Origin of the sequence: Marivita sp. S6314 (assembly GCF_023015985.1) — a bacterium.
Lineage (GTDB): Bacteria > Pseudomonadota > Alphaproteobacteria > Rhodobacterales > Rhodobacteraceae > Marivita.
Genome location: NZ_JALKAO010000002.1, coordinates 1 through 57,671, shown reverse-complemented (window position 1 = coordinate 57,671; position 57,671 = coordinate 1). Strand labels below are relative to the sequence as shown.

General features: G+C 59.5%; 51 protein-coding genes (1 of these 51 running past the window's edge). 34 read left to right on the top strand and 17 right to left on the bottom strand.

The window, feature by feature from the left end; genetic code table 11:
• The 6 genes from MWU54_RS04670 to MWU54_RS04645 all read right to left on the bottom strand — a co-directional run.
• Positions 1 to 381: the 5' portion of a hypothetical protein gene (locus MWU54_RS04670; protein WP_247081117.1), read on the bottom strand. 327 nt of this gene lie to the left of the window's left edge; 381 of the gene's 708 nt are visible here — the first part of the coding sequence; the start codon lies at positions 379 to 381; its stop codon lies off the left edge, out of view.
• Positions 382 to 585: 204 nt separating this feature from the next.
• Complete coding sequence (locus MWU54_RS04665) at positions 586 to 2,184, bottom strand: DUF4384 domain-containing protein (protein WP_247081116.1); 1,599 nt, start codon at positions 2,182 to 2,184, stop codon at positions 586 to 588.
• On the bottom strand, positions 2,181 to 2,597 hold the full coding sequence (locus MWU54_RS04660; RefSeq protein ID WP_247081115.1) for a biopolymer transporter ExbD: 417 nt from the start codon (positions 2,595 to 2,597) through the stop codon (positions 2,181 to 2,183). Before MWU54_RS04660 ends, MWU54_RS04665 begins: the two co-directional genes overlap by 4 nt.
• Positions 2,594 to 3,034 (bottom strand): biopolymer transporter ExbD, encoded by a 441-nt coding sequence (locus MWU54_RS04655; protein ID WP_247081114.1) that lies wholly within the window; start codon positions 3,032 to 3,034, stop codon positions 2,594 to 2,596. Before MWU54_RS04655 ends, MWU54_RS04660 begins: the two co-directional genes overlap by 4 nt.
• A gap of 9 nt (positions 3,035 to 3,043) precedes the next feature.
• Entirely contained in the window at positions 3,044 to 3,658 is a 615-nt protein-coding gene (locus MWU54_RS04650) for a MotA/TolQ/ExbB proton channel family protein (RefSeq protein ID WP_348647602.1), read from the bottom strand.
• An 11-nt stretch (positions 3,659 to 3,669) separates the two neighbouring features.
• On the bottom strand, positions 3,670 to 4,092 hold the full coding sequence (locus MWU54_RS04645) for a hypothetical protein (RefSeq protein WP_247081111.1): 423 nt from the start codon (positions 4,090 to 4,092) through the stop codon (positions 3,670 to 3,672).
• Positions 4,093 to 4,460: 368 nt separating this feature from the next.
• On the opposite strand from MWU54_RS04645, the gene MWU54_RS04640 reads away from it, so the two are divergent.
• The 19 genes from MWU54_RS04640 to MWU54_RS04550 all read left to right on the top strand — a co-directional run bounded on the left by MWU54_RS04640 (position 4,461) and on the right by MWU54_RS04550 (position 28,706).
• Complete coding sequence (locus tag MWU54_RS04640) at positions 4,461 to 5,525, top strand: class I SAM-dependent methyltransferase (RefSeq protein WP_247081109.1); 1,065 nt, start codon at positions 4,461 to 4,463, stop codon at positions 5,523 to 5,525.
• A gap of 210 nt (positions 5,526 to 5,735) precedes the next feature.
• Positions 5,736 to 6,764 (top strand): type VI secretion system protein TssA, encoded by a 1,029-nt coding sequence (gene tssA, locus MWU54_RS04635; RefSeq protein ID WP_247081107.1) that lies wholly within the window; start codon positions 5,736 to 5,738, stop codon positions 6,762 to 6,764.
• 77 nt (positions 6,765 to 6,841) lie between these two features.
• The gene (gene tssB, locus MWU54_RS04630; RefSeq protein ID WP_247081106.1) at positions 6,842 to 7,363 is read left to right on the top strand and encodes a type VI secretion system contractile sheath small subunit; all 522 of its coding nucleotides are present in this window, start codon (positions 6,842 to 6,844) and stop codon (positions 7,361 to 7,363) included.
• A gap of 3 nt (positions 7,364 to 7,366) precedes the next feature.
• Positions 7,367 to 8,860 (top strand): type VI secretion system contractile sheath large subunit, encoded by a 1,494-nt coding sequence (gene tssC, locus MWU54_RS04625; protein WP_247081105.1) that lies wholly within the window; start codon positions 7,367 to 7,369, stop codon positions 8,858 to 8,860.
• Positions 8,861 to 8,941: 81 nt separating this feature from the next.
• A complete protein-coding gene (locus MWU54_RS04620; protein WP_247081104.1) occupies positions 8,942 to 9,427 on the top strand; it encodes a type VI secretion system tube protein Hcp in 486 nt (161 codons plus the stop codon).
• Between the two features lie 57 nt (positions 9,428 to 9,484).
• On the top strand, positions 9,485 to 10,318 hold the full coding sequence (locus MWU54_RS04615; RefSeq protein WP_247081103.1) for a type VI secretion system accessory protein TagJ: 834 nt from the start codon (positions 9,485 to 9,487) through the stop codon (positions 10,316 to 10,318).
• Positions 10,311 to 10,808, top strand: coding sequence for a type VI secretion system baseplate subunit TssE (gene tssE, locus MWU54_RS04610; RefSeq protein ID WP_247081102.1), 498 nt, complete (start codon positions 10,311 to 10,313; stop codon positions 10,806 to 10,808). Before MWU54_RS04615 ends, tssE begins: the two co-directional genes overlap by 8 nt.
• Before the next feature lie 5 nt (positions 10,809 to 10,813).
• Positions 10,814 to 12,694 carry a type VI secretion system baseplate subunit TssF gene (gene tssF, locus MWU54_RS04605; RefSeq protein WP_247081101.1) on the top strand — a complete coding sequence of 627 codons (1,881 nt, stop codon included), beginning with the start codon at positions 10,814 to 10,816 and terminating at the stop codon, positions 12,692 to 12,694.
• Positions 12,658 to 13,701 (top strand): type VI secretion system baseplate subunit TssG, encoded by a 1,044-nt coding sequence (gene tssG, locus MWU54_RS04600; protein ID WP_247081099.1) that lies wholly within the window; start codon positions 12,658 to 12,660, stop codon positions 13,699 to 13,701. Before tssF ends, tssG begins: the two co-directional genes overlap by 37 nt.
• Positions 13,702 to 13,738: 37 nt before the next feature.
• A complete protein-coding gene (tssH, locus tag MWU54_RS04595; protein WP_247081097.1) occupies positions 13,739 to 16,450 on the top strand; it encodes a type VI secretion system ATPase TssH in 2,712 nt (903 codons plus the stop codon).
• 97 nt (positions 16,451 to 16,547) lie between these two features.
• Positions 16,548 to 18,506 (top strand): type VI secretion system tip protein TssI/VgrG, encoded by a 1,959-nt coding sequence (tssI, locus tag MWU54_RS04590; protein ID WP_247081095.1) that lies wholly within the window; start codon positions 16,548 to 16,550, stop codon positions 18,504 to 18,506.
• Between the two features lie 13 nt (positions 18,507 to 18,519).
• Positions 18,520 to 19,110, top strand: coding sequence for a hypothetical protein (locus tag MWU54_RS04585; protein WP_247081094.1), 591 nt, complete (start codon positions 18,520 to 18,522; stop codon positions 19,108 to 19,110).
• The gene (locus MWU54_RS04580) at positions 19,110 to 19,418 is read left to right on the top strand and encodes a PAAR domain-containing protein (protein WP_348647601.1); all 309 of its coding nucleotides are present in this window, start codon (positions 19,110 to 19,112) and stop codon (positions 19,416 to 19,418) included. The genes MWU54_RS04585 and MWU54_RS04580 overlap by 1 nt, the downstream gene beginning before the upstream one ends.
• 9 nt (positions 19,419 to 19,427) lie before the next feature.
• Positions 19,428 to 20,909, top strand: a complete 1,482-nt coding sequence (gene tagH / locus MWU54_RS04575) for a type VI secretion system-associated FHA domain protein TagH (RefSeq protein WP_247081092.1) — start codon at positions 19,428 to 19,430, stop codon at positions 20,907 to 20,909.
• A 36-nt stretch (positions 20,910 to 20,945) separates the two neighbouring features.
• Positions 20,946 to 22,286 carry a type VI secretion system baseplate subunit TssK gene (gene tssK / locus MWU54_RS04570; protein ID WP_247081090.1) on the top strand — a complete coding sequence of 447 codons (1,341 nt, stop codon included), beginning with the start codon at positions 20,946 to 20,948 and terminating at the stop codon, positions 22,284 to 22,286.
• A 15-nt stretch (positions 22,287 to 22,301) separates the two neighbouring features.
• Positions 22,302 to 23,747, top strand: coding sequence for a type IVB secretion system protein IcmH/DotU (icmH, locus tag MWU54_RS04565; RefSeq protein WP_247081088.1), 1,446 nt, complete (start codon positions 22,302 to 22,304; stop codon positions 23,745 to 23,747).
• A complete protein-coding gene (tssM, locus tag MWU54_RS04560) occupies positions 23,744 to 27,304 on the top strand; it encodes a type VI secretion system membrane subunit TssM (protein ID WP_247081086.1) in 3,561 nt (1,186 codons plus the stop codon). Before icmH ends, tssM begins: the two co-directional genes overlap by 4 nt.
• Positions 27,304 to 27,987 (top strand): type VI secretion system-associated protein TagF, encoded by a 684-nt coding sequence (gene tagF, locus MWU54_RS04555; RefSeq protein ID WP_247081084.1) that lies wholly within the window; start codon positions 27,304 to 27,306, stop codon positions 27,985 to 27,987. The genes tssM and tagF overlap by 1 nt, the downstream gene beginning before the upstream one ends.
• The gene (locus tag MWU54_RS04550) at positions 27,984 to 28,706 is read left to right on the top strand and encodes a protein phosphatase 2C domain-containing protein (protein ID WP_247081082.1); all 723 of its coding nucleotides are present in this window, start codon (positions 27,984 to 27,986) and stop codon (positions 28,704 to 28,706) included. The genes tagF and MWU54_RS04550 overlap by 4 nt, the downstream gene beginning before the upstream one ends.
• A gap of 66 nt (positions 28,707 to 28,772) precedes the next feature.
• Here the strand turns inward: MWU54_RS04550 and MWU54_RS04545 are convergent, their stop codons facing one another.
• Both MWU54_RS04545 and MWU54_RS04540 read right to left on the bottom strand, forming a co-directional pair.
• Positions 28,773 to 30,989 (bottom strand): serine/threonine protein kinase, encoded by a 2,217-nt coding sequence (locus MWU54_RS04545; protein WP_247081080.1) that lies wholly within the window; start codon positions 30,987 to 30,989, stop codon positions 28,773 to 28,775.
• A 33-nt stretch (positions 30,990 to 31,022) separates the two neighbouring features.
• Positions 31,023 to 31,631 (bottom strand): OmpA family protein, encoded by a 609-nt coding sequence (locus MWU54_RS04540; protein ID WP_247081079.1) that lies wholly within the window; start codon positions 31,629 to 31,631, stop codon positions 31,023 to 31,025.
• Positions 31,632 to 31,821: 190 nt separating this feature from the next.
• On the opposite strand from MWU54_RS04540, the gene MWU54_RS04535 reads away from it, so the two are divergent.
• From MWU54_RS04535 to MWU54_RS04480, 12 genes are all read left to right on the top strand, one after another.
• Positions 31,822 to 32,673 (top strand): M15 family metallopeptidase, encoded by an 852-nt coding sequence (locus MWU54_RS04535; protein WP_247081078.1) that lies wholly within the window; start codon positions 31,822 to 31,824, stop codon positions 32,671 to 32,673.
• A 128-nt stretch (positions 32,674 to 32,801) separates the two neighbouring features.
• Positions 32,802 to 34,679 carry a DUF4214 domain-containing protein gene (locus tag MWU54_RS04530; protein ID WP_247081077.1) on the top strand — a complete coding sequence of 626 codons (1,878 nt, stop codon included), beginning with the start codon at positions 32,802 to 32,804 and terminating at the stop codon, positions 34,677 to 34,679.
• Positions 34,680 to 34,973: 294 nt separating this feature from the next.
• Positions 34,974 to 36,251, top strand: a complete 1,278-nt coding sequence (locus MWU54_RS04525; RefSeq protein ID WP_247081076.1) for a DEAD/DEAH box helicase — start codon at positions 34,974 to 34,976, stop codon at positions 36,249 to 36,251.
• Between the two features lie 521 nt (positions 36,252 to 36,772).
• Positions 36,773 to 37,504 carry a 2Fe-2S iron-sulfur cluster-binding protein gene (locus tag MWU54_RS04520; protein ID WP_247081075.1) on the top strand — a complete coding sequence of 244 codons (732 nt, stop codon included), beginning with the start codon at positions 36,773 to 36,775 and terminating at the stop codon, positions 37,502 to 37,504.
• Complete coding sequence (locus tag MWU54_RS04515; protein ID WP_247081074.1) at positions 37,504 to 37,845, top strand: succinate dehydrogenase; 342 nt, start codon at positions 37,504 to 37,506, stop codon at positions 37,843 to 37,845. Before MWU54_RS04520 ends, MWU54_RS04515 begins: the two co-directional genes overlap by 1 nt.
• The gene (sdhC, locus tag MWU54_RS04510; protein WP_247081073.1) at positions 37,842 to 38,180 is read left to right on the top strand and encodes a succinate dehydrogenase, cytochrome b556 subunit; all 339 of its coding nucleotides are present in this window, start codon (positions 37,842 to 37,844) and stop codon (positions 38,178 to 38,180) included. Before MWU54_RS04515 ends, sdhC begins: the two co-directional genes overlap by 4 nt.
• A gap of 1 nt (position 38,181) precedes the next feature.
• Positions 38,182 to 39,945, top strand: coding sequence for an FAD-binding protein (locus tag MWU54_RS04505; protein WP_247081071.1), 1,764 nt, complete (start codon positions 38,182 to 38,184; stop codon positions 39,943 to 39,945).
• 136 nt (positions 39,946 to 40,081) lie between these two features.
• On the top strand, positions 40,082 to 41,038 hold the full coding sequence (locus MWU54_RS04500) for a fumarate hydratase (RefSeq protein WP_247081069.1): 957 nt from the start codon (positions 40,082 to 40,084) through the stop codon (positions 41,036 to 41,038).
• A gap of 156 nt (positions 41,039 to 41,194) precedes the next feature.
• Positions 41,195 to 41,956: a homocysteine S-methyltransferase family protein gene (locus tag MWU54_RS04495; protein WP_247081068.1), complete on the top strand. Its 762-nt coding sequence runs from the start codon at positions 41,195 to 41,197 to the stop codon at positions 41,954 to 41,956.
• Positions 41,953 to 42,621 (top strand): fumarate hydratase C-terminal domain-containing protein, encoded by a 669-nt coding sequence (locus tag MWU54_RS04490; RefSeq protein ID WP_247081066.1) that lies wholly within the window; start codon positions 41,953 to 41,955, stop codon positions 42,619 to 42,621. The genes MWU54_RS04495 and MWU54_RS04490 overlap by 4 nt, the downstream gene beginning before the upstream one ends.
• 3 nt (positions 42,622 to 42,624) lie before the next feature.
• Positions 42,625 to 43,728 (top strand): molybdopterin-dependent oxidoreductase, encoded by a 1,104-nt coding sequence (locus MWU54_RS04485; RefSeq protein ID WP_247081064.1) that lies wholly within the window; start codon positions 42,625 to 42,627, stop codon positions 43,726 to 43,728.
• Complete coding sequence (locus MWU54_RS04480) at positions 43,725 to 45,296, top strand: thiamine pyrophosphate-binding protein (protein ID WP_247081062.1); 1,572 nt, start codon at positions 43,725 to 43,727, stop codon at positions 45,294 to 45,296. Before MWU54_RS04485 ends, MWU54_RS04480 begins: the two co-directional genes overlap by 4 nt.
• A 13-nt stretch (positions 45,297 to 45,309) precedes the next feature.
• Here the strand turns inward: MWU54_RS04480 and MWU54_RS04475 are convergent, their stop codons facing one another.
• Genes MWU54_RS04475 through MWU54_RS04465 form a run of 3 tightly spaced genes read right to left on the bottom strand, consistent with a single transcriptional unit; the run spans position 45,310 to position 47,608 of the window.
• Positions 45,310 to 45,927, bottom strand: coding sequence for a glutathione S-transferase family protein (locus MWU54_RS04475; protein WP_247081060.1), 618 nt, complete (start codon positions 45,925 to 45,927; stop codon positions 45,310 to 45,312).
• A gap of 26 nt (positions 45,928 to 45,953) precedes the next feature.
• Entirely contained in the window at positions 45,954 to 46,697 is a 744-nt protein-coding gene (locus MWU54_RS04470) for a sulfite exporter TauE/SafE family protein (RefSeq protein ID WP_247081058.1), read from the bottom strand.
• Complete coding sequence (locus MWU54_RS04465) at positions 46,694 to 47,608, bottom strand: LysR family transcriptional regulator (protein WP_247081056.1); 915 nt, start codon at positions 47,606 to 47,608, stop codon at positions 46,694 to 46,696. The genes MWU54_RS04470 and MWU54_RS04465 overlap by 4 nt, the downstream gene beginning before the upstream one ends.
• Before the next feature lie 124 nt (positions 47,609 to 47,732).
• On the opposite strand from MWU54_RS04465, the gene MWU54_RS04460 reads away from it, so the two are divergent.
• The 3 genes from MWU54_RS04460 to MWU54_RS04450 all read left to right on the top strand — a co-directional run bounded on the left by MWU54_RS04460 (position 47,733) and on the right by MWU54_RS04450 (position 50,774).
• Positions 47,733 to 48,710 (top strand): tripartite tricarboxylate transporter substrate binding protein, encoded by a 978-nt coding sequence (locus tag MWU54_RS04460; RefSeq protein WP_247081054.1) that lies wholly within the window; start codon positions 47,733 to 47,735, stop codon positions 48,708 to 48,710.
• Between the two features lie 79 nt (positions 48,711 to 48,789).
• Positions 48,790 to 49,287 (top strand): tripartite tricarboxylate transporter TctB family protein, encoded by a 498-nt coding sequence (locus MWU54_RS04455; RefSeq protein WP_247081052.1) that lies wholly within the window; start codon positions 48,790 to 48,792, stop codon positions 49,285 to 49,287.
• Entirely contained in the window at positions 49,284 to 50,774 is a 1,491-nt protein-coding gene (locus MWU54_RS04450) for a tripartite tricarboxylate transporter permease (RefSeq protein WP_247081050.1), read from the top strand. The genes MWU54_RS04455 and MWU54_RS04450 overlap by 4 nt, the downstream gene beginning before the upstream one ends.
• Here the strand turns inward: MWU54_RS04450 and MWU54_RS04445 are convergent.
• The 6 genes from MWU54_RS04445 to MWU54_RS04420 form a co-directional block, all read right to left on the bottom strand.
• Entirely contained in the window at positions 50,767 to 52,185 is a 1,419-nt protein-coding gene (locus MWU54_RS04445; RefSeq protein ID WP_247081048.1) for an exonuclease domain-containing protein, read from the bottom strand. The two genes, MWU54_RS04450 and MWU54_RS04445, sit on opposite strands and share 8 nt — an antisense overlap.
• A 4-nt stretch (positions 52,186 to 52,189) precedes the next feature.
• The gene (locus MWU54_RS04440; protein ID WP_247081046.1) at positions 52,190 to 52,690 is read right to left on the bottom strand and encodes a hypothetical protein; all 501 of its coding nucleotides are present in this window, start codon (positions 52,688 to 52,690) and stop codon (positions 52,190 to 52,192) included.
• Between the two features lie 24 nt (positions 52,691 to 52,714).
• Complete coding sequence (locus MWU54_RS04435) at positions 52,715 to 54,538, bottom strand: DUF294 nucleotidyltransferase-like domain-containing protein (protein WP_247081044.1); 1,824 nt, start codon at positions 54,536 to 54,538, stop codon at positions 52,715 to 52,717.
• A gap of 101 nt (positions 54,539 to 54,639) precedes the next feature.
• A complete protein-coding gene (locus MWU54_RS04430) occupies positions 54,640 to 56,424 on the bottom strand; it encodes a sodium:solute symporter family protein (protein WP_247081043.1) in 1,785 nt (594 codons plus the stop codon).
• Positions 56,425 to 56,429: 5 nt separating this feature from the next.
• On the bottom strand, positions 56,430 to 56,714 hold the full coding sequence (locus MWU54_RS04425) for a DUF4212 domain-containing protein (RefSeq protein ID WP_247081041.1): 285 nt from the start codon (positions 56,712 to 56,714) through the stop codon (positions 56,430 to 56,432).
• 101 nt (positions 56,715 to 56,815) lie between these two features.
• Positions 56,816 to 57,502 carry an adenylate kinase gene (locus tag MWU54_RS04420; RefSeq protein ID WP_247082176.1) on the bottom strand — a complete coding sequence of 229 codons (687 nt, stop codon included), beginning with the start codon at positions 57,500 to 57,502 and terminating at the stop codon, positions 56,816 to 56,818.
• Positions 57,503 to 57,671: the final 169 nt, after the last annotated feature.

The window sequence follows — 57,671 nt, the reverse complement described above, 5'->3', positions numbered from 1 at the left end:
GGGAATATCCTTGGCCAATTCGCGATAGGTCGTCGCAAAACAGGACACGCGATATTCGTCACCCATAAATTCGCAAATGCGCTGGATCTGTTCGATCTGTCTGACGACCTGGCTTGTGCGGGCGGATGAGGCAGCCACGGCAGGGCCGCTGGTTGCGCCGGTGTTGGCAAAGTTGCCATCATCGCCGCCGCCACCTCCGCCACCAATGTCATCCCCGCCAACCTGCGCATATTGCGGGTAAAGCAGTTCCAGGGTCGTCGCAGGCGCAGTTTGGCGCGGGGCGTCCAGATGCGTTTGCGTCGCAGCCAGCAATGGTGTGGATATCAGGCTGAATACCACCGGTGTTCCGATCAATCGAATGGCTTTGGTTTTGAAATTCATTATCTTCGCGCTTTCTATGTGCGTGTCGGTAGAAACGGCAAAACGGGCCGTCTCGGGCGGTGTGGGTCACCCCGGTGTCGTTGCCCTTGGGTCACGATGCTATGGCGCGCTTGGGATCAAAGCAAGTTTGCAGTTCTGCGCCGGCGGTGTTGAAGGTGTTGTCAGGGCTAATCGGTGGTCGCCCGACACTCCTCAGACACAGGGTCACTGCGCAGACGTCGAGACAAAGAAATAGACCCATTCGCCTTTGAAATCCGCGTGTGTGTCGCGGGCAATCCGAACCTGCTCGCGCAGCCAATCCAGGTATGCATCGGCGGGTTCGATCAGCGCGCGGATGCCATCATAAAGCGGGACGGATGAGGCAAACGCGACGGCGATTTCCTGACCGTAGGGAGGGCCGATCTTGATGAACAGTCCCGGCTCACCGGGCGACAACGCACGATCTGACCCGATGCGCAGGGCGGCTTTGGCCGTGGTTTTGGTCAATGGGGTAAACTCGTTTGGCACAAGATGCAGAACGTTTCCGTCCGCATCAAAGTAATCCACATAGACAAAGGCGTCGTAATCCGCGCCTTGCAGGTCAAGCACCAAGGGCTGTCCATCCACATATTTAAATTCGACCGCGTGCGTATCGTCGCCCACCAGCAGCGGGTTCGTGATCTGGTCGGTGGATTGCGGCAAGCCGACCGTTGAAATGCCCGCCAGCGCGCCGCATTGCGGGCGCGGCAGGATCAACAAGTCCTCTTGCACCGCGATATCCGCACCCATTTGCTGTTGCATGACCGACAAAACGGTTCCACGCAGAGCGTCTTCGGGCACGTGCCCGGTCAGAATCAATGCGTTGACGTCCGGATCAAACCGCGCCTGTACACGCGAACAGGGAACGGCGCTCAGGGCGTTGGAAATGCCGTCGCGGACTTCGGCGGCGGACCCGGTTGGATCGTCAGGTTCCATGAAGCTCTGAAACGCCTGAAGCGAGACCGGATCGACCGGTCCGTTCTCCGACCCCGGAAAGGCAAGGGCCGCCTTGGCACGAGTCTGTGGTGGTGCGACGGACGTTGCGGTTTGGGGCGACGTGTCTGCCTGCCCAACGGCTTGCGCATCGGGTTGCACTGCGACCGCCTCGATGGACGGCGACACAACCTCGGACGGGGTTTCGGTTGGCATGGCGACCGTCACCGCTGTTGGCCTGTCGGTCGGCACCGAAACCGCCATCGTCGGCAATGCTGCGACAGAGGCAAGCACCGCCAGGTCCGGTTGGATCGCACCGACCGGCACGGCAGGCGCATCTGATGGCGCGGCTTTCAACGTCTCGGGTGCAAGAATTGGCTGCACGTCACCTATAGGGGCGTCTGTGGCGGCTAAGGATGTCGCGGCAAACGCGATTTCGGATGGTGTGGTTTGCGGCGCGTTCAGCGGTTGTGTCGCGGCAAGGTCGGGTTGCTCAGGCTGGATCGCGGCTCCCGCCAGTGTTTGCGCCGCCGCGTTTTCTGTTGGCGTGTCGACCGCAGACAGGTCAGCGGCGGGCGCATCGAGGGGCGTAACCCGCGATGTAGGGATGCTCGATTGACCTGCCGGTGCGGTCTCAAGATCGCTGTTCTGCACGCTTTGACCGTCTGGTGTGGCTTCCTCTGCTTGACTGCGTTCGACCTGATAGGTTGACAATTGCAATTCGGTCTGCGGGGTGGGCTGCACCGGCACATCATCGGGATCAATCGCCCAGATCAAGACACCTGCGGCGGCCACGTGAAGCCCGATGGATGCTGCCCCGGAGGCCGCCCATATCAGCGGTGACGTCTTCATTGCACCGGCGGCGCGGTTTCTGGTGTGACGACAAGCACAACATCCTGCGCACCCAGAGACTCAATCCGGGACACCAGCGGCAAGACGTGGCGCAGTTCCGTCGCGCGGTGTGCGTTGACCCGGATCAGAACGCCGGGATCTGTGGCGATTACCGACGCCAAAGCGTCTTCCGCCGCCACGCGGTCAAGAAGCTGTCCGTCCAACGCGAGGGTACCATCTGCAGAGATGGACACCGTGACGCCACCAGCGGGCATATCCGCACCGCTGCCTGCCGTGGGCGGCGTGACGTCAAACGGGGCCGTGGCATCCATCCGTCCGATCAGCATGAAAAAGACCAGTAGAAAGAAAACCACGTCGATCAGCGCAACGATTGTTTCGGGCGGTTGCCGGGACGGGGCGCGGGTCAGTTTCATTCCAGCGCCTCAAGCCGCACGACACGCACATTGCGCGCGCCTGCTTGTGTGGCGCTGTCCATGACAGACACCAGCGCCTGCATATCAGCCGCGCCGGACGGCAGGATCAGGATGCGCAGGTTCGGGTCAGCGTCCAGTCTGCTGGCGATCATGCGCGACAGGTCAGACAGGCCAAAGGCGCGCCCGCGAATGGTTGGGAGGCCATCCGCGCCAATGCGGATCATGACGGCGCTGCCGGGGGCGGTCTCTGCGCTTTGGGGCTGGGACAGGGAGTCGTCCCCTGCATCGACGGCGGGGATCATATCCAGATTGAGATAGGTCGAGGTCACCATGAAGAACACAAGCAAGATCAGCATGACGTCGATCATCGGCACCAGCGAGATGACCGCTTTTGGCGGTTTCGGTCTGGACAACGTGACGACGCTTGGATCAGACATTGGCCCCGTTCACTTTTGCGGTTGATCCACGATCAACATTAGCTGCGCAACCGCACCTTCAATCAGCTGCGCCCCCCGTTCGGCCCGTGCAGAGAGCAAGGATGCACCCACTGCTGCAGGAATGGCCACAAGCAGCCCTGCCGCCGTGGTCAGCAAGGCCTGCCAGATGCCGCCAGCCAGAACCGACGCATTCGCCGCGCCTTCGGCCAGTTCCAGTTCCTGAAAGGACTGGATCATGCCCAACACGGTGCCGAGCAGGCCAAGCAGTGGCGAGATCATGGCGATCAGTTCCAGGACCCTGATCTTGCTGGTCATCTGCGTCAGCTCTTCATTGCCGCGCCGCAGAAGTTCGGTCATCAGCGGTTGCCCGGAATACCCCTTGCCGGTTGCGTGAATGGCATAGGCCAGAACCCGGTCGGCCGGAGCCGTGCCGGACTTGACCTTGGTTTCGGCACCCGCCAAGTCGCCATCTTCGACCAGCTTGAGCGCCGCATCCCGCCCCGCTTCGCCAGAGGTGACAGGACGCAACTGGAGGACCTTCATGACGATCAGCCCCAGCGACAGCAGGGACAAAGCCAGCAGCAGCAAGATGATCGGCCCGCCGGTCCCGATGTTTTCAAACATGGCACCCATGCTTACTTGACCAGCGCTGCGTTGGTTTTGCTGCCAAGCTCAATGAACGCAAAGCAATCGGCATCGGGTTCGTTCTGCGGTTTGCACACCGGCATGTCGTGCAGAACAATTTCGGAAATATTCGCGCAGTCCGTTTCGGGAATCGCAAAGAGTTTCAGGGTTGTTCGCTGAACCGGAAGCGGCGCAGCATCAATTGACAATAACCGGTCGATCACGCCGTTCGCGTCCAAAACGGCCAGGCTCATTTCGAAGCCTTCGAAACTCTTACCGGTCTGATTACGAAACAGGAAATAGGCTTGGCATCCCCCTCCATCCGCGGTTTCGAATTTGTTCAACTCCACGCCCAGCGTTCCCGATTGCGCAACGGTTTGAGATGCGGGAAGGCTCATCAGCGCGGCGCAGGTGATCGACAAAATTCGGTTCATGAAATTCTCCCATTTTTCGACTTCTGGCATCGCGAGGCACGTCATTCAGGTGCCGGGTGCGATGCTGTGCGTTCTACAGGAAGGGACGTCTGAGAGGGCAATTCCAAGCGCCATGCGGGAATGGTCGGTTGGGGCTCAATGCGTTCTTCTGCAATGCCGTGCAGCAAACGCGAGATCGCAGAGTCGGTCAAGGCTGGGCATTCGCGATGTACGAGGCGCGTGGTTCACGGGGTTTGTGAAAAACGATTTAGTGTGTGACCTTTGCAGGTGCCGCAGAACCGGATCGAAAGGATGACCGCAGCATGCACCCTCAGTTGGATACCCTGGACGCGGTGCGCGTTCACTACGACGTTTTGCGAGACCGATTGATGACGGAAGTCGATAGGATCGTTCAGGAGCTGACCAAAACATCCCGCAGAAATACATCGACGCTGCACGCCGCCAGCACGACAATTGACGGACTGTGCCGGGACTACCAGACGTTCATGATGCAGGTAAGCGCCTTGCGGGTCCGGGAAGAGGCAACCTGTTCAGACCGGGGGGATCTGCTGTCGATGCGCCACGCCTGGGGAGAGGTCACAGCGCGGACCGGTCTGTTTCAGCAAGAGATCAATCGCTGGCGTGAATACAGGGAACTGGTGCACCAGCAGATCAAACCCAAGCGGACAAAGCTGTACCATCCGGATGAAAAGCTTCACGGCAACACGCTGTCCCAAACGCTGGCAAGCGATGATATCTTCGACAAGCTGCACGCGATGATCAATCCGCAGCCGCAATCGGATGCCGCCTCGGATCACGCGTGTTTTCCGGATATCGGCTTGTCCAATAGTGTGTTCCACCAGCATCTGCATGCCGCCTACCGCCTATTGCTGGCGCAGCGGCGTCAGGGCCCGATCCGGTTTCTGGATGTCGGCTGTGGGGCAGGGCTGAAAGTGTACACCGCCCTTCGGTATTTCGACGAGGCACAGGGGTTCGATTTTGACGCGGGCTATGTCGAGGCGGGCAAGCGGTTTCTCGCGCTGGACAATGAGGCGAACGCGGAGATTTTCGAACAGGACGCGCTGACTTACGACAGCTACGCGGATTTCGACGTGATCTATTTCTATCGTCCCGCGCGCGATTTCGATGTGCTGTCTGAAATGGAAGACCGGATTGTCGACCTGTCCAAGCCGGGCACGGTTCTGATCGCGCCTTACGAACGGTTTTCGTCGCGTTTCGAAGACCTGGGATGTGGGCAAGTAGATGGGCACGTGTACCTGTCGCACACAAGCCAAAGGCAGGCAGACGTATGGCGGCGAAAGGCAGAATTGATCGGGCAGTACGTTTTGAAAGACCCCGAATCCCCGCTGCGCACGATCTGGAGTCCGATTGCAGACGTGTCGCGTCAGAACGGGTATGACCTTCGCGGGGCGTACAAGAAACCGAGATACTAAGTCCGTTTTGCGCCACTTCGGATTTTTATCCAGCAGCGGCTTCAGCGCCCTTTTTCTCAGGCCTGCGACGACCGTTGGTCAGGGGCGTATCCGGAAAGAGTCTCGTTGATGCTTCTTTTTTCTAGATTTTTCACGAGGACTTGATAGCATTCCGTAGCGTTAGTTTGTGAATTCAACTTTTCAAATTTTTTTGTACCGGAAGTGACCACTTTGTCTGATCTGTTTGTGACCCACGGAGACGAAAGCCCGAGTGGGGAAAATCTTGAATATGATCCCGCCTTCACCGCGATGGAACTCGCGGCGCAGCCCGAAGAGGAACGGCAGGCGGGTGACACGATTGTCGAGGGCAAAGACCCGGATTTCAAAGACCTGGCCGAAAAAGCGCGCGCCGTTCTGGAGCAAAGCCACGATATCCGCGCCGCGGTTCATCTGGCGAACAGTCAACTTAGATTGGCGGGGCTGGAAGGGTTTGCTGAAACGGTAAAGTACATCCGCTTCTGCCTCGAAGATCATTGGGACACGTGCCACCCGCAACTTGACGACGAAGATGACGATGATCCGACCATGCGGATCAACGCGGTCACCAATCTCGCTGAACGTGCCACCGTTCTGCGCAGCCTCCAGCGGGCAACGCCACTCACGGAAAGCCGCGCCTTTGGGCGGATCACCCTGCGCGACATCGAAGTGGCAAACGGATTGGCCGAAGCCGGTGAGGAAGAAGAGATCCGGTCCACGAGCGACATCGAAGCCGCGTTCATGGATACGGACGATGAAAAGCTGAAAGCGTTTCACGAAGCGGCGCAAGCCGCGTTTCAGGATGTCGTGGCCATTGACGCGATTTTCTCGGAACGCACCCCGGGCTACGGGCCATCGCTTGACGCGCTTCAGGTGACTTTGAAGTCCATCGTCGACACTCTGGCCAATTCCGTCGGTGCAGAGGTCACCGAGGACGAAGCCGAAGGTGACGCAGGCGACGCACCCGCCGGGCCGCAAGCCAAGGCGGCGGGCGGCGCACCGGGGCAGATCACGACACGCTCGGATGTGGCTGCCGCGTTGGACAAGATCATCGAATTTTATGCGCGCAACGAACCGTCCAGCCCGATTCCAGTCTTGTTGAAACGGGCACGGCGTCTGATCGGCGCGGATTTTATGACGATTATCAACGATATGGCGCCACTTGGTGTCGAAAACGTACAGCTAGTCGGAGGAGTCGAAGAGGAAGAAGAAGCCTACGAATAGATATTGCGTTGGTGCACGGTCACCTGTGTGGCCGAAAAACGAATAACAAATTTAGCCAGTCGTAACGGGGAGACCATATGTCCAGTTCACAAAAATTCATTGCGAGAAATCGCGCCCCAAGGGTGCAGATCGAGTACGACGTCGAGTTGTACGGAGCGCAGAAAAAAGTTCAGTTGCCGTTTGTTATGGGTGTCATGTCGGATTTGGTTGGCAAATCCGAAGTCGAGCAACCGGGTGTTGCCGACAGGAAGTTCCTGGAAATCGATGTCGACAATTTCGACGACCGCATGAAGGCCATGAAGCCGCGCGTCGCGTTTTCTGTTCCGAACAAGCTGACCGGAGAGGGCAATCTTTCGGTCGATGTGTCGTTCGAAAGCATGGATGATTTCTCACCAGGGGCCATCGCGCAAAAGGTCGAGCCACTGAAAAAGCTTCTGGATGCGCGCAACGAGTTGTCGAACCTGATGACATACATGGACGGCAAGCCCGGCGCGGAAAACCTGATTTCCGAAGCGATGAATGATCCGGCACTGCTCAAAACGCTGGCGGCGCAAGCAGCGCCTTCGGATGACGGCGATGCCGCCAAGGACGAGGAGTAAAGCATGGCTGAGGAAGCAACAGCAGTCGAAGGCGGCGCAGAGGCCACCCAGACATCCGATTCCGACTTTGCCAGTCTTCTGGAAAAAGAGTTCAAACCGCGGACGGACACGGCAAAATCTGCCGTCGAATCCGCTGTAACCACGCTTGCGCAGCAAGCACTGGAAAACGCCTCTCTGATTTCAGAAGACGTATTGCTTTCACTGGAAGCAATGGTCGCGGAAATTGATCGGAAGTTGAGCGAACAGGTCAACGAGATCATCCACCACAACGAGTATCAAGAGCTTGAAAGCGCGTGGCGTGGTCTGCATTTCCTGGTGAACAACACCGAAACCGACGAGATGCTGAAAATCCGCGTGATGAGCATTTCCAAGAAAGAACTGCACAAGACACTGCGCAAGTTCAAAGGCACGGCCTGGGATCAGTCGCCGATCTTCAAAAAGCTCTACGGCGAAGAATACGACCAGATCGGGGGCGAACCTTACGGGTGCCTCGTCGGGGATTACTACTTTGACCACACGCCGCCTGATGTTGAATTGCTGGGGGAAATGGCGAAAATCGGTGCTGCGGCACACGCGCCATTCATCTCGGCGGCGGCACCGTCACTCATGCAGTTCGAAAGCTGGGGTGAATTGTCCAATCCGCGCGATCTGACAAAGATCTTCCAGACGCCGGAATATGCCGGATGGCGGAGCCTTCGGGACAGCGAGGACAGCAAGTACATCGGTCTCGCAATGCCCAAGTTTTTGGGCCGCAATGTCTATGGCGCGAAGTCCAATCCGGTCGAGGAATTCGCCTTCGAAGAAGATGTCGGCGATGGGGATTCTTCGAAGTTTGCCTGGGTCAACGCGGCTTACGGCATGGCGATGAACATCAACCGGTCGTTCAAAGAGTATGGCTGGTGCAGCCGGATCCGCGGCGTTGAATCCGGCGGGACGCTTGAGGGTTTGCCAACCCACACCTTCCCAACCGATGACGGTGGGGTCGACATGAAGTGTCCAACCGAGGTGACCATTGGCGACCGTCGTGAAGCCGAATTGGCCAAGGCGGGTCTGATGCCGTTGCTGCACCGGAAAAACACCGATGTGGCGTCGTTCATCGGCGCGCAATCGCTGCAGAAACCGGCGGTGTACGACGATCCGGATGCAACGTCGAATGCCAACCTTGCCGCGCGCCTACCGTATCTTTTTGCAACCTGCCGGTTTGCGCATTACCTCAAATGTATGGTGCGTGACAAAGTCGGGTCGTTCAAAGAACGTGCCGACATGGAGCGTTGGTTGAACGAATGGATCACCCAATACGTTGACGGCAGCCCCGAAACCTCGACCGAGCGGACGAAAGCGGAAAAACCGTTGGCGGCTGCTGAAGTCGTGGTCCAGGCCGATCCAGAAAACCCGGGGTACTATAAGTCGCAGTTCTTCCTGCGGCCCCATTATCAGTTGGAAGGTTTGTCAGTCTCGCTGCGGCTGGTCTCCAAGCTGCCATCTGAAAAGGAATAAAGCGGCGCCCGAGGCGCGGTGGTGCCTCGGGTATTATTTTGACAGCGGAAGAACATCCGCACCTAGAGAAAGGAAATTATCATGGCTGTTGATCAGTTTTTAAAGCTTGGTGCCCTGAAAGGTGAATCCAAGGACCAAAAAAAGAAGGGTGAAATTGACGTCCTGGCGTGGTCGTGGGGGATGAGCCAAACTGGTAGCTGGCACACCGGTGGCGGTGGCGGTGCAGGCAAGGCCAATTTCCAGGATCTTTCGGTGACATGTTACATCGAAAACGGAACGGCCGGTATTATGCAGAAATGCGGAAACGGGGATCATTTCGCAGACGCTACACTGACCGTTCGAAAAGCCGGCAAAAAGCCTTTGGAATATCTCATCATCAAGATGAAGAAGGTGATGGTCACATCCGTGTCGTTGGGCGGATCTGGCGGTGAAGAGCGTCTGACACAAAATATGACGCTCAATTTTGCCGAAGTCGAGGTTCTCTACAAAGAGCAAATGGATGACGGCAGCGGCGGTGCTGACAAAAAGTTCGCCTACAATATCGAAACGAACGAAGACAAGAGCTAACGCAAGCCCCGCTGGCTTTTCGCCAGCGGGGACACGCCGGTTATTCGGAGAGTTCCGTTGACAGACACACCCCAGGACTTCCTCAAGGCCGGAGACCTCAACGGCACTCTTACAAGCCTTCAGAATCTTATTCGCGCCAAACCCGAAGATGCCAAACTGCGTATCTTTCTTTTCCAGTTGCTCTGCGTCATGGGCGACTGGAAGCGCGCGATCACACAGCTAAAGCTGTGCGCCCAACTGGACGCCTCGGCGCTTCCAATGGCGCAAACCTACCGCGAGGCAATCATCTGCGAAGTGTTCCGCGAGAAAGTGTTCGCAGGAGAAAAAGACCCGCTGATCTTTGGCCAACCGCAGGATTGGGTGGCGTTGCTGGCAGAGGCTCTTAAGGCGCAAGCCGAAGGCAACGCGGAACATGCGGCACGGCTGCGCGACGACGCTTTTGACAAGGCACCCGCGACCTCGGGCGAGCTTGATGGACAAGAATTCGAGTGGATCGCCGATGCAGATATGCGGTTTGGTCCGATCCTCGAAATCATTATTAATGGAAAATACTTCTGGATGCCGTTCAATGCGCTGGCAACGTTGCAACTGGATCCGCCCGAAGATCTGCGGGACACGGTTTGGACGGCTGCCAACCTGACACTCGCCAATGGCGGAGAGTTGGTGGGGTTGATCCCCACGCGGTACGCAGGCACGGCAGAGCGCGGGACCGACGCAATGCGCCTGTCGCGCGTCACAGAATGGGAAGATTTGGGTCACGATACCTTTGCCGGTCTCGGGCAGCGTTTGCTGACGACAAACGAAGCCGATGTGCCCTTGATGGATGCGCGGTTGTTCAGGTTCAACACGACCGAAGCCGAAGACACAGGTGGAGCTGCCGCGGATGGCTGACCGTACGCTCACAGAGCGTCTGCAGCCTTCCATCCTTGACAGATTGACAGACGAAGACCCCACCGACACCAAAGAAAGCGGGTCGGAACGCGTGATTGACATCCGCCGGTTGAGGGAAATCATTCAAAGGGATCTGTCCTGGCTGCTGAACACCGGTAACCTCGACTCTGAAATTGATCCCGAAGCTTACCCGCATGCGCGCCGCTCTGTCCTGAACTACGGTGTGCCCGATGCGACCGGCGATTTCGCGAGCAAGCGGCGTGCCGAGGATGTGCGAGACGCAATCCAGCGGGCGGTCGAACTGTTTGAACCACGCATCATCAACGGGAGCCTGAACGTTGTCAGCCGGACCGACGATGCCAAAGACGAACCGGTGATCGTGTTCGATATCCTTGCGGATATGTGGGCCCAACCGTTGCCCGCCGAACTGTACCTCAGAAGTCAGTTCGACACGACCACCGGGGAAATCACCCTTGAGCGCGGGTCCTGACGATTATGGATACCCGGCTGCTCAGACACTACGAAACCGAACTCGCTTTCCTGCGGGAAATGGGCGCAGAGTTTGCCAAGAGCTATCCCAAGATTGCATCCCGTCTTGGGATGGATGGGCTTGAAATCCTTGACCCGTATGTCGAGCGTCTTCTTGAAGGCACCGCCTTTTTGACCGCGCGCGTCCAGCTTGAGCTGGAACAGCAATATCCTGCGTTCACAAGCCATCTGCTGGATGTCGTCTTCCCGCATTTTCTGGCACCAACCCCGTCAATGACCATCGCGGAACTGACCCCGGACATTGAAAACGCGGATCTGGTCGATGGGTACACGCTGCCAAGGCAGTCCACGCTGCGGTCCAAGAAAGTTCCGGGGGCGCAGAAGGCCTGCCAATTCAAAACGTCGCAAGACGTGGACCTGTGGCCGCTGCAGGTCTCCGAGGCGGAATATGTCGACGGTCGCGGGGCGCTTGTTGCGGCGGGGATCGCGGTGGACAAATCCGCCCGCGCCGCAATCCGTCTGCGCCTGACACGTCATGGCGACATGCCCATTGCGGAATTGCCGATCGACAAACTGACGCTGTTCCTCGGAGGGCAGGGCAGTATCGGCTGGACCTTGCTGGAAATGCTGTGCGCGAAACCGGCAACCGTGGTGGCCCGTTCGATTGATCGCCGGGATGACTGGGTTGTGCCGCTCAAAACGCCGGTGCGTTTGCGCGGGTTGGACCGGGACGAGGCATTGCTTCCTACACCCCGGCCTTCGTTCGACGGTTACCGTTTGCTGCAGGAATTTTTTGCCATGCCCGAACGGAACCTCTTTATCGAGGTGTCGGGCCTGCAGGACGCTGTATCCCGGGCGAAGGGGAACAGCGTGGACGTGTACCTGTTGCTACGCGAAAACAAACCGGACATCGCGCCCAATATCTCTCCCGAAGCGTTCCGGCCGTACTGTGTGCCGGCGATCAATCTGTTTCACAAGCGGTGTGACCGCGTTCCGGTGACGCCGCGCGTGACCGAATACCATCTTGTGCCGGACAGGACCGCCCCGAAAGACTTCGAGGTTTTTTCAATTTCGAGCGTCACCGGCATGAGCCGAGAGGGCGTCGACGATATCGACCTCACCGCGTTCTATTCGTCCGACGAACTGACCGCAGCAGGTGGCGGGGGCAGTGCGTATTTCACGCACAAGCGCCATTTGCGGCAGCGCAGCGAGGCCGAGACATTGCGCGGCATGCGCACCAATTACCTGGGCTCGGAAAGCTACCTGTCCGTTGTCGACGCAAACGAGGCACCGTACCCGGCAAAGCTCAGCCAACTTGCCGTGGACGCGATGGTCACGAACCGGGATCTGCCCATGTTGCTGCCCAACGGTGTGGACAATGTCTTTCACCTGCCCGACGGCGGACCGGTGTCCAATATCCGCACGCTGATCGGGCCGACAAAGCCGCGCACTTGTATTGCCCAAGGCGATGCTGCCTGGCGTGCCATCAGCCATCTGAGCCTGAACTACCTGTCAATTTCGGATGATGCCGGCGCAGAAGGGGGCGGGGCCGCCGCGCTGCGCGAGATCATCGGGCTGTACACGCCCATCGGCGACCGCGCGCTGGAACAGCAGATCGAGGGCATAGTGTCGGTGACAACCCGGCCAATTGTGCGCCGGATGCATGACGGTGTCCTGTCCACAGCCGTGCGCGGGCAGGAAATCACGCTGGAATTTGACGAAACCCTGTTCGAGGGCAGTTCGGTCTTTGCCCTTGCGACGGTCCTGGAGCGCTTCTTCCAGAAGTATTCCACAATAAACAGCTTCACCGAAACGGTGTTGAAATCCCAACAGAGAGGAGAGATCACGAGATGGTCACCAAGGATGGGGGCGAACCGCGTGATCTGACCCATCTTGAGGGGCTGGTCCGCGACCCGAAATCTCATCATATTTTCCAAGCAATGCGTATCCTTGAGGCGCAGCTCGGAGACACACCACGGTTCGGTGAATCGCGTCGTCCGCGGCAGGACAAGGTGCGGTTCGGGCAGGAACCCTACCTTGGGTTTCCGCCGTCCACGATCTCTGATCTTGAACCGCAAAAAGGCGATCAGCCGCAAAAGCTGGTCAATCTGTTCTTCGGGTTCTTTGGCCCCCATGGTCCGCTCCCGCTGCACCTGACCGAATACGCGCGCAGCCGAAGGGTGCACCACAGGGATCCGACCTTTGTGGCCTTTGCGGATATGCTCACGCATCGGGTCATGAGCCTGCTATATCGGGCCTGGGTGCGCGGACATCCGACGGCGGCGTTCGACCGGGGCGACAATTCCGAAACGGAAACCAAGATTGCAGCGCTTGGCGGGTATCACGGCGAACACCTCAGAAGCCGCGATGCCATGCCGGATCTGGCCAAACGCCACTATGCCGGGTTGCTCTCTGCGGGCCCCAGAAATGCAGAGGGACTCGTGGCGATCCTGAACGGCTTCTTTGATGCCGATGTGTCGCTGGAAGAATTTGTGGGTGAATGGCTCACTCTGGAACCTGATGACCGCTGGATCCTCAGCGGGGCCGGGGGATTGGGCCAAACGACCTGTGTCGGGGAACGGGTGTGGTCGCATTCCTCCAAATTCAGGCTTCGGATCGGGCCCCTGTCGCTTGAAGACTACAAGAAATTCCTGCCGGGCACACCTGCGCTCAACCGCCTGCGTGCCATCGTAAAGAACTATATCGGAGATCAATTCGATTGGGACGTGAACCTTGTTCTGAAAGGGGAAGACGTTCCGCAAGCCCAGTTGGGCAGCACCACCCAGTTGGGTCTGACCAGTTGGGTCGGCTCGGAAGACCACCCGCCGGAAGTGGCGGATTTGTACCTGATACCATTGCTTCAAATTCCGTTGAACGAGGCGCTTGCCGCCTGACGAATAATTGTGTCGCACCTGTGCGAAGGAGACTAAAATGACTGAGATTAGCCGCGTAGCCCTTTTCGGAAAGCTGAACAAAGTTGGCTATCAAGCCATCGAAGGTGCCACCGTATTCTGCAAGATGCGCGGCAATCCATATGTTGAGATCATTCACTGGCTGGCGCAGTTGGTGCAGACCGACAATTCCGACATTCAAAAGATCATCCAGCACTACGATCTTGATCCCGCAAAGCTGTCTGCTGACATGACCCGCGCATTGGATGCGTTGCCGCGCGGTGCAAGTTCGATCTCCGACCTCAGTTCACATCTGCAAGACGCGATGGAGCGCGCGTGGGTTTACGGGTCCTTGTTGTTCAACTCCAATCAGGTGCGCACTGGGCATCTGATCCTCGGGATGTTGAAAACGCCCGAACTGCGGTCGATCCTGATGAATATCTCGAAAGAGTTTTCAAAAGTCGGGGCGGATGATCTTTCGGACAATTTTGCAAAAGTTGTTGACGGCTCGATCGAAGACAGCCTGCGCCCGCAAGACGGCTCGCAAACCGGTGGTGGTGCGGTTCCGGGCGAAGCGTCCGGCGCAATGTCGCCCGGTGCCATGGGCAAAGAAGAGGCTCTGGCCCAGTATTGTACGGACCTGACCGAACAAGCCCGCAACGGAGAGATTGATCCGATTGTCGGCCGAGACGAAGAAATCCGTCAGATTGTCGATGTCCTGATGCGCCGTCGTCAGAACAACCCCATCCTCACCGGTGAAGCGGGTGTCGGCAAGACGGCTGTGGTCGAAGGCTTTGCCCTGCGGATCGCACGGGGCGATGTCCCACCCGCCCTGCGCGAGGCCCGTTTGCTGACGCTGGATGTCGGCCTGCTTCAGGCCGGGGCGTCGATGAAAGGCGAATTTGAAAACCGGTTGCGTCAGGTGATTGACGAGGTGCAGGCCTCAACCGTTCCGATCATCATGTTCGTCGACGAAACCCACACCTTGGTTGGGGCAGGGGGCGCTGCCGGAACGGGGGATGCGGCGAACCTGCTCAAACCGGCTTTGGCCCGCGGCACGTTGCGCACAATCGGGGCCACCACCTGGGCCGAATACAAGAAGCACATCGAAAAAGACCCTGCTTTGACCCGTCGCTTCCAGGTCGTGCAGGTTGACGAACCCGATATCCCCAAAGCCATCATGATGATGCGCGGCATCGCAACGATGCTTGAAAGCCACCACAAGGTTCAGGTTCTGGACGAGGGCATTGAGGCGGCGGTGTCGCTTTCGGCGCGGTACATCCCGGCGCGTCAGTTGCCTGACAAGTCGGTCAGCGTGCTCGACACCGCCTGCGCCCGTGTCGCCGTCAGCCAGCACGCCGTCCCTGCCGAAGTGGATGACAGTCGCAAGCGAATTGACGCCCTGACCACCGAGCTTGAGATCATCGGACGCGATGAAACCGCCGGAATGGAGGTGGGTGCCCGCCGCGATGCGATCACTGCGCTGAAAGAGGAAGAAGAGGCGCGTCTTGCCGAACTGGACAAGCGCTGGGAAGCCGAGAAAGCCGTTGTGGCCAGCATCCTTGATCTGCGCGCCAAGCTGCGCGAGGGCGGCGCGCCTGTGGATGCGCCGGATGCCGATGGCGAAGAAGCCGCCGAAGCCAGCCCCATGACCGCCGAGGAACGCGCGGACCTGCTGGAGCAGCTCAAGGCCAAAAACGCCGAACTGACGGAGTTGCAAGGCGAGAACCCCCTGATCCTGCCTATCGTGGATGAACAAGCCGTGGCTAGTGTGGTTGGCGACTGGACCGGCATCCCCGTTGGCCGCATGGTGAGTGATGAATTGGCCGTGGTCCTGAACCTCAAAGAGCATCTGGCCGAACGTGTGATCGGTCAGGATCACGCGATGGAGATGATCGCAAAACGCATCCAGACCAGTCGCGCAGAACTTGATAACCCGAACAAGCCGATTGGGGTCTTCATGCTGGCCGGGACCAGCGGCGTGGGTAAGACCGAGACCGCCCTCGCTCTGGCCGAGGTACTGTATGGAGGCGAACAGAATGTGATCACCATCAACATGTCGGAATACCAGGAATCCCATACCGTCAGCAGCCTGAAAGGCGCGCCTCCGGGATATGTGGGGTATGGCGAAGGTGGTGTTCTGACCGAAGCTGTGCGGCGCAAACCCTATTCGGTGGTGTTGCTGGACGAGGTCGAAAAGGCGCACCCCGATGTGCACGAACTGTTCTTCCAGGTCTTCGACAAGGGCGTGATGGAGGATGGCGAAGGACGGCTGATCGACTTCAAGAACACGCTGATCCTGCTGACCTCGAACGCGGGGTCGGACCTGATCATGGACATGTGCTCGGACCCGGACCTGATGCCGGAACCCGAGGGCATTGCCAAAGCGTTGCGCGATCCATTGCTGAAAATCTTCCCGGCGGCGTTGCTTGGGCGTTTGGTGACCATTCCGTACTACCCGCTCAGCCCGGATATGATTGGCAAAATCACGCGTTTGCAGCTGAACCGCATTCAGAAGCGGGTGACCGAAGCGCATGGTGTGCCGTTCGAATATTCGGATGCGGTGGTCGATACGATTGTATCCCGGTGCCAGGAACTGGAATCCGGTGGACGGATGATCGACGCGATTGTGACAAACACCATGCTGCCTGACATTTCGGCGGAATTCCTGCGACGCATGATGGAGGGCAAATCCGTCAGCAAGGTTGCGATTGATGCCAAGGACGGGGACTTCACCTACGGATTTGACTAAAGCGACACCGCCGACCGTTCGACGCTGTTTGTGATAGAGTGTTGGAAAGACTTGTACTTCTGGGCTAGGCTCGGATCATTGGGAAAAGGTAATTAAAATGCTGTCGAACCTTGATCCATCCGGTTTTCCCCTTCGTCTTGAAGGGGAATGCGCGGACAAAAAGTTCCTGCCAATCGTGGCGCGGGTGAAAGAAGGCATCAGCCGCATCCCGGTCATGGAAGTTGACTTCTTTTGCAGCAACGGAAAGCTGCCCTTGAAAGAGGTCGTCGGCAAAACCATGCATCTGGTTGCCGAAAGCGATGACGCCTCAAAGAAGCGCTGGTTTCGCGGGACATGCGTGTCTGCCGAATTCATGGGCGGATGGGATGTCGGCGGGCACTACCGGGCCGAGGTCTGCCCTTGGCTGTGGTTCCTGACCCGACGCACGGACCTGCGGATTTTCCAGGAATTGACCGTTGTGGACATCATTCAGAAGGTCATGCAGGAGCATGGCTTCTCCGGGAACCTCAATGCCAAACTTCAGCAACGCTATGAAACCCGGACCTATTGCACCCAGTATCGCGAAACGGATTTCGACTTCATCAGCCGCCTGATGGAAGAAGAAGGCATTTATTACTACTTCGAACATGACAACGGCGGCACAGAGACGATGGTGCTGGCCGACATTCACTCGTCGCATGTTCCTGTCGCGGCACCGTCTGAACTGCAGTTCAATAACAACATGATCCGTTCGACCATCGAAAGGACTGAGCCACAGGTTTTCGAATGGAACGCGAACGAAGAGATCCGTAGCGGCAAGGTGACCTTGCGAGACTTCGATTTCGAGAACATCTCCGCCGATCTTGAGGTCGAAAGCGCGATCAAGGCGGGTGACTACACCCGGGCCGATGACAACAGATACGACTATCCGGGCCATTACCGTGTCGCATCTCTGGGTGAAAAATACGCCAAGATACGGATGGAGGCAGACGCGATCCAGCATCATGTCATTTCGGGCTTGTCCGATGCGGTCAACCTTGCCGTTGGACGAACCTTCAAAGTCAACAAACTGGTCCGGGACAGCGAACCCAAAGACGTGATGCTGATCGAATGTCACCATGACTACGTTCAGCTTGAGGCGCTTGACGAGGCGATGAAAGCCGCAGGCGGGGCGGATGCCCTAAGCACGAGCGGCGTGTCTGAGGATCATGAAGAACCCCATATGGTGCGGTTCAAGGCCATTGAATCTGACAAGCAGTACCGCGCGCCGCAGACCACGCGCTGGCCCAATATCGGTGGTATTCACACGGCCTTCGTCACCGGCCCCGCAAAAGAAGAGATCCATACGGACAAGTATGGCCGCATCAAGGTCCAGTTTCATTGGGATCTGGATGGCAAAGAGGACGAAAACACATCCTGCTGGGTACGCACCATGATGCCGTGGACGGGCAAGAACTGGGGCGCGATTGCTGTCCCACGGATCGGACAAGAGGTTGTGATACAGTTCGAAGAGGGCGATCCGGATCGTCCGCTCTGTATCGGCATGCTCTACAATGACAAGATGATGCCGCCCTACAAATTGCCGGACAACAAAACGCAATCCGGCGTGAAAACGAATAGCTCCAAAGGGGGTGGCGGCTTTAACGAGCTGATGTTCGAAGACAAGAAAGGCGACGAGCTCGTCCGGTTCCAGGCGGAAAAAGACTACGAGCAGATCGTCAAAAACAATTCGACCATCACCGTGGGTCTCGAAAAGAAAGACCCCGGTAATCTGAAGACGACGGTGCACAAAAACCTGTCCGAGATCGTGAAAACCGGTGACCATAGCACGCTTGTCGAAATGGGTGATTTGGACATCAACGTGAAGATGGGCAAAATCACCGTCAAAGCGATGAAATCAATCGAGTTCAAGGTCGGTGGGTCGTCCATCTTTATGGACCCCACATCCATCACGGTCAAAAGCACGATGATCAACGTGAAAGGCAACGCACAAGTGAATGTCGAGGGCGGCGCGACCACGACCGTCAAGGCCGGTGGCATACTGACCCTCCAGGGCGCTCTTGTGAAGATCAATTGAGGCGGTGGAATTAATGGAACGGTTCAGCAATCTGACCAAAGTGCCAAACGAACCCGCCGCCAAGCTTATGGCGTTGGCCAATATGAAGCTTCAAACGCAGCTTGAAGCACCGGCAAGCGCGCCCATTGATGCGGTGTTGTCAGAACTGGCAAACCGCGATGCGGGGCTTGATCTTTTGCGGGTCATGGCCGCGATCTTGCCGGCGCGGGAACGGATCTGGTGGTCCTGCCTTGCCGCGCGCGACATTGTCGGAACCGAACCTGAAAACGAAACCAAATGCCTCAAGGCCGCTGAAACCTGGGTGTTCCGGCCCACCGATGAGCACCGCGAAGACGCGATCATGAGCCTGGAACAGGCCGATCCGGACGATCTTACAGTGCATTGTGCCATGGGCGTGATGTATTGCGATGGAAAGCTGGGTCTTGGCGATCTGGCTCAGATGGATGCGCCGCCCGGTGCGGGGCAGATTGTGGCCTTTGCCATGAATGTCGAAGCGCTTGCGCATAACAAGGACATCTGGGACGCGCATCTGGACGTGCTGGTCGACCGCGCGCTTGACATCGCACGCGGCGGAAGCGGCAAAGGCACGAAGGGGGTTGGATAATGGGGTTTCCGCAAGCACGGGTTCTGGACATGCACACCTGCGTGACACCGGCTCCGCCGCCTGCGCCTCCACCGCCGGTGCCGGTTCCGATGCCGATTTTGCCGCCTTGTTGTGTAACGGTGCTGGTTGGCAAACTTCCAGCGGCGCGCGCATTCATGGACTTGTGTACACCCGCGTTTCCCCACCCGATCGTGAAAGGTTCAACATCGGTGTTGATCACAAATGTTCCGGCCGCCCGTGTCACCGACTCCGTTGCTTGCGGGGGTGTGATCGTTAAAGGTGAACCCACTGTTCTGGTTGGAGGATAAGCGAGGCACATGGCTGTAAGTCTTAAATTCCAGTCTTCCGGAATGGTGCCGGGTGATGGACGGCCCGTTGTCATGCAGGCGGGTAGCCTGACCGTGGGGCGCGGTCCGAACAACGATCTGGTTCTGCCAGACCCGGATCGGATGTTGTCGAAAAGCCATTTCGTGATTGAAGACCACAATGGACGTATCGTGATTGTCGATTTCTCGACCAACGGGACGTTTCTGAATTATTCGAAAGTTCCCCTGGGCCGGACGCCGACGACCCTGAACAACGGCGATGTGTTGTCTGCCGGTGGGTATGAGCTTGTTGTTGAAATCGGTCAGGATCTTCCCGATCTGGACGATCTGATCCCGACCGCGCCGGCGAAAAGCGGGATATCACACGGCAATGCCCAATCTGCGCCCGACCCGTTGGCGATGCTGGATGAGCCGGGGGGCGAGGGCGATTTTCTTGACGATCTGTTGGGGGCAGAAGCGGGGCCGACGGGACCCGGCCAATTGAACGTCACCGATCCCATTGACGAATTGCTACCGCCATTGGGCGAAGAGGAAGACCCGTTTTTCAAAAAAGCCTCCGACGGGCGCGAAGGCGAAGGCGCGTCTTTGCCGATGCACAACCCGTCCGTTTCCGACAGCTTTTCCGCCGCGGGCAAAAGTGATCCGGGGCTGATCCCGGATGATTGGGACGATCTGCTGGCCCCGGATGAACCCGACACGATCGAACCGCCTGCGCCCGAGCCTGAGCCAGCGCCCGAGCCGGTCGCGGAGGACCCGCTGGAACCGGTTGTCGAACAGGCACCTGTGGCCGAACCCGCGCAAGAGGATCCCATCCCAACCGACACGCCAGACGTGCCAGATGTCGTACAGGCCGTGCCGCAACCTTCTGTAGCGTCTGTTGTCTCAACAGGGGACCAGTCCGCTGCCAAGGCGTTTGTCGCGTCGCTCGACGCGGATGGCCTTGTGGTGGATGATGCGGATCTGGACAACACCATGAACCGCATGGGCCGGGTCATGCGCAAAATGATCGTCGGGTTGCGCGAAATCCTGATGACGCGCACGTCGATTAAATCCGAGTTTCGGATTGACCAGACCATGATCAGTTCTGGCGGGAACAACCCGCTCAAATTCTCGCTGAGCGAGGATGACGCCGTGCAGGCCTTGGTCAAACCCAAGGCCAAAGGCTACCTGAGCCCCGAAACAGCCGTTGAACAGGCGCTTGACGACATCAAGGCGCATGAAATTGCCATGGTCACGGGCATGGAGGCGGCGATCAAGGGTGTGCTCAGCAAGCTTGATCCAGAGGTGCTTGCGGGACAGATCGAAACATCCAGCGCCATTGGCAGCATGTTTAAGGGTAAAAAGGCCCGGTACTGGGAAGTCTACGAAAAGATGTACGCCCAGATTTCCGATCAGGCCGAAAACGATTTTCATGAATTGTTCAGCCGCGAGTTCGCTCGTGCGTATAAAGAGCAGCTCGATAAACTAAAATAACGCGTTCGCGCGCAATAAAAGACGGGGGATCTGCAAGTGTCCTGGGACAACAAAGTGCTTTGGACCGAGGGGCTGTTTTTACAGCCTCATCACTTCCAGCAATCTGACCGTTACAACGAGGCGCTGATCGCCGGGTTGGCGCGGCGGCTGACGCCCTATGCCTGGGGGTTCAGTGCGCTTGAGATCGACGACGAAGCGCTGAAAATCGGCAAATTCGCGGTCAAATCCTGTGCGGGACTGACCCATGACGGCACCGTCTTTCGTGTGCCCCAAACCGAAGATCATCCGCCCTCACTTGAGGTGCCTGAGAACATCAAGGACTGCGTTGTCCTGCTCACGATCCCGCAACGTCGGCAGGGCGCCACCGAGGTGGACCTGACCGATAGCGGTCATTCCGCCAGCCGCCTGCGTCCCGCCGAGATCGAGATCACCGATGTCATGGGCGCCGACAAGAAGTCAGTGACAATTGGCGTGGGCAAGCTGCGTCTGCAATTCGCGCTTGAGGTGGATGACCTGGCCGACATGCTGGCCATCCCCATCGCGCGCATTATCGAGGTCCGACCGGACAAGGAAATCGTCCTTGATCGGGCATTCATTCCCAGCACAGTCGATGTGCGCGCGGCCCCCGCGCTTGCCGGGTTTGTCAGCGAACTGGAAGGGTTGCTGTCCCACCGGATGCAGGCGCTCGCGGGGCGCCTGTCCGAAAGTGGCCCGGCCCGAGGCACGGCGGATATTTCCGACTTCCTGTTGTTGATGACCGTGAATCGCGCGTTGCCCATCTTCCGGCACTTTGCCAGCATCGAAAACGTACACCCTGAAACGGTGTACAAAGCCTGTGTGACGCTGGCCGGGGAACTGGCAACCTTCATGAGCGACTCCAAGGAATCGCCGCAGCTTCCGCCCTATAAACACGATGATCAACCGGCAACATTCATGCCTGTTTTCCGAGTGTTGCGGCAGTATCTGAGTGCCGTTCTTGAGCAAACAGCCGTGCTGATTGCGCTGGAGCAACGCAAATACGGCATCAGCGTGGGTCTGATTGCTGACCGCAAACTGCTGTCGACGGCCGGGTTCGTGCTTGCCGTCAAAGCCGATGTGCCAGCCGAAGACGTTCGCCGGCATTTCTCGGGCCAGTCCAAGATCGGACCGGTCGAAGAAATCCGTCAATTGGTGAACTCGGCGTTGCCCGGGATCACGCTAAGACCTTTGCCTGTCGCGCCGCGGCAGGTCCCGTACCAGGCGGGAACAGTGTATTTTGAACTCGACGCCGACAGCCCGTACTGGGGCAAGATGACAACGTCAGGTGGCATCGCCGTCCACGTGTCAGGCCAGTATCCGGGTCTTTCGATGGAGCTGTGGGCGATCAGAAATAGTTAAGAAAGGGCTTCTGCAATGTCTGACGACGATCCGTTTGCCGAACCTGATGATACAGACCGTACCGTCATTAAGCCCAATCCCGGAGGGCGTCGTTCCATGTCTGCGACGCCGCCACCACAACCGGTCGCGCCGCCGGTGCAACCCGTTGCGCCGCAACCGGCTGCCCCCGCACAACCCGCCGATCCCGGGCTAGACGCGTTTGGCATTCCGGCCCCGCAGGGTGAACCTGCCGCGCCATCCGCCCGCCCGCAACCGAATGAACCTGAAATCGTCCTGACGGGCATGAACCGGCTGAACGCCTGTGCTGCGCCGCTGTTTTCGTTGATCAGCCGGGTGCGCAACCGGGCACAGCACATGGATGTGGACAAGCTGCGGCAATCCGTTGTGTCCGAAGTCCGCGCCTTTGAAAACCGCGCCCTGCAGGCGGGGATCCCGGCGCAAACGGTCAAGGCCGCGCGCTATGCGTTGTGCGCGACGCTGGATGATGTGGTCCTGAACACGCCATGGGGTGGGCAGTCCGATTGGGGCCTGCAATCCATGGTCGGCACGTTTCACCGCGAAACCGTTGGCGGGGATCGGTTTTACGATCTTTTGGCCCGGCTTGAAAAAGACCCGGGGAACAACCTAGACCTGCTGGAATTCATCTACATGTGCCTGTCGCTGGGCTTTGAAGGGCGGTTGCGGGTGGAACAGGGCGGTCCGGACAAACACCTGCGCATCCGGGCAGGGTTGGCCTCCTTGATCCGCGCGCAACGGGGACAGATCGAACGGGACCTTTCGCCGAACTGGAAAGGCGTCGATAAGCCGTACCGCGCATTGTCGGCATGGAAACCCGTCTGGATTGCACTGGGCGTCACAGGGTTGCTGTTGATCAGCGAATTTGGCGGTCTGAGCTACCTGCTGTCGAACCGGACGGAAAACCTGGTTGGGCAACTCTCCATCATCGACGCGGGCCCCGTGGCGGAGCTTGAACGCCGCGCACCCCCGCCGCCTCCGACGCCGGTCAACACGCAGGAAGTCCAGCTTGAAAAGGTGGTCGCCTTCCTTCAGCCCGAGATTGACGAGGGTCTGGTGAAGGTCTTTGGCAAAGGCAATACGCTGGTCATCCGAATCGCCGGGTCGGGGATGTTCGGATCCGGGTCCGACAGCCTTGTCGAAAGCTTCAAGACCCCGATTTCACGGGTCGCCAAGGCGTTGAATGATGAACCCGGTAAAGTCATCATCGTTGGTCACTCTGACAATGTGCCGATCCGGTCCTCGCGGTTTCCGTCCAACATGCACCTGTCTTTGGCGCGGGCCAAGACGGTGATGAATTCCATGGCTGGAGATATTGATGATGACACCCGTCTGAGCGCCGAAGGCCGCGCAGACGCCGAACCCATTGCCGACAACGGAACGCGGGAAGGACGGGCCACCAACCGCCGTATCGAAGTTGTCCTCGTGCGGGAGCAAGACGCATGAAGTTTCTCCGTTTCTTCACGTCGATCTATTTTGGCCTGCTTTTTGCGGCCATCGTCCTGTCCTTGCTGGTCTGGTATCTGGGCCCACTGATCGGGAACGACGTCAGCCGACCGTTCGAATCCGTGATGATCCGATCACTGACCGTTGGCACCTTTGCCTTGATCTTTGGTGCCATAGCGCTGTCGATTTTCCTGATGCGTCGCGGCCGCGAAAAGGCGATGACCGAGGAAATCGCCGAAAGCGTGGATGCGGGCGGCGAAGTTGTTTCCGGCGAAATCAGCGAGTTGCGCGACAAGCTTAAGACCGCGATGTCGGAACTGCGCAAATCCAAAAACGGGCGCAAACACCTGAACGAATTGCCGTGGTACATCATGATCGGCCCTCCCGGGGCTGGCAAAACCACGGCGATTGTCAATTCCGGCTTGCAGTTCCCCTTGGCAGAAGAGATGGGCAAAACCGCCATCGGGGGCGTTGGGGGCACCCGCAATTGCGATTGGTGGTTCACGAATAATGCCGTCCTGATCGACACCGCCGGGCGCTATACGACGCAGGAAAGCGATGCGGAGGTCGACAATGCCTCCTGGCTTGGTTTCCTGGGCTTGCTCAAGAAGTTTCGCAAACGCCAGCCGATCAATGGCGCGATTATCGCGATCAGCCTCAGCGATCTCGCGCTGCAGGATGAGATCACCCAAAAAGGTCATGCGGCTGCCGTGCGCGCCCGTCTGACCGAATTGCGCGAAAAGCTGGGGGTGCGGTTCCCGGTTTACGTCTTGTTTACCAAGGCGGACCTGATCGCGGGGTTCACCGAATTTCACGACAATCTGGGCAAGGAAGACCGCGAACAGGTCTGGGGCTTCACGCTTCCGATTGAAAACGCCAAGGGCGAAGCCTCCCCGATTGCCGGTTTTGACGAAGAATTCGCGGCCCTTCTGGAACGTCTGAACACCCATTCTCTGGAGCGGATGCAGGCGGAAACAGATCCCCAGCGTCGCACGCTGGTGGCCGGCTTCCCGTCACAGGTGGCGTCTATTCGCGGTGTCGCCAAGGCGTTTCTGACAGAGGTGTTTCAGGAAAACCGCTTCCAACACCGCCAGATGCTGCGCGGCATCTACTTTACCTCTGGCACACAAGAAGGCACGCCGATTGACCGTCTGATGCTGAGCATGGCGCGGACCTTTGGGATTGGCCGTCAGGCGATTGGATCGGGGCAGGGGGCCGGACGGTCTTATTTCCTGACACGTCTGTTTGAAGGCGTCATCTTTCCCGAAGCGGGGCTTGTGTCGGCGGACGACAAGGTGGAACGCCGCTACAAGATCACCAAATGGGCCGCCATTGTCGCGACTCTGATGGTCGCCGCCGGGGCTGGCACGCTGTTTTTCCGGTCCTTCCAAGGCAATAGCGCTTTGGTTGCGGACGCCAATGACCACGTGTCGGCCTATAGTGCTGCGGCAGCGACGTTGCCAAGCAGCCCAATCGGTGACACCGATTTGGTGCCGGTGGTGCAGGCCCTGAACATTCTGCGCGACATGCCCGGCAATCCAACCGTGTTTTCTCCCGCCCCGGACAGCAGCCTTGGATACGGGCTTTATCAGGGGGATGTGATCGGCTCACAGGCGACGCAAACCTATCGCCGGGCATTGAACCAACGCATGTTGCCGCGTCTTCTTCTGCGTCTTGAAGAACAGATCAGCGGCAATATGAACAACCCGGACATCCTCTACGAGGCGCTCAAGATTTACCTGATGCTGGGTCTTCAGGGCCCGATGAATCAGGATCTCGTGGCCGAATGGATGCTGTTGGATTGGGAATTGTCCTATCCCGGACCCGCGCGCGAAGAGTTCCGCGCCGACCTTGAAATCCATCTCGACGCATTGCTGAACCAGCCGATGCAGGAGATCGCCCTGAACGGGCCGCTCGTGGAACAGGTGCAGGCGTTGCTGTCTGAAATGCCCCTCGCGCAGCGCGTCTATAACGGCATCATCAACAGCCCGGCGGCGGTGTCTTTGCCCAAGTGGCGGGTCACGGATGCGGCGGGTCCAGCGGTCGGGCGCGTGCTTGTGCGATCATCCGGGGATCCATTGACCGATGGGGTCGACGGCATTTTCACCTATGACGGGTTCAACAACGTCTTCCTTGGCGAAGCCTTGGGCGTTGCCGCCCGCATCCAGCGCGAAAGCTGGGTGCTTGGCCCACGCGGCGAAGCGGAGCAAACGGAACAGGCATTGGCGGCGTTGAGCCGGGATGTTCTGGATCTTTACTACAATGATTTCGTGGCCGCCTATGACGGGATCCTTGCCGATGTCGATATCATTCCGTTGGAGTCGCTCAGCCACGCGGTCGAAGTGACAAACGTGCTGTCTGGCCCGACGTCCCCCATCGTCAATCTGCTAGAGGCAATCGCGTCGGAAACCCGTTTGACGGGCAATGGGTCCGGCGGCGGTTCCGCTGCTTTGGCCAATGATCTGGGCGATATTGCCGAAAGCGACGTGCAGCGCAATGTCAGCTCACGCACCCGGCTTTTGATGGAAGCGTTGGCCCGGTCCAGCGGCGGGTCTGAAGAGGGTGCCTCCAAACCACCCGGCGCCTATGTGGAAGAGCGGTTCGCCTGGTTGCACCAATTGACCGAGGCCGCAGAACCGGGTTTGCCGTCGCAGCTTGATGAACTCATCGGATTGCTGACCGAGCTGTACCAAGAGCTGAACAAGATGAGCTTTTCCGGGTCCTCCGGCAGCGGCGAGGGTGGGGCGGCTATCCAGCGCTTCCAGGAAGCGGCAGCGCGCGCCGATGGCCCGCTCGAACGCTGGGCCACGCAGATCGCGTCCGGATCGTCCGGGATCACATCGGACAACACCCGGTCGTCGATCAACGCACGCTGGCAGTCCAGCGTTCTGCCCTTCTGTCAACAGGCGTTGGGGGATCGGTATCCGTTCAACCGGCGTGCACAGGCCGATGTGGCGGTGGCCGATTTCCAGAAACTCTTCGGCCCGGCGGGTCTGATTGACAGTTTCGTCAACGAAAGCCTGCTGGAGTTCATCGACACGCGGACACGGCCATGGTCGTGGAAACAGGTCAATGATGTGGACCTTGGGATCAGCCCCGCCGTTCTGCAACAACTGCAATACGCCGCCGAAATCCGCGAAGCCTTTTTCGGCGGGTCCAGCACCCCGAGCATTCAGTTCCAACTGATGCCGCAGGCGCTTGATCCCAAGGCACAGTCGGTCATGCTTGAGGCGCATGGCAAACAGGTGCCCTTTGCCCATCGCGGCGGCGCGCCGACGCCGGTTGCGCTGGATTGGCCCGGTGGGGTTGGGCTTGCCCGGATCACGTTCGATCCGCCCGCCCGGAATGTCGAAAGCACGTTGCAGAAAGATGGGCCCTGGGCATGGTTCCGTTTGCTGGATGCAGCCGAAGTGCGGCGCACCAATGTCTCGGACCGCAAACGCGTGATTTTCAATGTCGGGGGCCGCATTGCCATCTACCAGTTGCAGTCCGGCTCTGTCCTGAACCCCTTCGCCTTACCCGCGCTGTCCAAGTTCAGCTGCCCAAAGACGTTCTGATGACGGTCGAAGGGTACGGAGCGTTCGGAAAGATCCCCTCGGTTGGGGATTTTTTCCGTGTGAATGCGCCGCCCGGATTCGTGTCGGCCTGGGATGAATGGTTGCAGCGCTGTCTTGTGTCGGGCGCACATGCCTACGGCGCAGATTGGGATGCGCTCTATATGTCGGTTCCCATCTGGCGGTTCTGCCTGTCGCCCGGACTTGCCGGATCACAATCGATGATTGGCGTGGTGATGCCCTCGGTTGATCGGGTGGGGCGGCGTTTTCCTCTGACCTTGATGGTGCCCATGGCTGACGACACATCCGTCATCCGCGAACACCTGGTGCAGGATGCCGTGTTTGCGCAGATGGAAGACCTAGCCTTGTCCGCATTGGACGATGATTTCAGCAAAGACATGTTGGCCGAAAAGTTAGCCGCGCTTGCGGTGCCGACCCGTGCCAAGGCCGACAAATGCAGGGTCAATGGCCGGTCCGTTGTTCTGTGCCATGAGGCCGGTGCAGACGGCATCGCCCCGATCCTCGCCTCTGAAGTGCTTGCTCCGACATTTCAGACCCCCTCGATCTGGAGCGCTGTGATGGATGGCGACACGCGGCTGATGCTGTGTGACGGTTTGCCGGAGGGTCCGAACATGCAAGGATTGTTTGATCTGGACGCCGAAATTTGGAAAGAAGGCTGCGTATGACTGTTGTCCCACGGGTTCGTTATAACGCCCGTAGCCATGTGGGATTGAAGCGCAAGGTCAATGAAGACTCTGTGCTTGCCCTTCCAGAGCAAAGCATCTGGGTCGTGTCGGATGGCATGGGTGGCCACGAAGCCGGTGACTATGCCAGCCAGCTGATCACCGATCTGATTGCCTCGATTGAACCGGGGCTGCCTGCGGCAGACCGGATGCACGCCCTTCGGCATGCCATTCAGAAGGCACATACCCTGATCCGGCAAGAGGCCGAGACACGCGGCGCGTCGGTGATCGGCGCGACCGTGGCCAGTCTGATGCTGGCCAATTCGCATTTTGTTGGTATCTGGGCGGGCGACAGCCGCATCTATCGCCTGCGGGATGGCGAAATTCAGATGCTGACCTCGGATCATTCCCTTGTCGCCACATTGGTCGAATCCGGCCAGATGTCCTGGGACGAGGCCGAACATCATCCGCAGTCAAACGCGATCACGCGGGCGGTTGGTGTGGGGGACGAACTGGACCTCGACAAGGTGCGGGGCGAGGTTCAGCCGGGGGACCGGTTTCTTGTCTGCTCGGACGGACTGACCAAATACGCGACCTTCGGCATGCTTGAAACCGTGCTGGCCAAAGAGCCGCTTGAGACGGTTGTGGACCGGCTGATCCAGATCGCGCTGGATGGCGGCGGGGCCGACAACATCACGGTGATCGTGGTCGACATTCCATAATCACATGTGGGTCGCGCGAACAGGTGCGATCCCGCGATGACGTCAAACCACGTGCCGAGACGGTGTTTACCGGGACGAGGTTTCCAAAATACGACTGTCGAGTGAATAGATGCGCGATGCCACGTTGCGGTCTTCTGCGATCAACGCCTCGGAATAGCTCAGCGCGGATTCACTGGTGGGCCGCATTTCGTTAAACAGCGGTTCGCTGGAATGGATCACGAGGATCTTGGTCTTTCCCAGCGTGGAATCATCCACCCGGAATGCAAGGCCGCCATTGCTCTGCGCCTCGGCAATGGAATAAGCGACCCGGATCGACAGATCCCCGTCCTGACCGTCACGCAACCCCTCAACCGAATTGTCCAGCCGGTTGATGTTCGGCAGAAGGTGAAACACGTTGCCTGACACGTCCAGCACGGACACGGACAGGTACCCGTCCGTGACTTCTGCGGGAATTTCGACGTCAATCACCGGGTTTTCCCCGACGATAAATTCGCCGGTGGGATTTGGCTGGTTGTTCTGATCGCCTTGGTAGAACGCCACATCAATTGCACTTGTCGGCGCTTTGGGCATGACGCTTTCGATCAGGCAAAGCGTCGGGTTCAAAACGGTCGTGCGCACACGCACCGTGCGCTCGCCGACGGCACTGCTCAACGCGTCAAACAGCGTGTCCCGGCTGGCGCTGGTCGCAACGTTGCCGGCGATTTCTACCGTGCTGCCCGGTCCGTACCCGCCAAGAGGGGCGTCAACCAGGGTCAAGGGTCCACAGTCCGCAAATGCGGTCAGGATGGCTTCAATCCGTTCTGGCGCGATGATGATCTCGTTCAAGGACAGGTCCGGCTCACCGCTCAGAGCACCAAGGGCACCGGCATCAAAGGCGGCCTGCACCTCGCGGAAGATCGGTTTGCTGGTGGTCTCGCCTTCGATCTCGACGACATTGCCTGAAATCGACACGCGCCATGCATCCATCTCGTCCACGGCATCCACAACCGACAACACGTCCTGTCCCCAGTTTTCGGCAATATCACCAGTGGCAAGGGTCAAATCAGATGTACCGTTTTGCCCTTGGATTTGCTGACGCAAGGCCTCGGCGACGTCCTCGGACGGGACAAACCCGACTGCACGTGGCACAGAGTCCTTGGCTTTCGCGATCGACAGCCGATAAGGATCGGCCACGGGAAGGGGCGGGGCCGACGTAAAGACGCCAGACATGAACGCGCCGGCCAATCCAACCACCAAGACACCGCCAATGGCGATGGGAATGATCGCCTTGTTCGATTTGCTTTCGGACGCATTTTTGGGTTTGGCGTCGGGTTTCGGCGCTTTCTTGGCCTTGGGTTCTGCCTTGGGGGCAGGCGCAGGTGCCTTGGTCTCTTCCGCACGTTTTCCAATGGCTGGCGCGATCACGGTCGCGTCCGACAATGCATCTGGTTCTTCTGCGGGCTCAGGCGTGGTCGCACCAGCGTCGCCATTCAGCGCCGCTAGAACAGCCGATGCGCTATCGAACCGGTTGTCCGGTTCGGGGTCGGTCATCTTGTCCAGAAGCGATTTCAGCGGTTCCGGCACCCCTTCGGTATCCAGCGGCTCGGCTTTTTTCTGAAGCACTTCCATCGGGTTGTTCCCGATATTGGGTGACTTGCCCCGGAAATTCGCCAGCAACAACGCGCCCAGCGAATAGATGTCGGTGCGGGCGTCCGTGTTCCCCGCCAGTTGTTCCGGGGCCGCGTAAGCGTATTTCCCGGCAAATTCGTTGCCGACGATGGTTTCAGCGCCGGGATTGGTATCCTTGGCAATCCCAAAGTCGATGATCACCGCCTGTGCGGGGTCGCCATCGCGCAGGATGATGTTGTCCGGGGACAGATCGCGGTGGAAAATCCCGCGGCTGTGCGCGGCTTGAAGGCCTTCGGCGACACGGCGGCAAATGACCAGCAGGTCCTCTGCCGACATCGGCCCTTCCTTGAGTTTTTTGTCGAGCCCCGGTCCATCGACATAGTCGATCAGCAGGTACACGTGCCCGTCAGGCGTACGGTTCGTTTCGGCGTAGCGTACAACGGCATCATGCCGGATTTCGCGCATGGCTTCTTCGCGCGTGAGCAGCAGAAGAAAGTCGTCATTGTCGGAAAATTCAGCTTTTAGCACCTTGAGCGCTGCAATCCGGCCCGATATTTCGGACCGGGCTTTATAAACATCGGACGTTCCGCCTCGTCCAAGAATGGCTTCAACCCGGTAGGTGTTGTTCACCAAATCGCCAGGCTGAAAAAGGTCTCCCGGACGAGAGTCAGTCATAATGTCTCCGGATACAAAGTTCGACCGAAGTCATTAACCAAGCGCTTGAAATTCCACACGACGATTTTCGTCGCTTCTGGGATCATTCGCATTGAACGGCGCAGCTTCGCCCATGCCGATGGCCTTGAGCCGCGTTTCGGCAATGCCGCAATCGTTCACCAGATGGCGTTTGACCTCTTGTGCACGCAAGAGTGACAGTTTCTCGTTGTAAGAGGCCGACCCGGAGCTGTCGGTATGGCCAACAATCTGGAACAGTTGCACGTCAACGGATTTCATCACCTGACACAACGTCGCCAATTGCGGTTTTTGGTCGTCCCGAAGCGTCGCGCTGTCAAAATCGAACTTGATTTTGATATTGACCTGATCGGCCTTGTCGACCTGTTCGTATGTGTCACCCGCTGCGGCAACCGTTGTCGTGTTTGCGGTCTCGGTCGTGGTGGTTGCTGCGGTCGTGCCAGTCGACGCTGCGGACTCATCCCCGGCGGGAACCAGTACCAGACCACGCGTCTTTTGCTTCTGGAAGGCCTTGGTGATTTCCTCGGCCGTCATGTTTTCGGCGGACTGCGCTGATGTTGGCGCGGGCGCCGCAAGGGCAAGCGCGAACGCAAGGGCAACGCTTGCAACAACTGGATATCGTGTCATGTCTAATCGTGTCCTTAAATGCGTTGAAATTGACTATAGCGAAGACTACCGCACAGATCGACACGCGACAACATTTTTGCGAGTAATTTCATCGCCGGGTCTGACGGGTTAACGCTTGGCGTCGAACGGAAAACACGCTTTAGTGGGATTTGAAGATTTTTTAGACAGCACAATTTCAGGATCCTGCCCAATGCGCGTGTTGCCCGCAGTCATTATCGGAGTTGCAATTCTTCTTGCCTCGGTAATCTGGGTCTTCGTTCCGATGCTGCTGCAGGAAGAAGAATTTTTCGAAGGCCCGGCCATCGACTCGGGCGCGCGGATTGAAATTGAAATGCTCAACCAGCAGATCGAGGATCTGCGCGAACGTGTCGATACGCTGACAACGGAAGTGACCAAACTCGCCTCACGGCCAGTGGTGGCAGATCGTCAAGTGTTTCAGGCACCTGCGCCGGACAACAACCAGCCATTTCAGCAAGATGGCCCCAATGACATCATCGACGCCTATGCGCAGGTCGTGCTGATCGCCGACCGGCGAAACGTCAATGACGGGCTGACCATTGCAGGGTCCCGCTGGCTTGCGGCCACCTTTGGCCTGCCGCGCGAATCCTTGGACCAGACCTGCCGCGAGATGACCAACCAACGGCTGGCCGACAAATTGCGTTTGCAGAATGTCGGGCCGATCCGGGTGCGTATGCTGCAACCTGCAATCGACTCGCTCACCCGCGTTTTTGAAAAAGTCCGCGCCACCGATCCTGATCTTTATGACCGCATCAGCACCGCCGGGTCCCTGTGCGTCCGCGCCATCCGCGGCACAACAAACCGCGCGTCAACGCATTCCTACGGGCTTGCCGTTGATCTGAACATTGACGGGAAACTGGACACGCTTGGTGATGGGAAAACCCAACTGGGCCTGACCATCCTGGCCGATTTCTTCAAGGAAGAAGGCTGGGTCTGGGGCGCGTCCTGGCGGCGCGAGGACAGCATGCATTTTGAGGTCAGCCGCCAGAAACTGGAAGAATGGGTGCGCGACGGTAAGCTTTGACCGGATGATCCGTACAGAAAAATTCTAAGGATTTTACCAAACCATGTCGTCTGACAATTGACTCGGATTGTTCGCTCGTTTTGATTTGCCGTATTGAATTTCTTTGAAATTAGAACGGATATCAAAAAATGGATGACGAATTTGAAGCGGTGCTTGCTGGCGTCCTGGGACCGATTGGAAGCATTGCTCCATTTGCCGGGCTCACAGTGCCCACATCGCTGGACGGCGTGCTGCAATTAACGGTTGGGAATTTCCTTGATATTATCGATGCGGTTGAAGTGGCCTTCGTCGATGTGCGACCGGTTCTTCAGGCCCAGTTAAATTCCCCCCAATTCACCGCGAACCTTCCGCCCGAGGCTTTGTCGGCCTTGCAGGATATCGCATCCGGAAACACCGATTTGATCACAGCCGGTTTCGATACCATCCGGGCCGAGCTTTCCGGTGTCCCGCGCAGCACATTGCTGGTGGATGCGTCAAACACCGGGGGTGGCGGGTCGGTTTCGGATGAAATCGCGCAGGCCTTTCTGGATGCCCAACTGCGGCTTGCGGACCTGTTATGGGACAGCAACGCGGGGCTTTTCACATCGCCAACCTTTTCGATTGATCCCGACACGGGCAACTGGTTCAGCCTTGACGGCGTGACGCCTGCCTTCAGCGGGGACTCTATTGCCAGCCTGTGGAGCCTTGTCGGCGAGGCGGCAGGAAACGCGATCCTGTCGTATTTCAGCTCTCAGGCGACCTTGCTGCAGCAATTGATTGATGGCGGTGCGACCGCAAACAGCTTTGCCGCTGCAAGCACGGCCGTTGAAACGGCAGCGGCGGTTGCGTTGGAAAACCTTCAGTCTTTCGGCGCAGAGGTGACTGGTCCGGGCAACGCAAATCTGGCCCAGATCGAAACCGATGGGCTGGCGCAGTATCAGGCTGTCGTCAACGCGATTGTCGCAAACCTGCCCGCGCTCAGCAGTGAGATTTCCCAGCTGATCCTCGGGTCGCGGAATTCCGATCCAACCTTTGTGGTCAATCTGGACGGCACGGTGCAGGGGTCTGTAGAGGGCGATTGGTTCTATCTGAACGATCAGGACAATGTGTTTGATGGCGGTGTCGGCAGCGATCTTGTGTTCGGGCAGGGCGGCAATGATCGCCTGACTGGCGGGGCCGATGACGACACGCTGCTGGGCGGTGCGGGCGATGCAGACGTGTCGGTCTATTCCTCCGCGCGGGGCAACTACACGGTTCAGATCAGTGCTGACGGCACCGCGGTTGTGTCGGACCGATCCGACGGTGGGGACGGCACAGATACATTGACCGGGATCGAATTTCTGGAATTTGCCGGGGAGGATACCTTCAACCTGTCGCGCCAGACCGGGATCGCGTCGCTGAGCGAGGCGGACATCGGCACATTTGTCGAGTTGTACATCGCCTATTTCAACCGTGCGCCGGATGCGATCGGTCTGAATTTCTGGGGGTCGGCCTTTGCCAATGGCTTCACGCTTGAAACCATCGCCTCGCAATTCCTTGATCAGCCGGAAACGCAGGCTGCATATCCCGCATCAGCGACCAATCTTGATTTCGCAACGCAGGTCTATGGCAATGTTCTGGGGCGTCTTCCGGATCAGGATGGGCTCGACTTCTGGGTGCGTGCGCTCGACAGCGGGGGAGTCACCCGCGACCAGTTTATCCTTGAGGTCCTGCGCGGTGCAAAAGCCGATCCTGCGCCGGATGCGGAACAGGCCTTCATTGATCTGCAATTGGCGGATCGGGCCTATCTGGCGGACAAAACCGATATCGGGACGCTTTACGCGGTGATCCGGGGACTATCCGACACGACCGACGCCGCGGCTGTTATGAATGCCTATGTGCGCGGGGATGAAAGCTCGATCCAGGCGGCAATTGATGCCACAGACCAGGCGTTCGGCGATGCTACAGCTGCAAATGGCGGCGAGCTGCTGATCCAGTTGGTGGGGGTCATCGGCGATCCCTTTGCGACGGACATCGCTGTGGCATAATGCGCCACTGCCACTGAAAACACCGTTGGGTCCGACGCAGACTGTTGACAATACGCTGCATCGGGCCCATTTGGCTGTCATGTCGTGCAGCCGCGTGAGCTTGCCGTGTCCGTCATTTTGGACACAACGACAGTCTTTCGCAGTTCCCCATCACGCAGGGTTCTTGACGCATGATCGGATTGCGTGGGGTCCGCCCGCACTGTCTAGAGGTCTTGCGACACCCTCGTTTGCCACGGTGATGTGGCAAGACTCGTTCCGCGAACCGTTTGGGTGCGCGGACTAAAAGGATAGATTTTGTCTGAATTTGACACACTGGGCCTGAAGCCCAAACTGAACGACGCGCTGCGCAGCGCGAACCTCAAGACACCAACACCAATTCAGGCCAAGGCCGTGCCGCTGGCGCTTGCCGGGCATGACGTGCTTGGGCTTGCCCAGACGGGCACCGGCAAAACGCTGGCCTTTGGTCTGCCGCTGGTTGATCACCTTCTGGATATGCCGGACCGTCCGGCCGCCAAGACAGCCAAGGCCCTGATCCTCGCGCCGACCCGCGAATTGGTAAACCAGATCGCCGACAACCTGCGGACGCTGACAGGGAAAACCAATCTGCGGGTGACCGTTGTTGTTGGTGGGCAGTCCATCAACAAGCAGATCCACCAGCTTCAGCGCGGCACGGATATTCTCGTGGCGACGCCGGGTCGATTGATTGACCTGATGGACCGTCGGGCCGTCTTGCTGTCCGAGGTGCGTCACCTCGTTCTGGACGAAGCCGATCAGATGCTCGACATGGGCTTCATCCATGCGCTGCGCAAAATCGCGCCAAAACTGGGCACACCACGCCAGACGATGCTGTTTTCGGCCACCATGCCCAAGCAGATGGAAGATCTGAGCAAAGCCTATCTGACCAACCCGAAAAAAGTGCAGGTGGCCCCTCCGGGCAAGGCGGCGGACAAGGTGACACAATCGGTGCACCATCTGGCCAGCAAGGCGGAAAAGCCGGGCAAACTGCGCGAAATCCTGTCCAAGGATATGGACGCGCTGACGCTTGTGTTTTCGCGGACCAAGCATGGCGCAGAAAAGCTCATGAAGGGTCTGGTGGCGGATGGGTATAACGCCGCGTCGATCCACGGCAACAAAAGCCAGGGTCAACGGGATCGCGCCATCAAGGCTTTCCGGGATGGCACTATCACCGTGCTGGTCGCCACCGACGTCGCCGCACGCGGGATCGACATTCCGGGGGTAGCCTATGTGATCAACTATGATCTGCCGGAAGTCGCTGACAACTATGTGCACCGTATTGGCCGGACCGCCCGCGCCGGACGCGAAGGCGAAGCGATTGCATTCTGTGCGCCGGACGAACTGGACCTGCTGTGGCAGATCGAAAAGGTCATGAAGATGACCGTTCCGGTCGCCAGTGGCGTCGCCCCGTCCGAACCCGTTGCGCGGAAAACAAATACGCGCGGTCGAGGCCGGGGTCCGGCAAAGGCGACGCGACCCGAGGGGGCAAAGGCCAAGCCAAACAGCAACCGCAGACGCAGACGGCGCAGCGGTGGCGGCGGCCAGCAGGCGGCATAATCCGATCAAGTCCCGAGGCCCGCAATTCGCGGGCCTCATTCCTTGGCGAACATGCAAGTTGTACGAAACGTCCCTCCAACAAGGGCGTTCACTCTCCATTGCGGGAAACGCCTTTGGCGCGGGGCGATCAGCCCCGGGCCGCGCCCGACCCTCCCCATGGGAGGGCGCATTGCGACGCTGCAATATGATCAACCGTTTCAGCAGCCTGCACCATAAACCGCCCGGTGCCGGAGGGTGTGCAGCGCCCACCCAGGGTCAGGCGCGCCCCTTGGTGCATTGCTCACGCGTCGGGAAAAGAACACTCTTCCGCAGAGCGGTCCCATATCGTAAGGGTGCAGGGTTTGTCAGCAGTCACAGACCCGCAATTCGCGGGCCTCTTTCTTCATGAGCAGCGCGAACCAGCGCGCGGTAGGGCTGTAAAGAACCCTTACAGAAATCAAAATCAGAATTGGCTTTTGGATACCAAAGCTGACGGTTAACCTGAAACATGGGATCATCAATCGCAGCAAGGTGAATGGCGCGTGGCCGAGCAAGACAAAGTCCTGAATGTCACGATTCAAAGGGGCGGTGCGGGAACTCCATCCGGCAAGCAGAGCTTCGATGTGCCGGCCTATGACAATCAGACCGTTCTCGACGTTGTGTCGTGGATTCAGCAGAACGCTGATCCGACACTGACCTATCGCTTTGCCTGCCGTGTCGGCATGTGCGGGTCTTGCGCGATGATGGTCAACGGTGTGCCGCGCTGGACCTGCCGGACCCATGTCAGCAAGGTGATGAACGGCGACGTGATCGACATCGCGCCGTTGCGAAATCTGCCGGTGATCAAGGACTTGGCCGCCGATATGGATCCATTCTTCGACAAATGGGTGGCGGCCGAAGGACGTCACCATCCGACCCGGTCCCGGCACGACGATATCGCCCCCATTGATCCGGATGCGCACGACCGCCAGACCGCCAGCGCCGGGATTGAGTGCATCAATTGTTCGATTTGCTATTCGGCCTGCGATACGGTGACGGGCAATCCTGACTATCTTGGCCCTGCCGCGCTGCAACGCGCGTGGACGCTGTATAACGACGCCAAAGACGCGGACAGAGGGGCGATCCTCGACGCGGTTTCGGGGAGAGGCGGTTGCCACAACTGTCACTCGATGGGGTCCTGCACGGCCTATTGCCCGAACGAGCTTGATCCCTTGTCCGCCATTCTGGGTCTCAAACGGGCCACGACGCGGCGGTTTTTCGGGGGGCGCGACTGATGCTCGACATGCGCCTGTACATGGCCCAACGGCTCAGTGCCCTTGTGATGGGGCCCTTCGTGGTCGTTCATATCGCCGTCATGATCTACGCCATTCAGGGGGGGCTGACAGCGGCGGAAATTCTTGGGCGGACACAAGGATCGGTGTTCTGGTTTCTGTTTTATGGCCTCTTCGTTGTGGCCGTGTCGATCCACGCCGCGATAGGCCTACGCGTGATCTTGTTCGAATGGGCCGGTCTGAAGGGCAAAACGTTGTCCGTCACCAGCTGGGGGATCGGGGCGGTTCTGTTCCTGATGGGGGCCAGAGCGGTCTGGGCCGTCACAGCCGGGGGCGGCCTATGAAAGTCGCGCGCGCGCACCCCTTGTGGTTGGCCTATATTCTCCACCGGCTGTCGGGTATCGGGTTGGCCCTGTTCCTGCCGCTGCATTTCTGGGTGCTGTCGCTGGCGCTGACAGATGCCGCGCGGCTGGATGCGTTTCTGACACTGACAGAGTTGCCCTTTGTAAAGCTGGCGGAGTTTGGGCTGGTCTTCCTGTTGGCGGTACACATGTTTGGCGGGCTGCGTCTTCTGGCGCTGGAATGGCTGCCGTGGACCGCGCCGCAAAAGACATGGGCGGCCGCCGCGGTGGCGGTGTCGCTGTTTATCTCTGGTACCTTCTTTTTGCAGGCGATCTGATATGTTTTCGACGCAAGACATCGACCGGCACGACACCGACATCCTGATCCTGGGCACAGGTGGGGCCGGGTTGTTCGCCGCGCTGCATGCGCTGCAATCCGCACCCGAACACACCAAGGTGACCATCGCGGTCAAAGGCCTGATCGGCAAATGCGGCTGCACCCGGATGGTGCAGGGGGGCTACAACGTTGCGCTGGGCGGTGGCGACAGTGTCGAGCGGCATTTCATGGACACGATCGAGGGCGGCAAATGGTTGCCCAATCAGGACATGGCGTGGCGGTTGTGCGAACAGGCGGTGGTGCGCATCCGCGAGTTGGAGAACGAGATCGGCTGTTTCTTTGACCGCAACGCCGATGGGTCCTTGCACCAGAAGGCGTTTGCCGGGCAGACGGCGGATCGCACGGTGCACAAGGGTGATCTGACGGGAATCGAGATCATCAACCGGCTGATGGAGCAGGTGCTGTCGCGCCCGGTCGAGAAGTTGCAAGAACACCGGGCCATTGGGCTGATCCCCACCAAGGACGGCGCGGCCTTGGCCGGTGTGCTGATGATCGACATGCGCACCGGGAAATTCCGGTTTGTCCGTGCCAAGACGGTGCTGATGGCCACGGGCGGCGGCCCGACCATGTACAAGTACCATACGCCATCCGGTGATAAGACGATGGATGGGCTGGCGATGGCCCTGCGCGCGGGCCTACCGCTGCGCGATATGGAGATGGTGCAGTTTCATCCCACCGGGTTGCTGGCCGGGGATCACACGCGGATGACAGGCACGGTGCTCGAAGAGGGCCTGCGCGGGGCAGGTGGGCAGTTGGTCAACCATGCCGGTCAGCGGTTCATGTTCGACTATGATGGCAAGGGGGAACGCGCCACCCGCGATGTGGTCAGCCGGGGCATCTATGCCGAAATGCGCAAGAACAACAATCCAGAGCAAGAGGGCGTGTTTATCTCGATGTCCCATCTGGGCCCCGACTTTGTACGTGAGAAGTTCAAGGGCATGGTCAAACGCTGTGCCGATAGCGGCTTTGATCTGGCGGCGGGCAAGGTCGAGGTGGTGCCCACCGCGCATTACTTCATGGGCGGCGTCGTGGTGGACGTGGACACGCGCACGGCGATGGAGGGTTTGTACGTCGCTGGCGAAGACGCGGGCGGCGCGCATGGGTCAAACCGGTTGGGCGGGAATGGCGTGGCGAACTCGACCGTCTATGGCGGGATTGCCGGGGATGTGATGGGCGCAGACATCCGGTCAATGGGGGCATTGCGTGACCCGGATGAAACCGTGCTGGAGGCCGAATTGGCGCGCGCCTGCCATCCGCTGACCCGCGATCCGGCCTTGGTGCAGCCGCTGCGCAAGGCGCTGCAGAATGCGATGTGGGACGAGGTGGGCGTCATGCGGACCGAAACGGGCCTGAACCGGGGTCTGACGCGCATCGCGGATATTTCGACCGCGCTGATGGATGTGGGCGTGGCGGCTGACACGCTGGCGTTTAATCTGACCTGGCATGATTGGCTCAACATGCGGTCGCTCTGCGATATCTCCGAAGTGATCACCAAGGCGGCGCTTGCCCGCGAGAATTCGCGGGGGGCCCATTACCGCGAGGACTTCCCCGATCCGGGTGCGATGGAGGACAGCTATTTCACCGTCGCGCGGCAGGTTGGTGGGGCTGTGGACGTGGGCCGTGAGGATGTGGCCTTTACCATCGTGCGGCCGGGCGAAACGGTTTTGCCCGAGGGCGAGCCAGAGACATTGGTGGCGGCGCAATGAACTGGTTTGCAAAGATCGGAACGCAGGTGACGGACGGCCCCCGGCCGCGGGTGGGGGTGAAGCCCCCGCCCGGGGGGGCGGTCGGGGGCTGTCCGGCATACGCCGGACGGTGCAGTTTTCATTCGGGAGTTGGCCAATGATCCCCCTGTCCCTTATCCAGTCCACCGCCGAAACCCTGATGGACAAAGCCGCCATCGAAATCCCCGAGGATTACCTGCAAGGCCTCCAGAAAGCGTCCGAGACCGAAGACGGCGACCTGTCCAGTTTCGTGCTCAAGGCGATGCTGGACAATTACGACGCGGCCAAGGAAGACCGCCGCGCCATGTGTGGCGACACGGGCGTGCCGCGCTGGTTCGTCAAGATGGGCAACGACGCCCGCGTTGAAGGCGGCATGTGCGCCTTGGAGACCGCCCTCAGACGCGCCACGGCCAATGCCACCAACGGCGTGCCTCTGCGCCCCAACCGCGTGCACCCCCTGTGGCGGACGGACCACGACAACAATGTGGGCATCGGCGCACCCGAGATCGAATACGGGTTTGAACCCGAGGGCGACTGGATCGACCTGATCACCGTCCACAAGGGCGGGCTGTTTGGCACCGACTACCGCATGCTGTTTCCCAGCGATGGCATTCAGGGGATCAAACGGTTCTACCTCGACAGCCTCATGGCCTTCGGCAAACGCGGCCTGGCCTGTCAGCCTGCGATCATCGGCATCGGTCTGGGCGGCAGCAAAGACACCTGCATGGTGCTAGGCAAACGCGCGTCGATCCTGCGCACCGTCGGCAGCCGCAATTCCGACCCGCGCATTGCGGAAATGGAGGATGAGTTCAAGGAACTGGGCAACTCGATTGGCATGGGGGCCATGGGATTTGTCGGCAAAAACATGGTGATAGATTGCAACATTGAAGTTGGCTACTGCCACACGGGGGGCATGCCGATGTCGGTACATGCCTTCTGCCTGTCCTCGCGCCGCGCCGTGGCGCGCATCTTCCCGGATGGCCGCGTCGAACACCGGACCGACCCCGATTGGTTCACCGATTACCAACGCCGCGAGACCGTGGACTGGAACCCCGTGCGAGAGGCTGCAGAATAGATGGGCCGCGTACTCCCGCATGAAAGTGACACGCCCTTTCTCGTTTATGCGGGGACGGGAACCGATTTGATCTTCAATCATGGAATTGAGTTGCCGGGATTCTCGTCCTTCCCGCTTTTGGAAACGCCGGAGACACGCGCTGTTTTGGCGGGCCAGATGGCTGATCTTGTTGCTTTGTCCGGTAAAATGGGGCTCGGCTGTATTCTGGATGCACCGACATGGACTGCAAACCGTGACCGCGCAGCACCTTTGGGATATGCGCCGGAGAGCCTTGACGCTATCAACAAAGACGCCGTGGCGTTGATGGATGAGGTTCGGATCGCCTCGGGGCGTCAGGATGTGCTTGTCTCGGCCTGCATCGGGCCGCGTTATGATCCTTACGCAGATATTGCTCCCATGTCGGCCAAAGACGCCCGCGCCTATCACAGCGAACAAATGGCAAGTCTGAAGGGCTCGGCCGTCGATTTGGTAACTGCTTACACGTTCAATCGGCTGACCGAGGCTGTTGGTGTTGTTCAGGCAGCAGGAGACCACGGTTTGCCGATCATACTGTCATTCGTCGTGGAGACCGATGGATGTCTTGCCGATGGCACGCCGCTCAAGACATCGATAGAGCAAGTCGATCGGGATACGGACGCCGCTGCCCTGTTCTTCATGGTCAACTGCGCGCATCCCAGTCATTTTGCCAACGCATTGACGGCCCATGATCGTCTGAAAGGTGTCGTCGTAAACGCGTCCAAATGCTCCCACGCAGAGCTTGATGAGGCAGACACATTGGATGAAGGCGATCCGCAGGAATTGGGGGCGGAGGTTGCCGCGCTGATCCGCGATAATCCTGCAATCTCTGTCTTTGGCGGTTGCTGCGGAACGGATATGCGGCACCTCAGAAGCATGGCACGGGAGGTATTGCGGCAATGAAAATACGCGAAGTCCGGCTGTCCACGACCCCGACCGACGAGGCCATTGCAGACTTGCGCCTTGGCGATATCGTCTACCTGGACGGCCTCATGTACACTGCGCGCGAAGGCGTCTACATGCGGGCGCTTGAGGAAAAGGCGAATATTCCCATGGAGTTGCCGTCCGAAAGTGCTGCAAACTTCCATTGCTCCCCCGCCGCGCGGATCAACCCGGATGGCACGTTTGAAATGGGCGCCGTGACGGCCACGGCGTCGTTCCGATTTGCCAAATGGCTGCCGGAATGGATGGCGAAAACCGGCGCGAAGCTGATCATCGGCAAGGGCGGGATGTCGTCGAAAGACTACAAAGAGTATTTCGTCCCCAACGGTGCCATTTACCTGTCGACTGTCGGGTACGGCACTGGGGCATTGCTGGGACGCGGTGTTGAAAATGTCGAAGCGGTGCATTGGAACGAGGAACTTGGTCTGGCGCAGGCCATGTGGGTCATCAAGTGCAACAAGATGGGCCCGTTTATCGTGGCCTCCAACATGCAGGGAGAGTGCCTGTTCGAACGCGAGAACGCCAAGATCACGCAGAACATCGGACGGGTCTATGAGGGCACGAAACCTGCGGTTCTGAAACGCTATGGCGAAAGCGATGATCGCAGCGATGAGGTGATCGGATAGGCTATGCCCAGCACTCCGTTTCTTTCCGGCGCGCCGCGCCCAGAGACGCAAGATGGCGTGTTCTCGCGTGAAGAGGTGGCTTTGGCCAACCGGAACTCCGGGATTTTGCTCGAAACGCTGGGTTTGGATATCACCCCAACCGGTGCGCATTACCTGCTGACCCATTTCGATGTTCCGATCCTTGATGACCGTGACTTTCAGCTGTCGCTGGACGGCGCGTTTGACGCGCCGATGCGGCTTGGCATGGATGACATTCGCGCGATGCCCGAGGTGACAGAGCCGGTCACCATGGAATGCGCCGGAAACGGACGGGAAGGGGTCAGCCCACGCGCCCATCTCATGCCGTGGATGTACGAAGCGGTGGGCACGTCCGAGTGGACAGGCACATTGCTGGCCCCGCTCTTGAAGGCGGCGCAGCCCCGCGCGGATGTTCAGGATTTCGTGTTCACCGGGGCCGATTACGGTTTTGACAAAGGCCATCCGCATCATTTCGCGCGCAGTCTGACGCCGGATCAGATCGCCGAACTGGATGTGATGCTGGTCTGGAGCATGAACGGGCTGCCGTTATTGCCGCAGCACGGCGCGCCGCTTCGGATCATCGTTCCGGGGTGGTACGGCATGGCATCGGTCAAATGGCTGACGCGGATCGACGCCCAAACCGAGCGCTTTCAAGGGTACCAACAGCAGCAGGGCTATCACTACCGCACGCAAAGCGGTGACGCAGGCCTGCCGATCCAGCGCATTCTGGTGAAGTCGCTGATGCGCCCGCCTGGCGTGCCCGATTGGGTGACGCGCAAGCGCTGGCTGAAGGCTGGGCAGGTCGAGCTGGACGGACGGGCGTGGTCCGGCGGTGCTGTGCCGATTGCGCGGGTTGAGGTTTTCCTGAATGGCGACTGGCACGAGGCGGACCTGACCGGCGCCACAGGGCGCTACGCCTGGACGGGCTGGCGTATCGCGTGGGACGCGACGCCGGGCGTTCACCACATCATGTGCCGCGCCACCGACGCCGATGGCCACACGCAACCGATGCAGGCGTCTTACGATGTCGCCGGGTTCGGCAACAACTCGGTCCACCGGATCGAAGTGCATGTGGCGGACGCGGAATGAGGCGAGGCGCGGATCATGTGATGCAGGTTCTGGCCGCGCGCGGTGTCACCGACATCTTTGCACTGTCGGGCAACCAGATCATGCCGCTGTTTGATGCCGCGCTTGATGCGGGTCTCCGTCTGGTTCACACCCGCCACGAAGCCGCGACGGTCTACATGGCCGAAGCCTATGCCCAGATCAGCGGCAAGCCCGGCATTGCGCTTGTCACCGCCGGGGCCGGGCTGGGCAATGCCATCGGGCCGCTGCTGTCCGCGCGGGCCTCTGACACGCCCTTGGTTCTGCTGAGCGGTGACAGTCCCGCCGCGTTGGATGGGGCCGGGGCCTTCCAAGAGATGGACCAGATTGCGCTGACTGCGTCACTGACGAAATGGTCGGTGCGGGTGACACAGGCGGATGCGCTGGCCGACACGCTTGATCAGGCCCTGAGGGTCGCGGCAAGTGGGCGTCCCGGACCTGTGCATGTGTGCTTGCCTGCGGATGTTCTGACTGCAGAGGCCGGCGCGCCCTTGCTGCCTGAGGTTGCGGCAGAGCATGCACCGGTTGACACGGCTGCACTTAGCGCATGGATGGCCGAAGCCGACCGACCGCTTGTGGTTCTTGGGCCTGCGCTCAATGCGACGCGGGCACCGGGTCTGGCAACGCGGCTGGAAGCAGCCCTTGATGCGCCCGTGATCTGCATGGAAAGCCCGCGCGGTGCGAATGACCCGGCGCTGGGCGCGGTGTCTGCCGTTCTGGAACAGGCCGACCGGATCCTGCTTCTCGGCAAGCCTTTGGATTTCACGCTCAAACGCGGCGCGGCGGCCCCACGGGCGCGCTGGGCTGTCGTTAATGCGGATCAAGATGAACTGGATCGCGCATTCAGAAATGTTGCCACGCGCCTTGAGCTGTCGATCCTGCAAGACCCATCAGCCCTTGCGCTGTCCCTTGCTGGGGGGACATCACCTTTGAGCCGTCACGCGTGGCGCGCGGACGTACAGTCGCATATTGCGAAGCGTACAGATGCATCGGGCGAGGGCACCGCAATCTCGCCGCCAGATATGTGTCGTGCGATCCAAGAGGTGATGACATCCGCACCCAACCCGGTCCTTGTCTGCGACGGCGGCGAGATTGGCCAATGGGCACAGGCGGGGCTGACCGCGCCAAGGCGCATCATCAATGGTGTCTCTGGCGCGATTGGCGGTGGGTTGTGCTATGCGATGGCGGCGAAGGCCGCTGATCCGACGGCCACCGTTTTTGCGGTGATGGGCGACGGGACGGTCGGGTTCCACCTTGCCGAGTTTGAAACCGCCGTCCGGGAAAACCTGCCCTTCATTGCGATTGTTGGAAATGATCAACGCTGGAACGCAGAACATCAGATCCAGATGCGTGATTTCGGCGCGGACCGTGTCCATGCCTGCGGATTAAGCACGGCGCGCTATGACGCTGCGGTGACTGCGCTGGGCGGATTTGGGGCCTATGTGACCACGCTTGACCAGCTGACAGATGCGCTGCAGGCCGCGATTGCCTCACAGAAACCGGCCTGTATCAACGTGCGGATCGAAGGACTGGCCGCCCCGGTTGTGACCTGACGCTTGCCCGCGATCAAATCCCGTGGATGGCCATCACGGTCAGCGCCGCCGGGCGTTGTTTCATCGCGTCGCTATGGGCCTGCAGCTTGGGATAGGCCGAAATGTCGACGCCAGCCTTGCCCAACCAGAGGGGGACCAAGGCGAGGTAGGCGTCACAGACCGTGAACTGATCGCCCAAGGCCCACGGCCCCTTGATGTAATGCTCTTCCAGAAGTGCGCAGCAATCAGCCAGGTTTTCGGCCACCTTGTTGGCCATATCCGCTCTTGCCTCTTCGGTGTCGGCCCACCGGGCGCCCCGCAGTTTATGGGCAAACGCGACATGCATCGTGGCGCACAGATAGGCGTTCAGTGCATCCGCCTGCGCGCGTTGGAACGGCGTGTCAGGCAGCATCCCCGCCTGTGGATGCGTTGCGGCCACATAATTCAGAATGGCGGGATTTTCGGTCAGCACGCCCTCTGGTGTTTGCAAGGCGGGCACGCGGGCCTTGGGATTGACGGCCAGAAACGCCGGCTCCTTATGTGCGCCGTGCTGGATTGGCACCTCATGCACGGCGTAATCTGCCCCCACTTCCTCAAGCAGGATATGTGATGCCAAGGCGGAACTGCCTTTGGCATAGTACAATGTCAGCATCTCGAACCTCCCCTTATGGTCTGTATTCAAACTAGTGCGCGGATCAGGATGCCCAATCCCAAGAGCAACGACAGCCCGATCAACAGGCGTCTGAACATGTCATCCGTGATGCGGCGGAACACCATCAGGCCAATCTGCGCGGACAACAAGGACACCGGCAGAGCGATCAGAAACGCTGTGACCGTCTGCGGATCATAAGCGCCGCGCCACCAAAGCATCAGTGTCGTCGATCCGAGCACCGACATATTGAAAGGTTGCAACAACGCCCGGGTCTCGGCCTTGGGCCAGGGGCGCATCGACAGCCACATCATCGGAAGCGCGCCTGAAAGCGACGCCATGCCACCCAAGACGCCACCGACAAGGGCAATGGTGGAATCGATCACCGGGGTCCGCCGGTCAAATTTGGGCAAATTGGCGCGGAAACTGAAAAAACCGCCGTAGAGGATCAGAAAGATCGCAATGATCAGTTTCAGCGTTTCGGCGTCGATCAGCGACAAAAGCCCAACACCAACCGGCACCCCGGCGATGCCGGGCAGGATAAACCGCATCAGCCGTGGCACATTCCGTGACAGCGCGCTGCGCACTTCCCACAGCCCTTGGAACCCGGTCACCACTGACATCAGTGTCACCAGCGCCACCGCGCTGACCGGGTCAAGCGCCACAAGAATGAACCCCAGCGCGAACAGTGCCGTGCCAGACCCGGCCAGCCCGTTGATGAACCCGCCAGCGGATGCGCCGATCAGGATAAAAAGAATAGCGCTCCAGCTCATGTCTGACTGGCTGCCTGATCCGCACCAACCTGCGGAGGGTTGTCTGCGATGGCGCGAATAAGCGCGGTGTGAATCTCTTCGATCACGCGTAGTTTCGGGTGTTCGCGCAGGTAGGCCAGACCCAGAACCCGCGACGGCACATCCGGCCCCAGCGCCATCCGTTTCAGTGGCAGTCCGTAGACATTTTTCACGCAGGAGCGGGGCACAATCGACACGCCGAGATTGGCATGGACCATGCTTGAGATGGCTTCGAGGTTCTCAAGCTCCATCGCTTCGGCCACGCGGATATTGTTTTCCTGCAGCCAGTTTTCGATTGTTGTGCCGACAACCGCATCCCGATTGAACCGGATAAAGGGCTGTGTTTCCAGTATCTTGATCGGGTCCGTTTCATCCATCTCCTCGCTGGTGATCAGATGCAGCGGCTCGTCCGCAATCTCAAGAAACTCCATGCCCGGCGGCATCAGGATGGGCTTGGTCACGATGGCCAGATCATAGGTGCCCCGGTTGATCCCCGACAACAACGCCGCTGTCAGCGCAGGCCGGATGCGCACGCGCAGGTCGGGATATTCGGCGCGCAGGATCGACATCGACAAGGGCGCCAGCCCGATCAATGTGGTCGGCACCGCGCCCAAGATCACGTCGCCCGACAGGCCGTCATCGCCCAGCACGGAAGGGACAAGGTTGTCATAGTCCTTCACCAGCACGCGGGCGCGCGCGACCACGGCGCGGCCCAGCGGTGTCAATTCGGGGGTCCGGTGGCTGCGATCAAACAGGGAGATTCCCAATTCGGCCTCTAATGTGCGCATCTGCTGGCTGACGGCGGCATGGGTGACAAACACCGCATCGGCGGCCGCGCTAAAGGTTTTATGGTCGGCAACCGCAACCAGCGATCGTAGCAATCTTATGGACATGAGACCGTTTGTGTAGGGATTACTTACGGAACTTGTAAAATTTTATTTCTTCGTCAAAGCTCTACTTAAAGTTAACGTAAATAAAGAACCCGCAACAGGGTCAAAATTTAATTGGGAGGAAATTATGAAACTTCGGACATTCGGGTCGGTATTTGCGCTTGGGTTGGGACTGACGGCTGGTGCCGCGATGGCCGAGTATCCGGAACGCCCCATCAACATGATCATTCCATACGGCGCGGGCGGGGCGACTGACATTTCAGCGCGCACAATTGCAGAACCGTTGGGCAACGCTGTGGGCGAGGCGCTTGTGATGGCCAACGTCACCGGCGCGGGGGGCGCGACCGGATCTGTCGCGGTGCAGAACGCGAAAGCCGATGGCTACACGATGCTGTTTGCGCGCGTGGGTTCGCACTCGGTCAACCCGGCGATGAAGGCGACGCTGCCCTACACCTTGGACGATTTCCGCTTTGTGACCGTTTACGAGATTAACCCTGTTGCCTGCGCCGTGCGCCCGGACGCTGGCATCGACTCCATGGAGGATCTGATCGCCAAGGTGAATGAAGGGGGTGTCAGCTACAGCTCATCCGGGGTGGGGTCCTTGCTGCATCTGGCGGGCGCAATGGTGCTCAAGGAATTTGGCGTCGAAGATCCGCTGACCCAGGCAACGCATATCCCGCAAAAGGGTGGCGGCGCGGCTGCGACGGCCGTTTTGAACGGGACGGCCACGTTCCTGTGCACCAACTCTTCGGCCTTGGCCAGTTTTGTGTCCAACAACCAGCTCAAGCCGTTGATGGTCACGACCGCAGAACCTGTCGTTGGCTTTGACGTGCCGACGGCCAACGATCTTGGCAAACCGGCGCTGAACCAGCTTGTCGGATGGACCGGCATCGCCGGGCCAGATGGTCTGCCTGATGACGTGGCCGAGAAATGGGGCACGTGGATGGCGGCCGCAACAGAGGACGCGACCTTCCGCGAGACGATGGAAGCGCGCGGTTCGGTGATCGAACTGATGGACCCGGAGGCCGCAAACGCGTTCATTCAGGGGCAGTACGAGGTCTTCCGAGCGCTGGTTGACGACCTGGGCATGCGCATCGAAGGGTAAAGGCCCTTGTCTGACCAGACCTGATATCGCGTCGGGGCCAATGCGCCCCGGCGCGTTTTCCATCGGAGCGCCCATTTCCATGACCACGAAGTCCCTGCATCTGCGTATCGGCATTGCCGCCATTCTTGGGGCGGCCTTTCTGGCAGCCGTTGCGATCCCGAACTATGTCTCGTCGCCGTCCAATGTTGGCAACATCATCCTGTCACCTGTGTTCTGGCCATATGTGCTGGCCGGATTGACCGGCATCGTCGGGTTTGGTCTTGTCCTGACGGCGGTGTTCAGTGACCTGACCGTGTTTGATCCGCGGGACGAGATCGCCATCCCGGTCGGACACGCACCTTGGCTCCGGCTGGCGGCGCTGGCTGTGATCATGGGGCTTGTGATGGTCGGGTTGCCACGGTTGGGTATGGTGTGGACCTGTATGCTGGCCTTTGTCGCCTGCGCCTTTCTGTTCCGCACCCGCCATCCGATTGCGGCGCTTGTCTGTGCGGTTGTGGTCCCGCTTCTGCTATACGCGTTCTTCGCCCATGTCGCGGGTGTCGCGATTCCGCAGGGCAATTTTGTGAGGCTGCCATGAGCCTTATGGATAGCCTGGCCGCCGGGTTTGCGCTGGTTGGCAATGTCGAAGCGTTTTTCATGCTGTTCTGCGGGTTGGTCATCGGCGTGATCGGCGGCGCGATCCCGGGGTTGTCGGCCACCATGGCCGTTGCCCTGACGCTGCCTTTCACGTTCTCGATGGCCCCGATCAACGGCATCCTTCTGCTCTTGGGGGTCTACAAGGGCGGCATCTTTGGCGGCTCTATTCCCGCGATCCTGATCAAGACGCCCGGCACACCGGCGTCCTCGGCCACGATCCTTGACGGCTATCCGATGGCCGAACGGGGCGAGGCGGGCAGGGCGCTGGGCATGGCGCTCTATGCGTCCTGTACCGCGGACGCGGTGTCGAACCTCGCGCTGATCCTGTTTGCAGGCTGGCTGGCCTCGTTTGCGCTGAACTTCGGACCGCCCGAGTTCTTTGCCCTGATCCTGTTTTCCCTGACCATTATCGCAGGGGTGTCGGGCGAAAGCCTGCTGCGCGGCGCATTGTCGGCGCTGGCAGGGCTGTTGCTGGCCACCATCGGGCTTGACCTGGTCTATGGCACAAACCGCTTCACCTTTGGTGATCCGAACATGATGGGCGGGTTGAACTTCATCGCGGTGTTGATCGGGCTGTTTGCGATCCCGGAAATCATCGCGATGGCGTGGAACCCGGTGGCGCATCTGGGCAAGACGCGGGCCCTGGGCAAAAGCAAGGTCACGCTGGCAGATTACATCGGCAGTTTCAAAAGCATCCTCCGCGGCAGCATGATCGGCGTTTTCTTGGGATCCATTCCCGGCATCGGGGCCGCGCCAAGCGCGTTTCTCAGCTATTCCGAGGCCCGCCGGACATCGAAGAACAAGGACAATTTCGGCAAAGGGGAAATCGAAGGGGTTGCGGCGTCCGAAGCGGGCAACAACGGGGTGGCGGGGGCCACGCTGATCCCGCTGCTGGCGCTTGGCGTGCCCGGAGACGTGATCACCGCGATCATCATCGGTGCGTTCATGGTGCACGGGCTTCAGCCGGGTCCGATGATGTTTATCCTGAACGTGGACATCATCTATGGCCTGTTCATTGGGCTGATCGTCAGTTCGGTGTTCCTGCTGATCGTCGGCTCTGTCGCGATCCGGGGATTCCGGTTCGTGGCGGATGTGCCGAAACGGCTGTTGATGCCGGCGGTTCTGGTTCTGTGCATCTACGGCGTCTTCGCGGTGAACAACAACATCTTCGATGTGGGCGTCATGTTCGCGATGGGGTGGGTCGGATACCTGATGATGCGGCACCGCATTCCGGCGGCCCCGTTCCTGATCGCGTTTATCCTTGGGCCCTTGCTGGAAGACAATTTCCGCCAGTCCATGTTGATGTCAGGCAGTGATCCCAGCATCCTGATGCGCGGGCCGATCACGTGGTTCTTCTGGACACTAACCTTTATCACGGTCTTCGCGATCACCCGCAGCACCCTGCGCAAACGCGTGCCGCTTAGTTGAGGTCTTCAAGCAGACGTCCGTGGCGGCGTGTCTCTTCGATCACCTGACCAAACGTGGTCAACCCGCGAGCTGTCAGCATGGGCAACATGCAGACAAGCACTTCGGCCGTGGCATAGGCATCCCCAAGCGCCGTGTGCCGCAGGTCTGGCGGGATGGTGACGTTCAACCGGTCACACAGCGCGTCCAGCGTGTGGGTTTCGCTTGCGCCGAACAGAACAGCGGACAACAAAACGGTGTCGAGGATCGGATGATCCCAATCCACGCCGGTTTCCTTGGCGTGCCGTCGCAGAAACGCCATGTCGAAAGGCGCGTTATGGGCCACGATCACGGCATCCTGTGAAAAGCTGTGAAAGCGGCGCGCGACCTCGTGGATATTGGGTTGGCCCCGCACCATGGCATCGGTGACCTTGTGCACCTTGGTCGAAGCGGGCGGAATGGGACGTCCGGGATCGACCAGCTGGTTGATGGTTTCGCCTTCAATGATCCTGCCGTTCAGCACGCGCACCGCGCCCAGTTGCACGATATCGTCTTTATGCGGCAGCAGCCCCGTGGTTTCCGTGTCAAAGACCGAAAAACACAGATCGAGCAGCTCGCAATCGTGCAGATGGCGTTCGGCGTCTCGGGTGGTCCGGTCCAGCAAATCGAAATCATAAACCAAGGGGCGCGCGGCATCCGGGGATATGTCCAGCGTCTGGCTGTCGATCACCATCAGGTAGCCTCCGCCCTCCATCGGCTTCAGCTTGAGGTCAAAGGTGCGGGACTTGTCCTTTGACGGCGCGGTCAAAGTCACGTCCTTGCCGGTTTTCTGGAGCGTGCGCACCGATGCGGTCAGCGTCGACGCGTCGAAATACTCGGTCACTGGTGCGTTCAAACGGGGCACCCCGATAAGCGCCAGCACCTCTGCCGCCTGACCGTCGTACAGAACGATCTGACCATCCGGGTTCACCAGAATGGTCGCCACCGGGATTTCGGTCAAAAGGGCGGTCAGCCGCGCCTTTTCAGCGGTCAGCCGCGCCGTTTCCGACGCAACCGCCTGCGCGGTGTTCAGCGCGGTTTCGTTCAATTGCTTGGCCACGGCTGATGCGGCAGGGGCCAGATCACCCAGATAGCGCGCGGCCCGCATATCCATGTCGCGATCCACCCCGGCATGGGCGCGTGTGCGCATGTCGGCGGCAAGGCGTTCGATCGGCTTGGCGACGTTTTCATCGAACAACAGCCAGATGGTGACGGTCAATGCAAGGATCAGAAACGCGGCAAGGATCGCGGCCAGAGTGAACCCGTTGGCGGTGGTGGTTTCGACCGCGCGCGCATACCCGAACCAAAGCGCCGCGCCCACAGAGGCCAACCCGCCCAAACCCAGCAGGCAGAAAAACAGGAAGATACGCAGTCGCAGGCTCAGTTTGGCGAACATGGGGTCAACTCCTTTGGCACACTCCGGTCACGATGGGATCGTCGGCAGGCACGTCGCGCCAGACAGGCGGGCTTTCATCGCCCAGAGCAGGATCTGCGCGCTGGCCCGTGGCACAATTCACCATGATTTCAACGGCCTGCACGGTGCTCCAGCGGCCGAAGAAATAGAGATCGGCGAGAAACAGGTCGGGTTGGTCCGCGTTGGGGCGGATGTTGTCCTGATCCACGGCCACGAACCGATCAATATACGGGACGAGATAAGTCCAGGGCCGATAGACCGCCGTGGATTCAACCGTTTGCACGACGTTTAGCCCCTCTGGCATATTGCCCGAGGTACGCGCGTACCAGCTGTATTCACTGCTGATCGTGGTGCCCAGCATCGCGGCACCTGCGGCAACCGGGATGATCCATTTGGGCAAGCGGTTGCCGGTCAGGCGCGTGATCAGCATCATCACACCCGCACCACCCAGACCTGCGAAGATCACGCCGATCAATTCCAGAAACATGAGTTCTCCTCCCTGTCCGCCGCGTTACCCAAGCATTCCGCGCCCGTGGCCCACTGCGGACTGCATGGACTTTATCACCACAAACGCATCCCTTAGATGACTTCGCTCAAAATCGGACAGATTTGTTGGGCTCAGATAATTGTCGGGGGCCTGTCCGGCACGCACCTGTGCGGCCTGATGGTCCAGCCGCGTTTCCGCAATCAGATCATAGGCATCGCGCAGGTCCTGCCCACCCGACGCGCTTAGAACACCGGCGGCCATCGCCGCGTCCAGACGTGCGGCGGTGTTGGCGGGGGTCAGCTGGCCTTGCAGCGCGTAGATGCGGCCCAGATCCACCACCGGAACGACGCCGTTATGTTTCAGATCAATGTGGTTCTTGTGTTCGCCCGAGCGAATGGTTGCAAAGCCCCGCAGCAAACCCAGGGGCGGCGTATGCTTGAGCGAATTGGACACCATATGCGCGACGAAAATCGAATTGGCCGACGCTTTGGCAAGCGTCTCGGCGTGCAGATCATCGAACAGCCGCACGGTGCCGCCAATGGGACGCAGGTCGAACATTACGCTGGCCAGCATCTGTGCTTCGGGGTTCGGCGTCTTGATCCAGCCGGCAAAATAGTCGCGCCACACGCGCACCGGCTGCCGCCAGCGCGGGTTGGTCGCCATCATGTCGCCGGGGCAATAGACGTACCCGCAGGTATCCAGCCCGTCACATACAAACCGGGCCAGCGCTTCGAAATACGCCATGTCCGCATCCGCCATGCTGTCGTCAATGAACAGGCAATTGTCCTGATCGCTGACGCCGGTTTGTTCCTGACGCCCCTGGCTTCCACAAGCGAGCCATAAATAGGGCACCGGTGGCGCGCCCAACGCGGCTTCCGCCAAGGCCAGCAAGCGGCGTGTTGCGGTGTCCGCGATGTCGGTGATCAGGCGTGTGATAACCTCGTGCCGATTGCCACCCGCGACCAGCTGCGCCAGCAGTTGCGGAATGCGGGCTGTGACCTTGGCCATCTCCTCTGCACTGGTGGACCGCGCGATTTCCGACACCAGTTCGGCCGAACTGACCGCCTGAAACCGGGTGAGGTCTGTTTGCGTCACGATCCCGACCAATTGACCGGCCTGCGTGACGGGCACGTGGCCAATGCGCCGTTCCATCATCATGTGCAACACATCCGACCCGATGGCCGAAGGGGTGAGAGTGACGGGATCGGGCGTCATGACGTCGGAGATCGGTGTGTCGAAGGGCAGGCCATTGCCCACCACTTTTCCTGACAGGTCGCGCACCGTTACGATGCCGCGCAGCGTTTCGCTGTCGGAAATGCAGATCGACGAGACATGCGCGTCCCGCATCAGGCGCGCGGCGTCTTGAACGGGTGTGTCGGGTGCGCATGTCAGCGGCGACCGCGCCATCAACTCCTCGACCCGGGTGGTGGCCAGATCGGCTTTTGTCGGCCGGTCTGCGCGGCTGCGATCAAAGAATTTCTTGAAGGTCGGATCGCCTTGCATCGTCTGATGGAACTGCCGTGCCGGAAGCAGCAACAGGATTGTATCGACCACGGCACGGGCCGAGGTCACGCTGGTCCCGTCACGCAGCAAACCACGTTCACCGAAAGAGTTGCGCGGCCCAAGCAGGGACAGGGGCACGCCATGTTCGTCACGGATTTCGACCTCGCCTTCAAACACCACGAACAGCCCATCCAACGGCTTGCCGAGCGCGTAGACATCTTCACCGGCCACGAAGGACTGAACGGAAAACGCGTCAATCAGCGTGTGAAGCGCGGCGGGCTCCATCGCGTCATATGGATGAATGGCCGACAGAAACTGAGCCAGCGTCGCGGCATCGGGGGTCATGGAGGCACTTTCCCTTCAAATTAAGAGGTTCCGCCCGAAATCTTCGGCGCGGAACCCCCTGGAAACAGATGCGCCGCCATACCGGCGGCGCATTGCGATGTTTAGTGGTCCTGCGCCGCGCCTGCGCCACGGGGGACACGAACGCTTTCGACCAGCTCTTCGATCTCTTGCGGGATCGCTTCGGTCATCTTGGACACGGTGAAGGCAACCGCAAAGTTGATCATCGCACCAATCGCACCGAAGGACGTGGACTTCACGGTACCCAGCAGCGGATCAGCGTCAGAGAAGCTGTTCGTGTCAGGAATGAAGAACCAACCCTTATGCAGGAAGATGTAGAGCAACGTGACCAACAGACCGGCCAGCATGCCTGCAACCGCACCCTTGTTGTTCACCTTGGTAAAGATGCCCATCATCAGTGCCGGGAAGATCGACGCCGCCGCCAGACCAAAGGCAAGGGCCACCGTTTGCGCCGCAAAGCCCGGAGGATTGAGGCCCAGATAGGTCGCCACCGCAATCGCCACCGCCATTGCAACCCGCGCTGACAAGAGCTCGCCTTTTTCCGAGATACCCGGATTGATGGAGCCTTTGATCAGGTCGTGAGACACAGCCGAGGAAATCGCCAACAGAAGACCCGCCGCCGTGGACAAGGCCGCCGCAAGGCCACCCGCCGCCACAAGACCGATCACCCAGCCCGGAAGGTTGGCAATCTCGGGGTTCGCCAGAACAAGGATGTCCCGGTTGAAGTTGGTCAACTCGTTCTCGGATCCCCAGCCAGCGGCTTCTGCCTTGGCAACGGATTCGGGGTTCTTGTCGTTGAAATACGCAATCCGACCGTCACCGTTCTTGTCTTCCCAACCCAGAAGGCCGGTTTTCTGCCACGTCGCCATCCAATCATAGCGCGCATCGTTTTCGATCATTTCGACCGAGACAGGTTCAGACGATGTGCCGTTTGGCCACATCATGTCGCTGATGTTCAGGCGTGCCATCGCACCAACAGCAGGCGCTGTGAGATAGAGCAGGGCGATGAACACAAGTGTCCAGCCAGCGGACCAACGTGCATCCGCAACACGGGGAACCGTGAAGAAGCGCATGATGACGTGGGGCAGACCCGCGGTGCCGATCATCAGGGACAGCGTGAACAGAACCATGTTGAACGTGTCGCCATGGTGGGCGGTGTACTCATTGAAGCCCAGTTCAACGACGATCTGGTCGAGCTTTTCAAGCAGCGGCGTGCCGGACGCCGTGTGCTCGCCAAACAGGCCAAGCGCCGGGATCGGGTTGCCCGTCAACTGCAACGAGATGAAAACGGCCGGGATCGTGTAGGCCATGATCAGAACGCAGTACTGTGCCACCTGGGTGTAGGTCACACCTTTCATGCCGCCGAACACGGCGTAGGCGAACACAACACAGGCCCCGATTAGAAGACCGGCTGTGTTGGACACTTCAAGGAAACGGCCAAACGCAACACCCACACCGGTCATCTGACCGATCACGTAGGTGGTCGACGCCACGATCAGACAGATCACGGCAACCACACGGGCTGTCGGGCTGTAGAACCGGTCACCGATGAATTCGGACACGGTGTATTTGCCGAACTTGCGCAGGTAGGGGGCAAGCAGCAGCGCCAAAAGCACGTAACCACCGGTCCAGCCCATCAGGAAGGTCGAGTTGTCGTAGCCGGTAAAGGCAATCAGGCCCGCCATCGAGATGAACGAGGCTGCCGACATCCAGTCGGCGGCGGTCGCCATGCCGTTGGTAACGGGGTGAACGCCGCGACCGGCGGCGTAGAATTCAGACGTGGACCCGGCACGGGCCCAGATCGCGATGCCGATGTAGAGCGCAAAAGACGCGCCGACAAACAGCAGGTTGATTGTAAACTGATCCATTGCGCTTATTCCTCGACGCCGAATTCTTTATCGAGCTTGTTCATCCGCCAGGCGTAGAAAAAGATCAGCGCCAGGAAGACGAGGATCGATCCCTGCTGGGCGAACCAGAAACCAAGGTCCGTGCCGCCGACTTCGATGCCCGACAGCATGGGGCGCAGCAGGATGCCGAACCCGAATGAGACCAGCGCCCAGATAACGAGGCTGATCAAGATGATACGTACGTTTGCCGCCCAGTATCCCGCGTCGTTTTTTGCGGTGTCCTGCGCCGTTTGAGATGAATGGTCCGCCATGTTGCGGCTCCTCCTTTTCCTCCAGTGACACATACCCACACGGGTATGCGCGTCCCGCGTTCCCGGCCCCTTGTGTCGGAGCCGTGAACCGCCACCACCCGTCAGGCGGTGGCTGTCTTCACGATCGCGCCCAATTCGGTTGCGATGTCGTTGATGGCTCCCATGGCATTCACGCGGGCAAGTGCGCCCTGCGCCTGGTAAAATGCAATCAGGGGAGATGTTTGTGCATGATATGCCTCAAGCCGCGCCGCGACCGTTTCCGCATTATCATCTGCTCTGCGTTTGAACTCGGTGGCTTGGCACTTGTCGCAGACGCCTGCGGTTGCCGGGGCCTTGAACGTGTCGTGATAGCCTTCGCCGCACCCGGCACAGGTGAAACGGCCCGAAATCCGCGTCACCATCGCCGCGTCATCCACATCGAGGCTGATCGCTGCGTTGATCTTTTGGCCTGTCTCCGCCAGCAGCGTGTCCAATGCCTCCGCCTGAACTGTCGTGCGCGGGAACCCATCCAGAATGACACCGCGCGCACAATCGTCGTCGGCCAGACGGTCGCGCAGGATGGCGATGACGATGTCATCGCTCACCAGTTCGCCCGCATCCATCACGGCCTTGGCGCTTTTCCCGGCCTCTGTGCCTGCAGCCACTGCGGCCCGAAGAAGATCGCCGGTGCTCAGTTGGACAAGACCGAACTGCTCTTCCAGCATCCGGGCCTGCGTGCCTTTGCCGGCCCCCGGGGGGCCAAGCAGGATCAGGACAGGGGCGGTTGTCGGGTGTGTTGTGCCGTCCATCATGACCTTACCCCCGGTTCATCCGGTTATTGATGAGGTCCTCGACGACGGAGGGATCAGCGAGTGTTGAGGTATCGCCAAGCGCGCCGTAGTCGTTTTCTGCGATCTTGCGCAGGATGCGGCGCATGATCTTTCCCGAGCGGGTTTTCGGCAGGCCGGGGGCCCACTG

Coding starts and splice junctions, on each gene's coding strand:
- MWU54_RS04665 (WP_247081116.1), bottom strand. CDS start 2,184: ATGAAGACGTCACCGCTGATATGGGCGGCCTCCGGGGCAGCATCCATC.
- MWU54_RS04660 (WP_247081115.1), bottom strand. CDS start 2,597: ATGAAACTGACCCGCGCCCCGTCCCGGCAACCGCCCGAAACAATCGTT.
- MWU54_RS04655 (WP_247081114.1), bottom strand. CDS start 3,034: ATGTCTGATCCAAGCGTCGTCACGTTGTCCAGACCGAAACCGCCAAAA.
- MWU54_RS04650 (WP_348647602.1), bottom strand. CDS start 3,658: ATGTTTGAAAACATCGGGACCGGCGGGCCGATCATCTTGCTGCTGCTG.
- MWU54_RS04645 (WP_247081111.1), bottom strand. CDS start 4,092: ATGAACCGAATTTTGTCGATCACCTGCGCCGCGCTGATGAGCCTTCCC.
- MWU54_RS04640 (WP_247081109.1), top strand. CDS start 4,461: ATGACGGAAGTCGATAGGATCGTTCAGGAGCTGACCAAAACATCCCGC.
- tssB (WP_247081106.1), top strand. CDS start 6,842: ATGTCCAGTTCACAAAAATTCATTGCGAGAAATCGCGCCCCAAGGGTG.
- tssC (WP_247081105.1), top strand. CDS start 7,367: ATGGCTGAGGAAGCAACAGCAGTCGAAGGCGGCGCAGAGGCCACCCAG.
- MWU54_RS04620 (WP_247081104.1), top strand. CDS start 8,942: ATGGCTGTTGATCAGTTTTTAAAGCTTGGTGCCCTGAAAGGTGAATCC.
- tssE (WP_247081102.1), top strand. CDS start 10,311: ATGGCTGACCGTACGCTCACAGAGCGTCTGCAGCCTTCCATCCTTGAC.
- tssF (WP_247081101.1), top strand. CDS start 10,814: ATGGATACCCGGCTGCTCAGACACTACGAAACCGAACTCGCTTTCCTG.
- tssG (WP_247081099.1), top strand. CDS start 12,658: ATGGTCACCAAGGATGGGGGCGAACCGCGTGATCTGACCCATCTTGAG.
- tssH (WP_247081097.1), top strand. CDS start 13,739: ATGACTGAGATTAGCCGCGTAGCCCTTTTCGGAAAGCTGAACAAAGTT.
- tssI (WP_247081095.1), top strand. CDS start 16,548: ATGCTGTCGAACCTTGATCCATCCGGTTTTCCCCTTCGTCTTGAAGGG.
- MWU54_RS04585 (WP_247081094.1), top strand. CDS start 18,520: ATGGAACGGTTCAGCAATCTGACCAAAGTGCCAAACGAACCCGCCGCC.
- MWU54_RS04580 (WP_348647601.1), top strand. CDS start 19,110: ATGGGGTTTCCGCAAGCACGGGTTCTGGACATGCACACCTGCGTGACA.
- tagH (WP_247081092.1), top strand. CDS start 19,428: ATGGCTGTAAGTCTTAAATTCCAGTCTTCCGGAATGGTGCCGGGTGAT.
- icmH (WP_247081088.1), top strand. CDS start 22,302: ATGTCTGACGACGATCCGTTTGCCGAACCTGATGATACAGACCGTACC.
- tssM (WP_247081086.1), top strand. CDS start 23,744: ATGAAGTTTCTCCGTTTCTTCACGTCGATCTATTTTGGCCTGCTTTTT.
- tagF (WP_247081084.1), top strand. CDS start 27,304: ATGACGGTCGAAGGGTACGGAGCGTTCGGAAAGATCCCCTCGGTTGGG.
- MWU54_RS04550 (WP_247081082.1), top strand. CDS start 27,984: ATGACTGTTGTCCCACGGGTTCGTTATAACGCCCGTAGCCATGTGGGA.
- MWU54_RS04545 (WP_247081080.1), bottom strand. CDS start 30,989: ATGACTGACTCTCGTCCGGGAGACCTTTTTCAGCCTGGCGATTTGGTG.
- MWU54_RS04540 (WP_247081079.1), bottom strand. CDS start 31,631: ATGACACGATATCCAGTTGTTGCAAGCGTTGCCCTTGCGTTCGCGCTT.
- MWU54_RS04535 (WP_247081078.1), top strand. CDS start 31,822: ATGCGCGTGTTGCCCGCAGTCATTATCGGAGTTGCAATTCTTCTTGCC.
- MWU54_RS04530 (WP_247081077.1), top strand. CDS start 32,802: ATGGATGACGAATTTGAAGCGGTGCTTGCTGGCGTCCTGGGACCGATT.
- MWU54_RS04515 (WP_247081074.1), top strand. CDS start 37,504: ATGCTCGACATGCGCCTGTACATGGCCCAACGGCTCAGTGCCCTTGTG.
- sdhC (WP_247081073.1), top strand. CDS start 37,842: ATGAAAGTCGCGCGCGCGCACCCCTTGTGGTTGGCCTATATTCTCCAC.
- MWU54_RS04505 (WP_247081071.1), top strand. CDS start 38,182: ATGTTTTCGACGCAAGACATCGACCGGCACGACACCGACATCCTGATC.
- MWU54_RS04500 (WP_247081069.1), top strand. CDS start 40,082: ATGATCCCCCTGTCCCTTATCCAGTCCACCGCCGAAACCCTGATGGAC.
- MWU54_RS04495 (WP_247081068.1), top strand. CDS start 41,195: ATGGCTGATCTTGTTGCTTTGTCCGGTAAAATGGGGCTCGGCTGTATT.
- MWU54_RS04490 (WP_247081066.1), top strand. CDS start 41,953: ATGAAAATACGCGAAGTCCGGCTGTCCACGACCCCGACCGACGAGGCC.
- MWU54_RS04485 (WP_247081064.1), top strand. CDS start 42,625: ATGCCCAGCACTCCGTTTCTTTCCGGCGCGCCGCGCCCAGAGACGCAA.
- MWU54_RS04480 (WP_247081062.1), top strand. CDS start 43,725: ATGAGGCGAGGCGCGGATCATGTGATGCAGGTTCTGGCCGCGCGCGGT.
- MWU54_RS04475 (WP_247081060.1), bottom strand. CDS start 45,927: ATGCTGACATTGTACTATGCCAAAGGCAGTTCCGCCTTGGCATCACAT.
- MWU54_RS04470 (WP_247081058.1), bottom strand. CDS start 46,697: ATGAGCTGGAGCGCTATTCTTTTTATCCTGATCGGCGCATCCGCTGGC.
- MWU54_RS04465 (WP_247081056.1), bottom strand. CDS start 47,608: ATGTCCATAAGATTGCTACGATCGCTGGTTGCGGTTGCCGACCATAAA.
- MWU54_RS04460 (WP_247081054.1), top strand. CDS start 47,733: ATGAAACTTCGGACATTCGGGTCGGTATTTGCGCTTGGGTTGGGACTG.
- MWU54_RS04455 (WP_247081052.1), top strand. CDS start 48,790: ATGACCACGAAGTCCCTGCATCTGCGTATCGGCATTGCCGCCATTCTT.
- MWU54_RS04450 (WP_247081050.1), top strand. CDS start 49,284: ATGAGCCTTATGGATAGCCTGGCCGCCGGGTTTGCGCTGGTTGGCAAT.
- MWU54_RS04445 (WP_247081048.1), bottom strand. CDS start 52,185: ATGTTCGCCAAACTGAGCCTGCGACTGCGTATCTTCCTGTTTTTCTGC.
- MWU54_RS04440 (WP_247081046.1), bottom strand. CDS start 52,690: ATGTTTCTGGAATTGATCGGCGTGATCTTCGCAGGTCTGGGTGGTGCG.
- MWU54_RS04435 (WP_247081044.1), bottom strand. CDS start 54,538: ATGACCCCCGATGCCGCGACGCTGGCTCAGTTTCTGTCGGCCATTCAT.
- MWU54_RS04430 (WP_247081043.1), bottom strand. CDS start 56,424: ATGGATCAGTTTACAATCAACCTGCTGTTTGTCGGCGCGTCTTTTGCG.
- MWU54_RS04425 (WP_247081041.1), bottom strand. CDS start 56,714: ATGGCGGACCATTCATCTCAAACGGCGCAGGACACCGCAAAAAACGAC.
- MWU54_RS04420 (WP_247082176.1), bottom strand. CDS start 57,502: ATGGACGGCACAACACACCCGACAACCGCCCCTGTCCTGATCCTGCTT.